This window comes from Nesterenkonia maliinae, from assembly GCF_051262655.1.
Classification (GTDB): Bacteria; Actinomycetota; Actinomycetes; order Actinomycetales; family Micrococcaceae; genus Nesterenkonia.
In genome coordinates this window covers 343,848-399,626 of sequence record NZ_JBIMEY010000001.1, presented here as the reverse complement: position 1 = coordinate 399,626, position 55,779 = coordinate 343,848, and the positions used below count along the sequence as shown (strand labels likewise).

Here is a 55,779-nt window from a genome sequence, read left to right as displayed (position 1 = left end):
GGACTCCTACGCGGTGCAGAACGAATGGCGACGCCGCGCCGTCGCCTCCGGGCGGCGGCTGGTCGGCCGGAAGATCGGCCTGACTTCGAAGGTGATGCAGGTGGCCACCGGGATCACCGAACCTGACTATGGGGCGATCTTCGACGACATGGTCTTCGAGAACGGCTCGGTGATCGAGCACAGCCGCTTCTCCAATGTGCGCATCGAGGTGGAGCTCGCCTTCAAGCTCGGCAAGCCGCTGAAGGGCCCCGGGATCACGATCTTCGACGTCCTCGACGCCACCGACTACGTGGTGCCCGCTCTGGAGATCCTTTCCAGTCGGATCGAGATGGCCGGCCGCACCATCGTGGACACCATCAGCGACAACGCCGCCATGGGCGGCATGGTCTACGGCGGCAACCCGGTGGCCCCGGACGCGGTGGACCTGCGCTGGGTCTCCGCGCTGCTCTACCGCAACGAGACTATCGAGGAGTCCGGCGTCGCCGCCGCCGTGCTGAACCATCCCGCCATGGGCGTGGTCTGGCTGGCGAACAAGCTGGCCTCCCATGGCGACAGCCTGCAGGCCGGCGAGCTGATCCTCGCCGGCTCCTTCACCCGCCCGATGTGGGTGGAGCGCGGCGACACCGTGACCTGCGACTACGGAGAACTAGGAACCCTGACATGCCGCTTCGACTGACCCCCACCCTGCGCGAGGACCTCGCCGCCGCCGACCGTGCGCTGATCGGCGGCTGGGTCTGCTCCGGCTCCCCGGTGATGGCCGAGATCATGGCCGGCTCCGGACTGGACCTGGTGCTCATCGACATGGAACACGCCCCCAACGGGCTGGAATCGGTGCTCGCCCAGCTGCACGCGCTCTCCGGCTACCCCGTGACCCCGCTGGTCCGGCTCTCCTCCGACGACCCGGTCACCATCAAGCAGGTGCTGGACCTCGGGGTGCAGAACCTGCTGATCCCGATGATCTCCACACCCGAACAAGCTCGATCCGTCGCCGCCTCCACGCAGTACCCACCGGCAGGTCGACGCGGCATCGGCAACGCGCTGGCCCGCTCGGGCCGCTGGAACCGCGTGCAGGACTATCTTCACGATGCGGCCTCCCACATCAGCATCTACCTGCAGATCGAGACCGCCGAAGGCGTGGAGAACGCCGAGGCGATCGCCGCGGTGGAGGGCATCGACGGAATCTTCGCCGGTCCCAGCGACCTCTCCGCCTCGATGGGACTGTTGGGTCAGCAGACCCACCCCCAGGTGGTCGACGCCGTGAAGTCCACGTTCACCGCCGCCAGGCGAGCCGGCAAGACCGCCGGGGTCAACGCCTTCGATCCGGACGCCGCTCGTGACTACCTCGACGCCGGAGCGTCCTGGGTGCTCGTGGGCGCCGACGTCTCCCTCGTGGCCCGCGGCTCGGAGCAGCTCGCCGCGGACTTCATCTCACGCACCGCTCACTGAGGAGTCACTCATGCAGTTCCACCACCACGGCTACGTCTCCAAGAACCCGAGGGTCCAGGCGCCCGCCGGTGTCGGACTCGACCGTCCGCAGGAGCTTCCCGAGCACATGGACGTGCTCATCGTGGGCACAGGCCCCGCGGGGATGATCGCCGCCGCGCAGCTGGCCCAGTTCCCGCAGGTCCACACCCGGATCATCGAGAAGCGTGAGGGTCGGCTCGAGGTCGGCCAGGCCGACGGCATCCAGGCGCGCAGCGTGGAGACCTTCCAGGCCTTCGGCTTCGCCGACGAGATCTCCAACGAGGCTTACCACATCACCGAGATGGCGTTCTGGAAGCCCGACCCGGAGGCGCCGGAGAACATCGTGCGCACCGCCCGTCCCGCCGATGACCCGCACGGGATCAGCGAGTTCCCTCACCTCATCGTCAACCAGGCGAGGGTGCTGGACTACTTCGCCGAGTCCATGGCGAACTCACCGTCCCGGATGACCCCGGACTACGGCTGGGAGTTCGTGGATCTGACCGTGCATGAGTCCGGAGAGCATCCGGTGGAGGTCACCCTGCGCCGCTCGGGCGGCCCGAAGGATGGCCCGGTGCGCACCGTCTGGGCAAAGTACGTGCTCGGCGCCGACGGGGCTCGCAGCGGGGTGCGCGAGGCCATCGGCTGCACCATGGAGGGAGACCGGGCCAATCACGCCTGGGGCGTGATGGACGTCCTCGCGGTGACCGACTTCCCCGACATCCGCCGCAAGTGCGCCATCCAGTCCCGCTCCGGCGGCAGCATCCTGCTGATCCCGCGCGAGGGCGGACACCTGTTCCGGATGTACGTGGACCTCGGCGAGGTCCAGCCCGGGGAGGGCGCCCAGGTCCGCCAGACCACCGTCGAGCAGATCTCCGAGCATGCCAACCGGATCATGCACCCCTACACGGTGGACGTGAAGCACGTCGCCTGGCACAGCGTCTACGAGGTCGGGCATCGGGTGACCGACACGTTCGACGACGTGCCCGCCGAGCTCGCCGGTCAGCGCGCGCCGCGGGTGTTCATCGCCGGGGACGCCTGTCACACGCACAGCGCGAAGGCCGGCCAGGGCATGAACGTGTCCATGCAGGACGGATTCAACATCGGCTGGAAGCTGGGGCAGGTGCTGCAAGGTCGCAGCCCAGCCTCGCTGCTGAGCACCTACTCCGGCGAGCGCCAGGTGATCGCGCAGAACCTCATCGACTTCGACAAGCAGTGGTCCACGCTGATGGCGCAGAAGCCTGAAGACATGGAGGACCCCTCCGCGCTGGAGGACTTCTACGTCAAGACCATCGAGTTCCCTGCCGGCTTCATGACCGAGTACACACCATCGATGATCACCGGGGAGGCCACCCACCAGGAGCTCGCCACCGGATTCCCGGTGGGCAAACGGTTCAAGTCGGCCTATGTCTCCCGAGTCTGCGACGGGAACCCGCTGCAGCTGGGCCACCTGGCCACCGCCGACGGGCGCTGGCGGCTCTACGCCTTCGCCGACGCTCCAGCCGCCGGGGAGTCGAGCTCCGGGGAGGATTCAGCCCTGTCCGACTGGGCGCACTGGCTGCACACCGACCCGAACTCCCCGGTGCTGCGCCACACCCCGACGGCGCAGGACGAGGACACGCTCTTCGACATCAAGGTCATCTACCAGCAGCCTCACGACCAGCTCGACGTCACCGACGCCCCGCGCGCCTTCCTGCCCACGGTGGGACCCTTCGGACTCACCGCCCGGGACCGGGTCTTCGGCACCCACCCCGAGCAGGACATCTTCGCCGAGCGCGGGATCAGCCGGGACGGCTGCGTCGTCGTCGTGCGCCCGGACCAGTATGTTGCCCACGTGCTGCCGCTGACCGACACCGCAGCCCTCGCCGACTTCTTCGCCGGAATCTTCCTGGAGGCCAACGATGCCCGCTGAACACACCGCCGCCAAGCCCGCCGCAGCGTATCCCGGGCACCCCACGTTCCCGGTGCGCAACCCCGCCACCGGCGCGGTGGTGGACCAGGTCCGCGATCACTCCGCCCAGGAGGCCGCCGCCATGGTCGACGCCGCCCAGGCCGGGTTCCGCACCTGGCGCGCCACCAGCCCGCGGCACCGCTCCGAGGTCCTCATGGCCGCCTACCGAGGCATGCAGGAACAGGCCGAGCGGCTGCGGGACCTCATCGTGGCCGAGAACGGCAAGTCCCAGGCCGACGCCGCGGCCGAGGTGAACTACGCCAGCGAGTTCTTCCGCTGGTACGCCGAGGAGGCCGTGCGGACCCCCGGTGACTACACCGAGGCGCCGGCCGGGGGAGTCCGCAACGTGGTCACCCGGCACCCGGTGGGGGTCGCGGTGCTCATCACTCCGTGGAACTTCCCGGCCGCGATGGCCACCCGCAAGATCGGCCCCGCCCTGGCCGCGGGCTGCTCGGTGCTGCTGAAACCCGCCAGCGAGACCCCGCTGACCGCCTTCGCGATCGCAGAGATCCTCACCCAGGCGGGGGTCCCGGAGGGAGTGGTGCAGGTCGCGGCGTCCAGCTCGGCGAGTCGGGTGGTCACCGCCTGGCTGGCGGACGACCGGGTCCGCAAACTCTCCTTCACCGGGTCCACCGGAGTCGGGCGGCGACTGCTGGCCCAGTGCGCCGAACGGGTGGTGAACACTTCCATGGAACTCGGCGGGAACGCGCCGTTCATCGTGACCTCCGGGGCCGACCTCGACGCCGCGGTGGACGGGGCGATGCTCGCGAAGTTCCGCAACGGCGGGCAGGCCTGCACCGCGGCGAACCGCTTCTACGTCCACCAGGACGTGCTCGGCGAGTTCACCGAGAAGTTCGGTGCCCGGATCGCCGCGCTGCGGGTGGGAGACCCGGCCGAGGGCGCCGACATCGGACCGGTGATCACCGAACATGCCGCCGAGCAGATCCGCGGGCTGGTCCAGGGCGCGGTGGAGCAGGGCGCGGTCATCGCCGCGCAGGCGCCCCTGCCCGAGGGAATGAACCCGGCGTTCCTCGCCCCGACCATGCTCACCGGGGTGCCGGTGGATGCGGAGATCCTCCGTGAAGAGATCTTCGGACCTGTCGCCCCTGTGGTGGCCTGGACCGATCTGGACGCGGTCATCGAGCTGGCCAATGCCGCGGAGGTCGGGCTCTCCGCCTATGTCTACGCCGGGAAGCTGCAGACCGCGATGCAGATCGCCGAACGGCTCGAGGCGGGGATGGTCGGGGTCAATCGGGGGATCGTCTCGGATCCCAGTGCCCCGTTCGGCGGGGTCAAGCAGGCAGGGATCGGTCGAGAGGGCGGGTCCTTCGGGATGGAGGAGTTCACCGAGGTACAGTACATGAGCGTGGATTGGTCCTGACCCACTCAGGTGCATGCGGGGGTTCAGCCGCGCAGCACCTTCTCCATCGCCTTGCCGCGCGCCATCTCATCGATGAGCTTGTCCAGGTATCGGATCTCGCGCATCAGCGGCTCCTCGATCTCCTCGACCCTGACGCCGCAGATCACTCCGGTGATCAGTGACCGGGAGGGATTCATCGCCGGTGCCTGGGCGAAGAACGTCTCGAAGTCGACCTCCTCGTCCAGGACCCTCTGCAGCTGGCCCGCGGAGTACCCGGTGAGCCACTCGATGATCTTGTCGACCTCGGCCCGACTGTGTCCCTTGCGCTCCGCCTTGGTCACATAGTGCGGATAGACGCTGGCGAAGCTCATCGTGTAGATCCGGTGCTTGGTCATCGGGGCTCCTCCTGCGCTTCGAGGTTCTGCTAGCCTGCTCAGCATGAAAATCTCGGGCATGCCTTCGGGTCGCCTGCGCGTGGTCTCCTGACGGCGCGCGGCTCCTCTCCACCTTCTCATCGATGCTGCACGTCGTCCTACGGTTCCTGACCCCGCCGGGCGGCGATCTCGTGCACCCCTTCAAGTGCAGATCCGTGTCCGCGTAGGCCTCTGCTCCCGTCATCACGCGCGGTGCAGCAGACGCCCCCGCTGACCTCCGCTGCCCGGCTCCGGCACGATCCTCTCGACGGAGCAGCAGTGACCCCTCTACCCTCACGACCCTTCCACCTCGCGGCCTCGGACCTCACCGTGATCCGCGGCGGGCGACGCATCCTCGACCGCATCTCCCTCACGCTCAGCGTCGGTTCGCGGCTCGCCGTCGTCGGTGAGAACGGCACCGGCAAGACCACGCTGCTGCATGCCTTGCTCGGATACCTCCCCCTGGAGCACGGCAGTCTCACCCGCACCGGGACAGCAGGCCTGTCCGAACAGACGCTGCAGCACCACGACGACGACACCGTCGGCACCCTGGTGGAACGTGCGATGGAGCGCTCCCGGGCCGCCCTGGCAGAGTTCGACGACGCCGCCCAGGCCCTCGCCGCAGACCCGACGGCACACGCAGAGCGGTACGTCCGGGCGCTGGCCGCCGCCGAGCAGCTCGACGCCTGGGACGCCGATCGACAGATGGACGTCGCGCTGGACGCCCTGGGCGCCTGCTCGGATCGCAGCCGCCGGCTGACGCAGCTCTCGGTGGGTCAGCGCTACCGGGTGCGGCTGGCATGCCTGCTGGGGGCCCCGGATGACCTGCTGCTGCTCGACGAACCGACCAATCACCTCGACGCCGCCGGGATGGACTTCCTCACCCAGCGGGTCCGGGCCCACCCTGGTGGGGTCGCGCTGGTCAGCCACGATCGGCATCTGCTCCAGCAGGTCGCGGAGCAGTTCCTCGACCTGGACCCCAGCCGGGACGGACGCGTCCGCGTCTACGGCGGCGGGTACCTCGGCTGGCAGCAGGGCCGCCGCCGCGAACGAGAGACCTGGGAGCGCGAGCACGCCGAGCAGCTCGCCGAGCATTCACGCCTGCAGGATGCGCTCTCCAGCGCGCAGAGCCGGCTCTCCACCGGGTGGCGACCGGAGAAGGGAACGAACAAGCACCAGCGTCAGTCTCGAGCACCCGGGGTGGTGCAGCAGGTGAAGCGGCAGGCCGAAGCACTGGAGGAGCACCGGATCACCGTGCCCCCGCCGCCGCTCCGTCTGAGCTTTCCGAACCTGGACTCCCAGACCGGGGTGACCTACCTCGCCGCGACCGGGCTGAGGTGCGGGGAGCGGCTGCGCGCGCCGGTGGATCTGCGCCTGTCCGGGGGCCAGAAGCTGCTGCTCACCGGACCCAACGGAGCCGGCAAGTCCACGCTGCTCGGTCTGCTGGCGGGGACGGTGACTCCCACTGGAGGGGAGCTGCATCGCCGGCCCGGGGCTCGCATCGCCCTGGTCGGTCAGGAGAACCCGGCATGTGACGTCTCGCTGACCGCCCGCGAGCTGTTCGAGTCCCATGCCGCGCGCCTGGTCAGCCGTGGCACGGTCCCGGGAGATCAGACGATCGGACTCGGATCACTGGGTCTGCTGCGCCGCGACGCGGCGAACACCGCCGTCACCGAGCTCTCGCAGGGCCAGCAGCGGAGGCTGGAGCTGGCGCTGCGGCTCGCCGAAGCCCCTGAGGTGCTGCTCCTGGACGAGCCGAGCAACCACCTGGCCATGTCCCTGATCGAGGAGCTCACCGCGGCGCTGAAGAAGACCCCGGCGGTCGTCGTCGTCGCGACGCACGACCGGCAGATGATCAGTGACCTGCACGGATTCCAGCGGCTCCAGCTCGGGTGAACCGGTCCCGCGCGACCCTGGGCGTCCTCGGTGAGGGACCTCGTCCCCTCCCTGCGGAGGGGACGAGGTCCGTCCCCGGGGAGGGGGTGCCGGCGGGCGTCCCGCGATGGACTGGAGTCACCGATGTTCGGGACGACCGAACCTCCAGGACAGGCGCCTCGGCGCCGGGACGGACACCCATGACCACCCCCACACCCGCTCTGCAGATCACCGGGCTCTCCAAGAGCTTCGGCACCACCCAGGCGGTGACCGATGTGAACCTCAGCGCGAACCCCGGCCGGGTCCTCGCGCTGCTCGGACCCAACGGCGCCGGCAAGACCACCACCATGCGGATCCTTCTCGGACTCGTGTCTGCCGACACTGGAGAGGCGCTCATCGAAGGACGCCGCTACGCCGAGATCCCCAACCCCGCCCGGCGCGTCGGCGCGGTGCTCGACGCCGGAGGACTGCACCCGGGCCGCACCGGCGCCCAGCACCTGGGCATCACCGCGGAAATGATCGGCGCGACGGGCGAGCGCGTCACCCACCTGCTGCAGGAGGTGGGGCTCACTGAGGCCGCCCACCGCAGGATCGGCGGCTACTCCCTGGGCATGCGACAGCGTCTCGCGCTGGCCAACGCGCTGCTCGGGGATCCTGCCGTGCTGGTCCTCGACGAACCCGCCAACGGACTCGACCCCGCCGGGATCCGCTGGCTGCGGCAGTACCTTCGCGCCTTCGCCGCCGCCGGAGGCACCGTGCTGATCTCCACTCACGTGCTGACCGAGGTGGCCCTGGTCGCCGATGACCTCGTGATCATCGACCGCGGCCGCAGTCTGCTCTCCGGCGCGCTCGACGAGCTGACCTCAGCGGAGGGCCGGGACCTGGAACAGCTCTACCTCTCCATCACCACCGCCCCCACTGAAGCCACCACCCACAGCACTGCCACCACCGAAGTTCACACCGAAACGGAGACCCTGCGATGATCCGCGCAGAACTGCTGAAACTGACCTCCACCCGCGCTCCGAAGATCGCCGCGGCGGTGGGTGTCATCGGCGTGGCGGCGACCCAGCTCGCCAGCGGCTGGCTCCTCCCGGCGATCGGCCACATCGACCCTGACCTGCAGGCAGACGTCTCAGAACTCTCGACCTCCACGGCCGAACGTCAGCTCGCGGCGATGAACGTGCTCGGCGGGGGAGGCGGCATGGCCTCGGGATCGGTGAGCATCGGGCTCGTCGCGATCCTGCTCCTGGGCGCCCTGGTGGCCACAGCGGACTTTCGGCACGGCGGGATCACCACCACCGCGCTGGCCTCCCCACGGCGGGGCCGGATCATCGGCGGCAAGGCTGTCGCCGCTGCTCTCGTCGCGGCGTCCACCGGCCTGTGCTACGCGCTGGTCCAGGGACTCCTCGTCACCCTCGCGCCGAGCACCATGGGCGCCGGCGGGCTGAGCGCGGACCCATGGGAGGTCGCCGAGGTGCTGGGCCGCGGCGTGCTCACCGTCGTGCCGCTGGCCCTGCTCGGACTGGCCGCTGGGGTGCTCATCCGCAGCCAGAGCGCCACGTTCCTGGTGCTCATCGGCGCCGCGGTCGCCGATGTGACCCTCGGCGCGATCCTCTCGCTGATCCCGGTCACCAGCTCCTGGGGCGCGTACCTGCCGCTGGCGCTGGTCTCCTCGGCCACCAGCCCCGACGGCGCAGCCGGGCTCGCCCCGGTTCCGGCGCTGATCCTGCTGGCTATGATGGCGCTGGTGGCCGTGGGCGCGGCCTGGCTGTCGCTGCGGCGACGTGACCTCTGAGCCCACCCGGGAGAGTGACGGGAGACAGATGATCGACAGGCCTGACGTCCCACTGGACGGTCGCCGCTTCGCCACGATTCCCCCGCTGATCGTGCTGGCGCTGATCCCGCTGCTCTTCGCCGTGCCGGAGTTCGTGGACTCCGGCACGGTGGTGTACCTGACCACTGGAGTGCTCTTGGTCCAGGCGCTGCTGCTGATCATCTGCGCGCGCTTCCCCGGTCTGGTGCTCGCGGGCATCACCGCGGCCGATTCCGCCCTCTTCATCCTGGATCCGGGCAACACCAGCGCAGGGCTCGCCGTCCCGCTGGCCGTCTATGTGCTCCGCCGGGCCCTGCCGCGGCGGGCCGCCGCCCAGCGGATCATCCCGCTGGGACTGGTCAGCATGACCATCGCCGCGGCGATCGGCTCCGGGGGAGAGCTGGTCGCGGCCGGGGAGATCCCGCTGGGCATCGCGCGGGGGCTGCTGCTCTACCTGCTGCCCTGGGTGATCGCCGAGGTCATCATCGGGCGCACCCAGCTGGTCCAGGCGCTGACCGAACGGGCGGAGATGGCCGAGCGGGAGCAGGAGCTCGCCGCCCGCCATGCGGTCCAGGAACAGCGCACCATGATCGCCCGGGAGCTGCACGACATCGCCGCCCACCATCTGACCGGGATCATCGTCAGCGCCCAGGCCGCCTCCGCGCTGACCCAGACCGACCCGCCAGGCCAGCGCCGGTACCTGCAGGCGGTCCAGTCCGACGCGCGCTCCGCCCTGGAGAACCTCCGCCGCACCGTGGGGCTGCTGCGCGCCGACGAGGAGTCCACGGCCTCGCGCGCGGCCTCGCTGAACGACCTGCCGCAGGTCATCGAGGCCGCCCTGGCGCGCGGGACCCGCGTGCAGCTGCACGAGTCCGGCGAGGCCTGGTCGTTGGGACCGGTGGCCGGCGTCGTCGTCATCCGCGGCATCGAAGAAGCGCTGGCCAACATCGCCAAGCACGCCTCCGGTGCCGAGGCCCGACTGACGGTGCGCTGGGAGCCGCACCGGCTGAGCCTGGAGATCACCGACGACGGCGCCGCCGGGACCGCGCCCACGCTGCCGGCCAGCGGCTACGGGCTCACCGGGCTCCGGGAACGGCTCGCGCTGGTCCACGGGACTCTGGAGGCAGGAGCCAGCGGCACAGGCTGGCGCACCGCGTTCAGCGTCCCCCGCGAACACGCCGCCCGAGAAGGAGAGTCCGCATGATCCGAGTGCTGATCGTCGATGACCAGCCGATCGTCCGCGCGGGGCTCGCCGTGGTCCTCGACGCCGAACCTGACCTGGACGTCGTGGGCCAGGCGGGTGACGGCGCGGAGGCCGTGCGGCTGGCCGCGAGGTTGAGCCCCGATGTGGTCTGCATGGACATCCGGATGCCGATCATGGACGGGATCACGGCCACTCGGCAGATCATCTCGGCCCAGGACGCGGTGAAGGTGCTGATCCTGACCACCTTCGACCTCGACGAGGACGTGTTCGCCGCTCTGGAGGCCGGCGCGGCCGGATTTCTGCTCAAGGGTGCGCAGGAAGCGGTGATCGCCGAGGCGATCCGCTCGACGGCGGCCGGCGCCGGAACCCTGGATCAGCGCATCACGCACAAGGTCATCACCGAGTTCGCCGCGCGACGACGCGCCACCGAAACGCGGGCCCAAGCCCCGGTGGCCGAGCTGACTCCGCGCGAGACCGAGGTGCTTCAGCTGATCACCCAGGGCCGCTCCAACGCTGAGATCGCGCAGGCGCTATTCGTGGAGGTCACCACGGTGAAGTATCACGTGCAGTCGGTGCTGATGAAGTCGCACAGCCGGGACCGGCTCCAGGCCGCCATCTGGGGTCTGCGCCACGGGATCACCTCTGCCTGACCCTGCATCAGACCTGGGCGCGCCCGGATCGGCCCGCTGCTTCCCGGCGCCGATCCATCAGATGTGCACCTCAGCCGCAGATCTCCGGCCACAGCGGGACCTATGGCCCTAGTCCCCGGACCGATCTACCCAGCAGAGTGAATCGTGGCGCGCGATACCGCGACCAGAACCGCGTGAAAGGACTGAAGGACGTTGTCGATCCAGACCGCATCACAGGCCGAGACCCAGGTCAGCACGCACTTCCAGGAGCTTGTGGAGTCCCATCTCAGCTGGGTCTCTGAGCTGGGCGAAGGCATGGTCACGGCCTGGATCGAGGACCAGCACGTGACCTTGACCGGGGAGGTCGACTGGACCTACCAGCGCGAGGCCGCCGAGCACGCGGTGCGGCGCCTCCCCTGCGTCGGCTCGGTGGAGAACCGGATCGCCGTCACAGCGCGCACACCGCTGCGCAACGCCGAAGAGCGCCTGCGAAACGCCATGTTCCGAGACCCCCAGATCGACGCGGACCTCGTGCACGTCACGGTCACCGGTCAGACCGCCGTGCTGAGCGGGCAGGTGAAATCACTGGCCGAGAAGCGGCAGGCCGGCCTCGCGGCGTGGATCTCCCCTGGAGTGCTCGAGGTGCACAACCGCCTGGTCGTCCGGCCAGCTCTCAGCTCACGAAGGAGTCGACCATGAAGCATAAGACCGTGCTGAAGCAGCACCCCGTGAAGGGTCCGTGGAAGAACGCCAAGAAGAGTCCCACGAAGCAGTGGGAGGACATGGGTCCGGGTCGGCGGGCCGGGACCATGGTGTTCAGCGTGGTGCAGATCTCGCTGGCGGTGGCGGCCTGGATCGATCTTGCACGGCGGCCCGCGAACCAGGTCAATGGCAGGAAGGGCATCTGGGCCGGGGTCATCGCGATCAACTACCTCGGGCCGATCGCCTACTTCCTCAAGGGTCGGCAGACGGACTGACCCCATGCTCCGGCGGCAGAGACCTGATCGGCCTGGTACAGCACCGCCTGATGGATCGCGAGCGCACCACCTTCACTGCGTGTGCGTGGGCACCACCAGAACGGGGCAGACGGCCCGGTTGAGCACGGCCTGACTGACCGAACCCAGCAGCAGCCCGGAGAACCCTCCGTGGCCCCGGGTTCCGAGCACCACCAGTGCCGCGGTCCGTGAAGCCTCCGAGAGCACCCCGGCCGGAGAGCCGTCGAAGAACTGCCACCGCACCGCCAGCTCGGGGAACTTCTCCGCGACCCGCTCCGCGGACTTCTGCAGATGCTCCGTATAGGGACGGCGCAGCTGGGGGATCTCGAGGTTGTGCTCGATGGTGTTGGGCCACCAGTGCCCCTGCGCGTTCAGCGGAGCGGCCGAGACCAGGGTCAGCGGGTTGTCCAGCAGCGCCGCGGCCTGCGCCGCCAGGTCCACGACCAGCTCAGGGTCAGTCGCGACGTCGATGCCCACCACGATCTCGGTGTCGAAGTTCAGCTCCTGCTCCACGTTGGCGAAATCCCGGCGCTCATGGGATCGGGAGCTCGACTCCTCCATCTGGGTCAGCGGCTCGGTGGCTTCAGCCTCCCCGGCGGGGAGGTCCTGGTCCGGGGCGAGCAGCTCGGTCGAGGACACGTTCTTCCACTTCTCCGGCACCACCAGCGTGGGACAGTGTGCATGTGCGGCGAGCTTGGCCGAGACGCTGCCGAGGAAGCGCCCAGCGAACCGATTGCGTCCGCGCTTCCCGACGACGACCACCTGCGCCGCTCTGCTCTCCGCGATCAGCTCGGAACCCGGGTCGCCTTCGACGGCGCGGGTGGTGACCTCGACCCCTGCCGCCTCGGCCTGCGCGACGTAGTCGCTGAGCATCGTCTGAACCTCTTTGAGCGCCGTGTCCAGATACTCGTTCATCATCGGCATGTTGTAGGCGTCGGTCACCACCGGCCGGGCGAACGTCACCACGAGGCGCAGCGGGAGCTGGCGCTGCTTGGCGACTCTCAGGCCTGCCTGGAAGGCGCGCTGACTGGCGGCTGAGCCGTCAAGGCCTACGAGAACACCGGGATCGCGGTCACTGTCGTGCTCCTGAGAAGAGTTCATAGGCTCACGATACGTCCGATATCGAATAGGTCCAGGGTCTTTCGACCCTGGTGAGAAACCTTTTCTCGGCGCCAGGAAATACGCATCGCGCGACCCTCAGAATGTTGATCCTCTGCTGCGCCATGCCGGTCGTGCCGGCGCGCAGCCCCATCGCCTAGCATGCCCTGAGGTGCTCCTCGCGGCAGATCCGCTGCGAGAGGCGCCCCGCAGACCCCGCGGCCCCGCACTGCAGATCCAGGAGGATCACATGAAAGCTCTCCAATACGTCGCCGTCGGTCAGCCGCCCGAGGTGCGCGAGGTCCCCACACCGGAACCCGGCCCCGGCGAGGTCCGGCTGCGCGTCACCGCCGCCGGCGCCTGCCATTCGGACAGCTTCGTGATGGGACTCAGCGAAGCGGAGTACACAGCCTTCGGCTACCCGCTGCCGATGACGCTGGGGCATGAGGGAGTCGGGGTGGTCGACGCCCTGGGCGAGGGCGCCTCCGGCATCGAGGTCGGCGAGGCCGTGGCCGTCTACGGTCCGCAGGGCTGCGGACGCTGTCACAGCTGCGCCCAGGGCATCGAGAACTACTGCCCCCACGCCGCTGCCTTGGGCATCACGCCTCCGGGTCTGGGCAAGGACGGCGCGATGGCCGAATACATGATCGTCACTGATCCTCGACTGCTGATCCCGCTGGGGGACCTTGACCCGGCGGCCACGGTGGCCCTGACCGACGCCGGCCTGACCCCCTATCACGCGATCAAAGGCTCACTGGACCTGCTGGTCCCCGGCAGCGTGGCCGTGGTGATCGGCGTGGGCGGGCTGGGACATATCGCGGTCCAGCTGCTGCGCACCCTGACCTCTGCCACGGTGGTCGCGCTGGACATCAGCCAGAGCAAGCTCGACTTCGCCCGGGAGGTCGGGGCCCATCATGCCTTCCTCTCCGACGATCGGGCAGCCGCGCACATCGCCGAGGCGGTGGGCCCCGGTCCGGTCGCCGCGGTGTTCGACTTCGTCACCAACGACCCGGTGATGAACATCGTCCGCTCGCTCAGCGGCCCCCGCACCGATCTGGTGCTGGTGGGAGCCGGCGTCGTGGAGACCACGGTGGGTCTGCTGGGCCAGCCCTACGGGTCTCGCATCCGGGCACCCTACTGGGGTTCGCGACCCGAGCTCATGGAGGTCTTCGAACTCGCCCGCACCGGGCAGCTGGCGGTGGAGACCGAGACCTTCAGCCTCGACGAGGGCCCGGAGGCCTACCGCAGACTGCACGACGGCGAGCTCCGCGGTCGCGCTGTGGTGGTTCCCTGATCTGGGGTCGCGGCCTAAGATCGAGAATGAGGCGGGCGAAATCCATAGATGGGGGCGTCGCTCGCGTCGGCTGACCCCAGACCCCCGGTGGAGGTTTGTCATGGACAACGACGCTCACACAGCACCCCGGTCTGTCGCCTTTGATCCCGCCACCCGCGATCTCGGTGTGCTGGTCGGCTTCGACGGCTCCAAGCAGTCCCTGCTCGCCCTGCACTATGGCGCCCTCGCCGCTCAGCGCAGCGGACGCGTGCTGACCGTGGTCAGCGCATTCACCGTCCCGGCCAGGGTCTACATGACCCTGGCCGCAGTGCCGGAGAAGTCAGAGGCCGAAGCGGCCGTCGAGGCGGCCAGGACGGTGCTCCTGGACGCGCGGAAATACCTGCAGGACTATTCGGGCAAGGTGATCTACCGGACCGAACGCGGCGACGCCGCCGGCGTGCTGGTCGATCTCTCCACCGTGGCAGAGCTCGCCGTGGTCGGGGCCCGCGGCAGGGGAGGGTTCCTGGGCCGGGTGCTCGGATCGGTGTCCTCGGCGCTTCCGGCGCACGCGCACTGCCCCACGGTGGTGGTGCCTCGGCAGTACAAGGTCAGCGAGGATCAGGGCGCGGCCCGGTTCACGGCAGGCAGGGATCAGCGGCCCGTGGTGGTCGGGATCGACCGCTCACCGCACAGCCGGATCGCGGTGCTTCAGGCGGCCCAGTCCGCGCTGAACCGTGGAGTGACTCTGCACATGTTGCTCGCCCTTCCCTCGCTGGAGGGCTGGCTGGACTGGTATCCGGAGCTCGACTCCACCGACGAGGGGGTCACCGACCGGCGCAAGACTCAGCTCGAGGAGTTCCTCGAGGCCGAGATCACATGGGTGAAGACGCACTTTCCGTCGCTCGACGTCACGGCTGCGGTCAAGCCGGGGGATCCGATCACTCTGCTGGCCAAACAGACCCGGGAGGCGCAGCTCACTGTGGTGGGCACTCGGGGTCGGAGCGGATTCACCGGGGCCCTGATGGGGTCGGTGTCCCGCGGGGTGCTGGTGCGGGCCTCCGGGCCTGTCATGGTGGTCCCGGACCTGCAGGACAAGCGGCTGGACGATCAGCCCGCCTCCACCCGGTGAGGCCCACCTGATGCGGCCTGCCCGGTGAGTCGCAGGATCATCCTGGTCCGCGCCGTGAACGTCGGCGGCACGGCGAAGCTGCCGATGGCCCAGTGGCGCGCCCTGGCTGAGTCGCTCGGCGCCACCGAGGTCGCCAGCTACATCGCCTCCGGGAACCTGATCTGTCTCCCGCCCGGCCCGGCGGAGGATTTTGACCGCGCACTGGAGTCCGCCGTGAAGTCACGCTTCGGCTTTTTCCGCGAGGTGATCAGCAGATCCCGGGAGGAGGTGCTCGCCGCCTTGGAGGCCCACCCGTTCGACGTGCTCGACCCTCGGTTCTCCTACATCACCTTCCTTCAGGCAGCGCCGACGCCCGAGGCCGTGCAGGCCGCGGCCCTGCTGGAGACCGGTGAGGATCGCTGGCAGGTGATCGGCCGCGAGATGCACCTGCGCTACGCGCACGGCGCAGGTGCGCCGCAGCTGAACGAGGCCGCCTTCTCTCGGACGCTGGGACTCACCGGGACCGCGCGGAACCTCAACACCGTGCGCAGGCTCATCGACCTGGCCGGTGCCTGACCCCCGGGCAGGGGGGGGTCAACGGCGTGGCACATTGGCCTGCACGGCCGCCGGAATGGGGGTCTGTCCGTCGTCAACCTCCAATATCTGCCGGGAGATCCGCGGTTCATGGAGAAGCTCCTTGAGGATCTCAGCGACGTCCTCGCGGGGGATCTCCCCGTGGGCCTCCGCCGGACCAAGCGAGACGGTCCCGGCTCCTGGCGCATCGGTGAGCATCGAGGGACGCAGGATGACCCAGTCCAGGTCGCCGTGGCTCAGTGCGATGTCGCCCTGCTTCTTCACGGCGAAGTAGTGCTCCTCCGAGTCCGAGAGCTCACGCTCCCGCCAGGCTTCCGGGAGCACCGAGACGCTGATCAGCCGGCGGACGCCCGCGATGAGGCTCGCCTCAATGGTCCTGCTCAGGCCCGCTCCGTCGATCGCCCTCGTGATCTGTGCGGGACCGCCGTTGGAGCCGGCGCTGAAGACCACGGCGTCTGCCGCCCCCAGGACCTGCGCCAGCTCTGCGGGGGAGAGTGCCGCCAGATCTCCCAGCACGGCCTGGATCCCACGGGCGGACAGGTCGTCGCGCTGCGCGGGTCGGCGCACCAGGCCGCGCACGGTGTCACCCGCCTCCAGCAGCTTTGCCGCCAGCTGGCCGCCGATGCCTCCGGTGATGCCGATGATGAAGATCTCCACGTGGTCCTTTCGGCCGGGTCGGACGTGCAGGCCTATAGCCACTCCCGCGAGCGGGCGTAGCGTGCGGCCTCGCGCCGGTTCGGCGTCTGGGTCTTCTGCATGGCGTTGGAGAGGTAATTGCGCACCGTGCCCTCGGCCAGGTAGAGCCGGCCCGCGATCTCAGCGACGGAATAGCCCTGGAGGGTCTCGCGCAGCACATCGAGCTCCCGGTCGGTCAGGGGGGAGTCGTCGACCACCGCGAGCGCAGAGATGTCCGGGTCGATCCATCGCTTGCCCGCATGCAGCGTCTCGATCACCTCAGCGATCAGCGTCGGGTGTGCGGATTTGCTCACGAATCCGCGGACCCCGAGCTTCAATGCTCGGCGCAGCACCCCGGGACGTGCGTGGCGGGTGAGCATCAGCACCACCTGCTCGGGGTTGTCCGCCCGGATCCGCTCCATTGCGGCGAGCCCGTCCATCCCTGGCATCTCCAGGTCGATCACCACCACGTCGGGCTGATGCTCCCGCACGACGGCGACCGCGGCCGCTCCGTCGGCGGCCTCAGCCACCACGCTGATCTGGGCCTTCAACGGCAGCAGCGCGGCCAGCGCCGAGCGCAGCAGTGCCTCGTCGTCGACGAGCACGACCCGGATCACGGGGCGCTCCGCTGCGGTTCGGAACCAACCTGGGGCGCAGAGGACTTAGCACTCGGGAAGCCCGCGGAGGTGCTGAACGTCCCGGCGCTCTGCTCGACGCGAAGCTGACCCCCGGCGTCGGCCACTCGCTGGCGCAGCACCGAGAGCCCGCTGAGTGTGGGCAGCGGACCCTCGGCGGCGCCGTCGTTGCTGATCATGATCTCGCCCTCGAAGATCCGGATCTGCACCTCGGTGGCCTCTGCGTGGCGCAGGATGTTCGTGGTGGTCTCCCGCAGCACCTGGCCCAGGAGTTCGTCCAGACCAGGCCGGATCTTTCCGTGCCGACTGATCCGTACCGCGACTCCGGCGGCTTCGAGAAGGTTCTTCGCGTTCTCCAGCTCGGCGTTGAGATTGAGCTTGCGCTCCGCGTAGGCGAGGTTCCTGGTCTCGCGGATGGTCTCTTCCACCTGGTCATAGACCTCGCGCAGCTCGGCGCGGGCCCTGTCGGGGTTCGTCGTGAGCAGCTCTTCGGCCAACGCCACCTTGAGGTTGACCACATGCAGGGTGTGCCCCTGGATGTCGTGGAGGTCGCCGGCGAAGCGCATCCGCTCGCGCATGATGCCCAACTCCGCCTCTGCCTCCTGGGCGACCTCGAGGTCCTTCAAGATGCCCCAGTACCCCTGCATCATCAAGTTCACTGCTGCGACGAAGACGCTCAATCCGCCGGGCACCACCACGTAGCGCACCACGTTGCCCCAGCTGAAGGGCTCAGTCACGAGGTGCAGGCAGCCGATCGCGGCGATCAGCACCCCCAGTGCTGCGATCCAGGCCAGGTGTCGACGGCGCAGATGCGGGATCAGCACCCCGCTGAGCATTGCGGCGCCGAAGAACGCCACTGGATTGAACGCCAGCACCGCGCAGATGATCCACACCACGAAGGAGAAGGCCAGCGCCAGGCTGGTGGAGAGCGGATGCTCGCTCGGGTCCCAGTCGAGCAGAACCAGGAAGGTGGCCAGCAGCCCGAGGCTCAGGCCCAGGCCCTCCCGCCATGACTCCGTGGTCATCGCGACGATCGCCAGGGCGACCGGGGCGATGGCCACCACCGTGGTGAGCACGGTGGCGCGATGCATCCGCCGCTTCGCCGCGACCGAGGTGGAGGACATCAGCTCGTTCCTCGCAGGCCGATCTCAGGTGGTCTCATGTCCCTCCATCCTTTCGGATTCGGCGCCTGGTCGGAAGTGACAAAACGTCATGGTCGCTGGTGACAACCTATGACTGCCGCGAACCGGCGCCAAGACGTGAAATAGGGGCATGAACTCAGAAACAGTCATCGACGTCGAACGTCTCAATGTCCGCTACGACGAATTCCACGCAGTCAAAGATCTCACATTCGAAGTCCGACGGGGAGAGCTCTACGCCCTGCTCGGCACCAACGGCGCCGGCAAGACGTCCACCTTGGAGGTCGTCGAAGGCCACCGCGCCTCCTCCTCCGGGAAGGTCAGCATCCTCGGCGAGGACCCGCGCAACCGCAAGGCCGTGCGCCCACGTATGGGCATCATGCTCCAGGAGAGCGGGTTCTCGGCAGATCTGAGCGCCCGCGAGACGGTGACGCTCATCGGAGGCCTCACCGGACGCACCGACCAGCCCAGCCGGGTGCTCGACGTCGTCGGGCTCACCAACAAGGCCGACACCCGCGTCTCCGCCCTCTCCGGTGGTGAGAAGCGCCGACTGGACTTCGCGACCGCCATCTACGGGTCGCCAGAGCTGATCTTCCTCGACGAGCCCACCACCGGACTCGACGTGGCGTCCCGCGACGATCTCTGGGATGTGGTGGACCGGCTTCGTGAAGACGGGGCGACCATCGTGCTGACCACGCACTATCTGGAGGAGGCCCAGCAGCGGGCCGACCGGATCGGGCTGATGCACGAAGGGACCTTCCGGATGCAGGGGACCGTGTCCGAGCTGACCCGGACCCTTCCCGGCACGATCACCTTTCACCTTCCCGAGAACGCGCCGCAGCTGCCGCTGGAGAGTTCGCTCTCCGGCAACGGCAAACGGCTCATCGAGACCCATGGTCTCCAGCAGGATCTCTACACGCTGCTGGCCTGGGCGCAGGAGAACCGCACCGAGCTGCACGACCTCGACGCGGGGCCCACCCGGCTCGACGACGTCTTCCGCTCGATCACCCGCAACTGACCCCACATCTCACGCCTCCTCAAGGACAGACACATGCTCACCATTGCACGCAGCGAGCTGCAGCAGATCGTTCGCAACCGAATGGTCTTCTTCAGCGCCACCATCATCCCAGTGGGCCTGAGCCTGCTGTTCATCGCCCAACGCGACACCTTCTCCCAGCTCCCGACCGGCATGGGATTCCTCGCCGGGGTCTTCATGGTCATCCTGATCAGCATGGGCCTCTACACCACGGCGGTGACCACTCTGGCAGCCCGCCGACAGACGCTGTTCCTCAAGCGGCTGCGCTCCACCGCGGTCAGCGACGCGTCCGCCCTGGTCGGGATCCTCGGACCCCCGGCTCTGATCGGGATCATCCAGGTCACCGCGGTGCTCACCGTGCTGGCCGTGCTCACCGAGCGCCCCGCGGAGATCCCGCTGCTGATCGTCTCCGGCCTGGCGCTGGTGCTGATGATGCTCGGCCTGGCCCTGGCCACTGCCGGGATCACCACCTCCCCTGAGCACGCGCAGGTCACCACGCTTCCGGTCACCCTCGGGACCTCTGCGATCGCCTTCTGGATCGGATTCACCGGTACCCAGGAGCTGGGCATGCTCAAACGAGCGCTGCCCGGAGGTGCGGCGACCGAGCTGACGATCAACGCCTGGAACGGCGGCACCGACCTGGCGGACAACCTGCTGCTGCTGCCACCGACCATGGCCTGGGTCGTCATCGGGGTCCTCCTGGCCAAGCGGTTCTTCCGCTGGGAGCCCCGGCACTGAGCCAGCGGTCAGCCGCACCGGTCCAGAGCCCGTGAGCGGCCCCGCCGTCCTCGTCGGGCGTAGGCACTGGAGTCACAGCGACCCCGGTGCCTACGCTCATGTCATGACAGTTCGCAGCGCATTTGCGATCCTGACCACTGCCGATCTCGATCGGCTGGTGGAGTTCTACCGGGCGGCCTTCGACGCCGAGCCGACGTATCGGTTCCCGGATGAGTTCGGACGCGATGTCTATGTCACGCTGCGGATCGGGCAGGCTGCGCTGGGCATCGGGCGGGAGACTGGTCCGCCCATCGTCACCGAAGCCATGACGCTCTGGTTCTATGTGGATGACCTTGATCTGGCCTATCAGCGCGCGCTGGCCGCGGGGGGCCTCAGCGCACGTGAGCCGACCGAGATGCCCTGGGGTGAGCGGGTGGCGCAGATCCTGGACCCCGACGGATTCACACTCAACCTCGGCGACACCGGCTGAATCCCACGGTGACGCTGGGCCGCGGCGCATCCGACTGCGGTGTCGGAGCGGTGCGGGAGCGGTGCAGGAGCCTCGATCGGAGTTTCAACGCCCACGCTCTTCGCTGATCGAATTCGCTCCATCGACCGTGATGAGCTGACCCGTGATGTATGACGCACCTTCCTCGGCGAGGAACGCGATCACATGCGCCACCTCATCCGAGGTGCCGGAGCGACCCACGGGTGTGGCCGCGCCCATCCGACTTTCACGAGCGGAGGCGGACGCGGTGTCGATCCAACCCGGGGCGACCGCGTTGACCGTGATGCCATCCGCGGCGGTGTCGATCGCCGTCGCCCGCGTCAGCCCGAGGATGCTGGCCTTCGCCGCGTGGTAGGCGACGTCACCGGGGTACGCGGCGACCGGCCCGGACACCGAGGACACGTTGACGATCCGGCCATAGCCGGCGGACTGCATGAGCCCCTCCACCGCACGGGTCATCAGGAACGTCGTGGTCAGGTTCCGATCCAGTGAGGCGTGCCAGTGATCGACGAAGGTTCTGCGGGTTCCGCCCGAGAAGTAAGAGTCAGAGACGGCCGTCATCCCGGCATTGTTGACCAGAATGTCCACTCCGCCGAACGCATCGAGCGCGGCTGCGACGACGGCGTCCACACCAGCCTGGTCGGTCAGGTCCGCGACCACCCCTTCCGCGCGGACACCAACCGCGCGCAGCTCTGTGACCCGGTCGAAGATACGATCCGTCGTCGAGGTGATGATGAGTCGCTTGCCGCCGGCGCCGAGAAGTCGGGCTGCGGCGAACCCGATTCCCTGGGCGCTTCCCGCGCCGGTGACGATGGCGACGCGCTGCTGTGACCTGGTCATGGGGAAACCTTCCCTTCAGACGTCTGACCGCGCACGATGCTCCCGGATGGAGACCGATCTGATCGGCGGGTGACGTCTCGCATTCTCTGGGCCCGGGTGGACCCCGATACGTCAAGGGAAGACCGTGTGGTGGGCACAACGTCAACGACTGCAGGCGGGTGAGGTGGGCATCTGGGGTCTCGCCGACCAGCGGCGGCGAAGCTGAGTCGGAGGCCCGAGAGGGGAGCTCAGCGGCGACGGAGCTGCTTATGGCTCCAACGGTCGGGGTGATCCTCCAACATTTCGCGGTCCCACTCGGCGCGCTCGGCGGCCGCCTCGTAGGTGGTCTGCAGAAACTGGCCCAGCATGCCCTCTGGATCGTCGGCGCCGCGGACGACCTCGTAGGGCAGCAGGAACTGGCCGTTCTCGACGCTGTAGAACGCCTCGGCCGGTGTCACGGGGTAGGTCGAGAAACCGTCCGGTTCCGGGTAGGCATAAGCGTAGAACGCGCCTTCGTCTCCGCCACCCGGCCAGAACCCGCAGCTGCTCAATTCACGGGAGTAACCCTCAACCATCACCCAATCACCACAGTTCGGGGCACCCCCCGGGTGGGACGGGGCCGCACGGCCGGAGAACCTGGTGCAGGCGAGGTCCATCGAACCCCAGAAAAAATGCACGGGACTGACCTTGCCGACGAAATGGGACCTGAACTCGCTCATGGCCCGGTCCGCGCGGAGCAGCTGCCGCCAGAACAGATTCGCCGCCTCCCCGTCGTAGGATGCGTGCTCGTGGTCCTCGGCAAACGGAATGGCCGGTTCAACCTCATTGGGATGCGATTGAATCTCCGCCTCGATCCCCAGCTCGGCAAGGGCCGCCATCGTCTGGGCATAGAAATCCGCCACCGGTTTCGGCTCCAGGGCCACGGTCTTGAGCGGGCCCGCACTGCTGCGGATGACCAACTGGTGATCGATGAAGTCGAACTCCATGTCGAAGGACCCACCGCGGTGGGGAATCGTGGAGGTGGTCAGTCCTCGTGGACTCACATACAGCGTGACCTGCCACCAATGGTTGAGCAGCGGCGCGTTCACCAGCCGGATCTTGCCCACGATCTGAGTCCACATGTGCAGGGTGTCACGGGTCTCGGTCCAGTCCTCGACGCGCAGACTCGGCCACTCCCGGCGCTCACCCACCACGTGTTCGGTCATGTTCGCTCCTTGGTCTTGTGCGGTCATCGGTGCTCAGGGTTGACCTGGTCCGGTGCGCAGCCAGCGTCCCACTCGCTGCGCATGTTCCCGTAAGCAGGCACGCCCGCGGAGGCCCGCAGCATCGCCGCCAGGTGCAGCAGGTTATAGGTCATGAAGGTGGTGTTGCGGTTCGTGAAGTCGTTCTCGGGGCCACCGGAGCCAGGGTCGAGGTAGGAGGGGCCCGGACCGACTGTGCCGAGCCACCCCGCGTCGGCCTGGGGCGGGATGGTGTACCCCAGGTGCTGCAGGCTGTAGAGAACATTCATCGCGCAGTGCTTGACCCCATCTTCGTTGCCGGTGATCAAGGTGCCGCCGACGCGCCCGTAATACGCGTACTGGCCATGCTCATTGAGCAGACTGGAGCAGGCATAGAGCCTTTCGATCACGCGCCTCATCACCGAGCTGTTGTCCCCGAGCCAGATCGGGCCGGCAAGCACCAGGATGTCCGCAGCCATCACCTTCTCGAAGACCTCAGGCCACGCGTCGGTCTCCCACCCGTGCTCGGTCATATCCGGCCATACCCCGGTGGCGATGTCGTGATCGATCGCTCGGATCTCCTCGACTTCCGCGCCGTGGCCGCGCATGATGTCGCTGCTGATCCGGACCAGCCCGTCGGTGTTGCTCGGCTCAGGCGAAGGCTTCAAGGTCGCGTTGATGAAGAGGGCACGCAGCCCGTCGAACCGTGGCGGCTCACCCTCGGAGGCGGCGGTCACAGGATTGTCCATTCGTCGGTCCTGGTCATCGGCTGAGGCTCCTCATCAGGAAAACCCACCGGAGCAGCTGGACGTGCAGCGTCAGGTGGCATTGCCTGGTCTGTGCCCCGCACCCGCTGCCCGGGTGCGGATCTGCCGCCAAGACTAGGTGCACCCGCACCATCCGTCTACCCTCCGCCGAGAGTCAAGATATGCGCCGACTGCCTGGCGTCCGGGGGACTTGACCCGGTTCTGGGAACACGGTCCAGACTGTTCGGAAGAGCCGGTCGGCACGACGAGAAGGGTCGCGTGAAATGGATGGTGAACACCGAGAGCCGTGCGCTTCGCACAGGAGACCTGCCCTTGGTGACGGGTTCCGCGAGGAATCCCTGGCGGAGGACCTGCTTCTTCTGCTCTTCCAACCGCGCTCCGGAACCATCGCGGGGGAGGGGACGCTCTTCTACGTGCTGGCCGGGGCGATCCTCGCCGACCTCGGACTCGGCGGCCACGTACGCACCGGCAGCGGAGGAGTGAAGGGTCTGACCGTCGAGGCCGTCGCCGACAGCCCCCCATCGGATCATCTCCTGCGCGACACCTGGGAATATCTCGCGGAGAAGCCCCGCGGAGTCCAGACGGTTCTGGCGGCGAGGGGGCCCGCGCTGCGTGAACCGCTGCTGGATCGACTCATCGAGCGCGGGGAGCTTCGTCGCCGGACACGCAAGACGCTGGGTTTCATCAAGACCTCGGTGCTCGAAGCAGGCGACTCCGGTCGCCGCAGCCTCTTGCTCGCAGACGTCCGTGCCGTGCTCGTGGACGAAGTCGGCCCCACGCCCCGAAGCGCAGCCCGGGCCGCACTGCTCTACGGCAGCGGCACGCTGCCCCAGTTCGATCCCGACATCCCCTGGACGTCTCCGGTCATCGCCCGAGCCGAGGAGCTCAAAGACGGGAACTGGGGTGCCAAAGGAACAGCGCAGGCGGTGACGCGCACCGTCACCTCGAGCATCGTCAGCAGCGTCGTCGCCGCCGGGGTGCTGCCGCGCAATTAGTGCACCGGCGCCTAGGAGGATGACCCGACGGGAGCTCCACAAGCGTCAGGAGATGGGGCCTTCGTAGTCCAACGAGAAGTCGACGGCGTCCGCGCGCGGGTGATCGACCATGTCAGCGCCGTCGCCAGTGAATACCATGACGCGATCGGGGTCGCTGCCCACCGAGGGCCACGCCGGAATGCCCGCAGCATTGGGGTCCCCCTCGCGAGCAAACGCCACCCAGTAGCCACTCATCTGGTCGCGAAGCAGGTAGTCGGCTTCTGTGTAGTCGGCGTCGTGGTCCGCACCCAGGTTGTCATAGGCATAGGCGACCTCCGCTCCGTGGTAGGCACCGTAGCGTTGCAGGCCATCTTCGGGCGGGGTGTGCGAGTAGAAGTACAGATAGGCGTCGGCGTCCCCGGACTGTGTCTGCGTGTCTGCCCACAGGGTCATGCCGCGGGTCATCACCCGGTCGGTCTCCGCCTCCAACGAGGATTCCAGCGCCTGTTCCGGGGTGTCGCCGGGGTACAGCTCGAGGAACCTCTCGGCGAGTTCGCCGTATCTCTCGTGCGCAGAGGCCCGATATTCCTCGGCATCGACTTCCGGCGGAAGCGCGAGCGCAAGGGACGCCTCGTCGGCGTTGCTGCCGACGAGGATCGGGAGGTCGTGCTGACGACCCGAGGCGTAGACGCCGATCGGGGACGTGGGTAGGACGCTCCCATCGACCGACGGGCGCCAGTGTGAGTCGAGGTCCTGCGCGGCGTCGAGGATCCGATCGATAGGCATGGCGCGCATCTCCTCGACGGTCGCGCCCCCGAGCAGCTCGCTCAGACGGCGGCCCGCGTCTTCGGCTGCCTCTTGGGTGTCGTACTGGTCGCCGTCCTCGGTGGACCCCGTGGTGCCCATGCAGGCCCCGCTCCCGCCGATGATGCCATGGATGAGACCCGTTGAGAGCGGGCTGGCCCCGAGGATGCACACGCTCTCGCCGCCGGCGGACTCACCGGCCACGGTCACCCGGTCAGGGTCACCCCCGAAGGCTGCGATGTTCTCATGCACCCACTCGAGAGCCGCGATCTGATCCCGGATTCCGTAGTTGCCGGAGGCGTGGTCCCCGGACTCCTCGGTCAGCTCCGGATGAGACATGAATCCGAGGACGCCCAGGCGGTAGTTGATGGTGAGCATGATGACATCACCGCGGGATGCGAGGGCCTCGCCGTCGTAGAGGGGGAGGGCGCCGGAACCGGTCATGAAGCCGCCGCCGGGGATGTACACGATCACGGGCAGTGGGCCGGATGCTGAGGCGGTGCTTCGCCAGATGTTGAGGGTGAGGCTGTCCTCGCTCACGCGGTAGGGATTCAGCAGCGTTCCCTCAAGAGGTGCCTCCACGATTCGGGAGAGCGCCCGGCTCGAGAACGTGGACCTCGGCTGGACCGGAACGGCCGAGAAGCGCTCGGCGAACAACACCTCCTCGCGCACCTTCGGCGGCTCCGGGGCCCGCCAGCGCAGCGGCCCGACCGGCGGTGCGGCGTAGGGGATGCCCGCAAAGATCTCCACGGTGCGATCGTCGTTCACGACTCCCTGCACGGGACCCTCGCTGGTGGCCACCTGCCGAGTGGGCGACGGATCGTCGCCTCCCGCCGCCCGAGTCCCTGCGGGGGGATAGGCGATCACGATCGTGACACACACGAGCGCGCTGCCGATCAGCCACATCCCCCATGTCCGCAGGCGCGATCGCCTCCGATGCCGGTGGAGCAGCAGGACGACCGATACGCCGACGACGACGAGCGCCCATCCCCACCAGGGGGTGCTGTTGAGCCAGCCGAGCGCCGTCGCGATACCTGCGGTCAGCAGGGAAGCAGTCAGCAGCAGAAGCGAGCCGCGCGGCAGTCGGTGCCGGACGCCCCCGGGTGGTCGCGGGGTGCTGTTCAGCGTCGGGGAGCCGTTCTGCATCAGATGCTGCTCCTGCATGCTCTCTCCGATGCCTCACCAGACCGTGCGTCCCCGCGTGGTGTTTCCACGTGTCGTGTGTCCGCGTTCTGGGCAAGTCAAACCCCTGTCCCCGGAACATGGTCAAGTGCTCGGGCGGTTCAGTGGCGCTTCGCGCGGTGGGCGGCCTTCTCGTAGAGGTTCTCCACCACCCGCTGGAAGTCGCGCATGACCTCGGCCCGGCGGATCTTCAGCGATGGGGTGAGGTGCCCGGAATCGATGGTGAAGTCATCTTCGAGCACGGTGAAGGTGCGGATCGACTCGGCCTTCGAGACGCTGGCGTTCGTGGAATCGATGACCTGCTGCAGATGCGCCAGGACCTGCGGGTGCTCGGTGAGGTCCTTCATCTCGGTGTCCGGGTCCAGGCCCTGACTGCGGAGCCAGGCGGGCATGACATCGCCGTCGAGGGTGATCATCGCGCTGATGAAGGGCCTGCCGTCCCCGACCACGACGGCCTGGGAGACCAGCAGGTCAGCCCGGATGGCGTCTTCAAGCTGGGCGGGGGCCACGTTCTTGCCCCCGGCGGTCACCAGAATCTCCTTCTTGCGCCCGGTGATGATCAGCCGCCCGGCCTCGTCGAGCCGGCCCAGGTCTCCGGTGTAGAACCAGCCGTCGGCGGTGAAAGATTCAGCATCGAGCTCGGGCCGGTTGCGGTAGCCGCGGAAGACGCTGCTGCCTTTGACCGACACCTCGCCGTCGGCCTCGACCCGCACGGCGTTGCCGGGCAGCGGGATGCCGACGGTGCCGATGCGGTACACCGAGGGGATGTTGCCGGTGACGGGGGCGGTGGTCTCGGTGAGTCCGTAGCCTTCGATGATCTGGATGCCGACCCCGTTGAAGAAGTGTCCGAGCCGCTCACCCAGCGGCGAGCCGCCGGAGAAGGCGTGGGTGACGTTGCCGCCCATGCGGTTGCGCAGCTTGGAGTAGACCAGCTTGCTGAACACGGCGTGCTTGGCCCGGAGGCTCAGCGGGACGCGGCCTTCGGCGGTGGCCCGGGACCAGTCGACTGCGGCGTCGGCGGCAGCGGTGAAGATGCGCTTCTTCCCATCGCCTTCGGCCTTGAGCGCCGCGGCGTTGTAGATCTTCTCGAAGACCCGCGGGACCCCGAGCAGGAAGGTCGGACGGATCACGCCGAGGTCTTCGATGAGCTGCTTGATGTCGGGGGTGTGCGCCACCCGTCCGCCGGCGGCGATGAAGAGCACCGAGATGAACCGGGCGAAGACATGTGCCATGGGCAGGAACAGCACCGTGGAGGAGTGCTTGCCGACGACACCGTCCATCGCGGCCACGGTCTGCAGGCTGTGGTCCACGAAGTTGCCGTGGGTCAGCTCGCAGCCTTTGGGACGGCCGGTGGCTCCTGAGGTGTAGATGATCGTGGCGAGATCCACGCCGACGGCGGTGGCCCGACGGATCTCCAGGTCCTCATTCGACACGCCGGCGCCGGCTTCGCGGAGCTGATCCAGGGTGCCGGACTCGATGAACAGCACCTCGGGGCGCTGCTGCAGTCTCGATTCTTTCAGCCCCTCCAGGATGGTGCCGCGATGCTCGGGCGTCTCGGCGAAGACCAGGCTCAGCCCGGAGTCTTCCGCGATCCAGGCGATCTGCGACGCGGAGGAGGTCTCATAGACCGGCACCGAGACGGCGCCGGCGTACCAGAGCGCAAAGTCCAGCAGGCTCCACTCATAGCGAGTGGCCGACATGATCCCGACCCGGTCGCCCAGGCCCACTCCGTGCTGGATCAGACCTTTGGCAAGGACAGCGACGTCGGCGTGGAAGGCCGCGGCCGAGACGTCCACCCATTCCCCGGCGGCGTCACGCCGGGTGAACAGGACGTTCTGGGGGTCCTCGCTCCGCTGCTGCTCCAGAAAATCGGTGATGTTCATATCCGACGGCACATCGATGAGCGCCGATATCGCGGTTTCCTTCACGGAGTTCCTCCCAGTGTGGTGACGCGTTCTTCGGCGAGCGCTGCTGGCGATCCGGTCTGGACCACGGCAGTGGACAGAATATCCTGCCTGCCCTGTGGAGCGCTCAGAGCCGAAACTCGGGGACTCACTGGGAAGCGCGCCCGGCGGCTGGTTCCGTTGCTGCCTCGACCAGGCTTCCCGAGAAGCCGAAGTCAGACCGCGGGAAGGTTCACGTGCTTGATCGCGCCGTCCTGGAGGCGGAGCAGGATGCTGCGCGGGGGTCTGCCAGAGGCATCCCGGTAGCGGATGCTGAAGGGTTCACCGGCCACCAGAGTGAGCGGAAAGTCCGGGGGGTCCTGCTCCAGGGACTCCGCGAGGCCATCGCGTTCATTGAGGATCGCGACGACCGTCGCATCGATGCTGCTGGTCAGCGTGATCACCCCGGACTCATGCGCGGCGGTGATGCGTGCGTCCTTGCCGGCATGTGTTCGAGCGATGGCCACCACGATGGCCGCCACCGCCAGGATGACGATTGCTCCGGTGGCGAGCGTGTTCGCGGAGAGAAGGTCCATGGGCCCAACCCTACTCACCGCGTGACGGTCCGATGACGACGGCGCCCGTCATTGCCCGCGCTGATCGCGGAGTCGCTGAGGGGCCCGGGCCTCCCAGGCCTCGAGCAGCAGCTCGGAGAGCTCGTCGGCCTCGATATGGTCGAGTCGCACCAGCACGCTGGTGTGGTTGCGGTAGTGCTCAGTGGTGAAGAACTTCTCGGGCTCGGCTTCGAGCAGAATCTCGCGCTCTTCCATGCTGCTGCGCCAGCAGACCAGAATTCCGGGTGCCTCGTGCATCCGGGCGAAGATCTGGTCTCGGACGTAGAACGCGGGGGACCCCCAGGCAGGCCTCTCGGTCACCTCCGGCAGACCCAGGGCCAACCGGCGGACGTCATCTTCGGTGGTCACGGGAGGCCTTGGTCGCATCCACTCATGAGCCCAGTCTAGAAATCGGTCGCGCTCCGGCACCAGGTCTGGGGAGGTGAGCGCGGTGAAGTTCGGGATCACCGGGTCGGACTGGCCAGAAATTTTGGGCTTCATAAAGAATTTCACACCTTGCGTGAATGAAACCCGCTCCCGCGTCGTAACCCCTATAAAACGTGCAACCACTTGAGCGAGGGGACGCGACATGAGCAACCGAATCGAACTGCAGGAACAGGCTCACTTCGCCCTGATGGACGTGAACCGGCACTGGTCGGAAGCACTCACCGCGGAGCAGGAGGGTGACCTGGTCAGATCTCACTGCGCATTCGAGGACATGATCACCGCAGCCCGTGCGGGCAAAGCCGCGCTGGAAGCCGTAGAGAGCATGCTCGAGGAGACCCGGAGCCGGGAACACGTCGCCTAGAACCTAGGCTCGCTTCGTTCAACCGGTCTGGACCACGAGCCTTCACCTCCAGGGTGCAGGGCAGCCAGGGTCGCGGCCCAGGCACGACGAAAAACGGCCCTGGTCGAATGACCAGGACCGTTCCATGGGGTGAGCGACGGGGCTTGAACCCGCGACCCTCGCGACCACAACGCGATGCTCTACCAGCTGAGCTACGCCCACCATGTGGAGCCGAAGCCGGCTCCCGTGCCTGTTGCGGAACCGTCATAAACGGCTCAAAGCAACGCAGATCAGTCTACACAGATCTCGGCCGGATGTTGAAATCAGCTCAATTCTGCTTGAAGACCGTCCGGCGGTAATGGCGCAGCTCTTCGATGGAGTCCTGGATGTCCCCGAGTGCACGGTGGTTGCCGGTCTTCGCCGGCGCGGACTTCTTCGCCTCCGGATACCAGCGGGAGGAGAGCTCCTTGATGGTGGAGACATCGATGAGCCGGTAGTGCAGGTGCTTCATCAGATCCGGCATGGCCACCCGCAGGAAGGCCTTGTCGGCGTGGATCGAGTTCCCGGCCAGCGGCGCGACGCCAGCCTCCGGGATCCAGGCCTTGACGTAGTCCAGGACCCGCTTTTCGGCGACCTCCACCGAGACCCCGTTCTTGAGATCCTCCAGCAGCCCCGAAGCGGTGTGCATCTTCTGCACGATCGGCGCCATGGTCTCCAGCCGCTCGGCGGGGTCGGGAGTGATGACCACCTGGACCCCTTCACCGAGGATGTTCAGCTCGGCGTCGGTGACCAGCGCGGCGATCTCCACCAGCACATCGTGATCAGGGTTCAGGCCGGTCATCTCGCAGTCGATCCAGACCATCCGGCCTGCCCAGGAGCCGCCGGGACTCACCTGGGCCGCCGCGGTGGATGAGGCGTTGGTCTCAGTCTCTTGGGAAGTCACGGCTCTCACTCTACCGACCGCCCGCCAGTCACCGGGGTGAGACCGACCAGTGGTGATAAATTCAAGGGCGATGAGCGCTGAGGCTGGAGCCGCCGAGAACAGCCCCGCACCGTCTGGTGCCGAGGGCGCCGTCGGGCTCGGCACCTCCGCCCAGCCCGCCGATTCCGGACCGGGACAGCGCCGGTCGCGCAAGCGAGACATCTGGCTGCATATCCTGCGCTCCTCCACCCGCCCCAAGAGCGTCTGGTCCCCGATGGTGGAGGGGCTGCTCGGCTCGATGCTGGTGCTCCTGGGCTCCTTCGGGGTGGGGTGGCTGGTCAGCGTCTCCCCGCTGTCGCGTCAGCCGTGGATCATCGCGTTCCGCACCGAGACGGTCGGCGTCGTCGTCGCCACCATCGCCCTGACACTGGGCTGCTGGGTCATGCTGCGCGCCTGGCTGCGGCTCGGCCGGGTACTGGAGAATCCTGACCCGGCCCAGCAGTGGCCCACCCGCTCGCTGCGCACCGTCAACGCCGCCGTCGTCCTCTGGTCGCTGCCGCAGCTCATCGCGATCCCGATCTTCTCCCGCGACGTCTTCGCCTACCTCAACCAGGGCCGGCTGGTCCTGGCCGGGCAGGACCCCTACACGACCGGGGTCTCGACCCTGGACAACTGGTTCCAGCTGGGCACCGACATCCTCTGGGCCGAATCGGAGACCCCCTACGGTCCGCTGTTCCTGTGGCTCGAGGCCGCGGTGATGGGAATCGCCGTCGACAGCCCTGACCTGGCGCTCTTCCTCTTCCGCCTCGCCTGCGTCGGCGGGGTGGTGATGATGATGATCTTCGTGCCCAAGCTCGCCCGGATCCACGGGATCGACCCGGCCCGCGCGCAGTGGATCACGCTGGCCAACCCGCTGCTGATCATCAGCTTCATCTCCAGCGCGCACAACGACGCGATCATGGTCGGCTTCGCCCTCGCCGGCGTCTACGCGGCGGCCCACGGCAGGGGAGTCCTCGCCACGCTGCTGGTGGTCGTCTCCATCGGGATCAAGCCGATCACCATCGTGCTGCTGCCCTTCATCGGGCTGCTCTGGGCAGGTCCGGGAGCCTCCTGGTCGCGGAAGTTCAGCTACTGGTTCCTCACCGCCGGGATCGCCGCCGCCTTGATGATCACCATCGGTCTGATCCAGGGCTACGGATTCGGTTGGCTGGCCGTGCTGGCCGGCACCGGCACCGGCAGCGTCTTCTGGTCCCCGATCGGCATCGCCGACGGCTGGCTCGGCACGCTACTGCGCTCCTTCGGCCTCGACAGCGGCTGGACGCTGGAGGTGTTCAAGGTGGCCGGCCGGATCCTCTCGGTGATCGTGGTGCTGTGGCTGATGTTCCGCGGCGACGAGAGGTTCATCGTCCAGCGGATGGTCTGGGCGTTCACCGCGCTGGTGGTGCTCTCGCCGATCATCCAGCCCTGGTATCTGCTCTGGCTGCTGCCGCTGTTCGCGATCACCGGGATCCGCAAGGACTGGCAGTTCAAGTGGGTGGTGTTCACGATCATCTTCTTCCTGGCCTTCGGAGCCTCGGATCAGCTCTCGATCTACCAGTTCCTGCGCCTGGACCAGCAGATGCTCGCGCTCTCCATCACCGTGTCCTGGATCTGCATCATCTGGCTGACGCTGCTGGACCGGCAGACCCGCTGGGTGGTCTGGGACGGCTGGGGCCTGCCCGCGGTCCGCTTCGAGTGGCCCAGGCTGCGCGGCCGCCGCTCCGCCGAGCCCCGGAAGGATGACGACGACGTCGCCCCGGTCCAGCTCACTCAACGCTCAACAGCAGGGCCGGTCGCAGGGTCGGCCGCCGAGCCCGAGGGAGAGGAGACCGCACCAGGTGCGCGCTAATCTCGTCTCCCGCAACGCGCTGCGCGCCCGGTCCTTCCTGGGCCAGTGGCGGCCGACCGCCTGGCTCATCGGCGGCGAGGAGGCCGCCGCCTCCCACACCGCCCGGCAGGGGCTGCTCGCCTCGATCATGATCATGCTCGGGTCCTGGGGGGTCGGCTGGCTGGCGATGACCCCGCAGTCGCTGCTGGCGCTGAATCCGGTGATGCTGCCGCTGCGCACGACGACGGCGGGCGTGGTCACCTGCACGGTGCTCCTGGTCTTCGGCGCGCTGCTGCTCCTGCGGTCCTGGCTGCGTCTGTCCCAGCGAGTGGGGTCCTGGTCCGCCCGGGCGACCCCGGTGATGCGCCGCACGCTGCTGATGTGGGCCACCCCGCTGATGTTCACCCTGCCGATCTTCTCGCGCGACGTCTTCTCCTACCTGGCCCAGGGCCGGGTGCTGCACGCCGGACTGAACCCGTATGAGGACGGCGTCTCGGAGCTTCCGGGCTGGTTCATGGAGGGCGCCGACGGGCTCTGGGCAGAATCCCCGTCGCCCTACGGCCCGCTGTTCCTGGTGCTCGCGCAGATGGTCTGGTTCCTCTCCGGCGGGGTCCCGGAGATCGCGATCGCCCTGTTCCGGATGCTCTCCCTGATCGGCATCGCGCTGATGCTCTACTGCATCCCGCGCCTGGCGAAGGCCTTCGGCTCAGAGCCTTCCTGGGCGCTGTGGCTGTGCCTGCTGAACCCGATGACCCTGCTGGTGTTCATCCCGGCGGCGCACAACGATGCGCTGATGATCGGCCTGATGCTCGCCGGCACGCTCGCCGGGCTGCGCGGCAAGCGGCTGCTGTGCATCGTGCTGGTGGTCGCGGCGATCGCGGTGAAGCCCATCGCCATGGTGGTGCTGCCGTTCCTCCTGCTGCTCCCGCTGCGCAGCACCGCTGCTCGGCGCGATCGGCTCCGCGAGTGGGCGCTGGGCGGCGCATCAGCTGCCGCGCTGCTGATCGCCGGAGGCGCGGCGCTGGGTATCGGTCTGGGCTGGATCGCCGCCGCGCTCGGCGCCGGCGCCGCGGTGCTGCAGGCCGCTCCGGTGGGCCTGCTCGGGATCGGACTCGGCGCCGCCGCGGAAGCGGTGACCGGGGTGGAGGCCGCCGTGGTCACCGACGCCGTCTACACCCTGGCGCGCGCAGCGGCAGGCGGCCTGCTCGCCTGGATGCTGCTGCGCCGCGCCGTCGGGAACCCGGTCCTCTGGGCCGGCTACGGGCTCACCGTGGTGGTGCTGAGCTCCTCGATCATCCAACCGTGGTATCTGCTCTGGCTGCTGCCCTTCTACGCGGTGGTCCACGTCTACCGCGGACGCGTCCTGGTGCTTGTGACCACGGTCTTCACGGTCATGGTGCTGCTCTCCATGGTCGGTCAGCTCTCGGTGGCCCAATGGATCGACGCGACCGCGATCAACACCATCGCTGTCACGGTGGTCACGATGTATCTGATCTATGTGATCTTCCTGGACCCCAACACCACAGAATTCTTTGACATGCGGCGGCGCTCCCAACGCTGGAATGCACAGCACGGGTGGCAGCGGCTGAGAGGATTGACCCCGCCGCGCACCTCCTGGGCGGCCGAGGACATCTACGCGAAGGACACCACGTGAAGCTCCCCGGCTCCCGACTGCTCGGGCTGCTGCTCGCCGCCACCGCCCTGGGCGCCGCGCTGTCCGTCGTGGCCGTGCAATGGTGCCGGATCAACGGCTGGACCGACCCCGACCAGCACATCCACATGTGCTATTCGGACTTCTCGCTGCTGTTCAGCCAGCGCGGCCTCGCCGAGGGACTCTTCCCGTTCGTCGACGACGTCCCGGCGGATCAGGTCATGGAATACCCGGTGCTGCTGGTCATGGTCGCAGGGGTGCTGGCCCTGCTGGTCCCCGGAGAAGGCATCACCGACGAGCGGATCCTGGCGTTCTACGACCTCAACCACCTCGCCGTGGTCCTCTGCTGGCTCGGCGTGGTGCTGGCCACCGCCTACTCCACCGCGGGACACCGCCGCCAGGACGCGCTGATGGTCGCCCTGGCCCCGGGAATCATCCTCTCGCTCTCGATCAACTGGGACATGTGGGCGGTCTTCCTGGGCGCGCTGGCGCTGCTGCTCTGGGGCCGGTCCCATCCGGTCTGGGCCGGAGTGCTCATCGGTCTGGGCGCCGCGATGAAGCTCTATCCGCTGTTCTTCCTCGGTGCGATCCTGGTGCTGTGCCTGCGCAGCGGCCGGCTTCGCTCCTTCGTCGCGACCACACTCGCTGCGGCGATCACCTGGCTGGCGGTGAACCTGCCCTTCATGCTCCTGCAGTTCGAGCAGTGGTCGACCTTCTATCGATTCTCCTCGGAACGCGACGTCAGCTTCTCCTCGGTGTGGCTGTTCTTCACCTGGCTGCCGCTGGACGGTGCCGGATTCTCGCTGCTCTCCAACGGGCTCTTCCTGCTGTGCTGCTTCGGCGTGGCCTACCTCGGCTGGGCCGCCCCGACCCGGCCGCGCATGGCGCAGCTGTGCTTCCTGATCGTGGCCAGCTTCCTGCTGCTCGGCAAGGTCTACTCCCCGCAGTTCGTGATGTGGCTGATCCCGCTGCTGGTGCTGGCCCGCCCGAAGGTCCGCGGCTACCTGGTCTGGCAGGCGGCGGAGGTCTACCACTGGGTCTCGGTGTGGATGATGAGCGCGAAGATCACCTCCGGCGGGGAGTTCGCCGGCGGCACCGTCCTGATCGACTGGGCCTACCACCTCGGGATTCTGGCCCACATGGCCACCCTGATCTACCTGATGGTCCAGGTGATCCGCGAGATCCTCGACCCCGAGAAGGACATCGTCCGGACCCGGGCCCGAGATCTCGATCGAGAGCGGGAACGCGACCTGGAGCACGACCCGGGGCGCGACGTGGGGCGCGCGGCGTCGACCCCCGCAGCACCCGACGACGACGGGCGGAGCTCGGCGTCGCTCAGCTCCGCCCCGCTGAGCCCCGCCCCGCGGAACCCGGATCTGGGCGAGAGGGACCCGCTGGCCGGTGTCACCCGCGGGCGGCCCGACACATTCGCGCTGCCCGGTCTCGGCCGGCAGGCCTCATGGAAGCTGCGCTGGTGACGCGGGCGTGGGCAGCGCCGTCCATGACGTCCACTGGAACCAGCTGCCACCGCCGAGGTCCTGATGCTTGAGATGCTCGCTGTCATCGGCCCGATGTTCCTGGTGATCGGCGTCGGGTTCGCCGCCGGGTTCGTGCCGCGCTTCCTGAGCTCCCGGGATCACCTGAACGGGTTCCTGTTCTACTTCGCGCTGCCCACCTTCATCTATACCGCGATGGTCACCGCCCCGCCCACCGCGGGATTCCCCTGGCTTGCGGTGGCGGTCGTCGCCGTGGTGACCCCGCTGGTCTCCATCGGGCTCTACTACGGCAGTCATCTGCTCGGCGCCCGGGGCCGAGAGGGCGCGGCGTCGACCTCCTTGGCCGGCAGCTTCGGCAATGTCGGGTACTTCGGGATCCCCGTGGCGATCAGCGTGTTCGGTCCCGAGGCGGGCCTCGCGGCAGGAATCGTGCACATGCTGCACAACCTGATCTACCTCAACGGCTACCCGCTGGTGCGCACCATCGTGGCAGCCCGGGCCGAGCAGTCCGACGCAGCCGAGCAGGCCGCCGCAGATTCACCGGACTCGCCATCCCCAGGGCCGGGATCGAGGCGGGCCGCGAAAACCGACGGCATCGGGCACCTGCTGCGCACCCAGATCGGGCCGATCCTGAAGCGTGCGCTGCTGCTGAACCCGGTGTTCATCGCGATGGCGCTGGCCCTGCTGGTCGTCTTCACACCGCTGGGACTGCCCGCCATGATCAACGAATCGGTGAGCCTGCTCGGTCAGACCGCAGTCCCGCTGGCGCTGTTCTGCGTGGGGCTGGCGCTGCACCCGGCGATCGAGGGGATCCGCAGCGGGGGAGTGCCCAAGCGCCTGATCGTGCTGGGCACGTTGGGCAAGATCCTTCTCCTGCCGGTGCTGACCTGGCTGGCGGTGCTGCCCTTCTATGACCAGCTGGGACCGGTCTGGGCGGGCACGCTGATCATCATCGCCGCGATGCCCTCGTCCACCACGGTCTACGTCTTCGCCCAGCAGTACGAGGGCGACGGCCGCCTCGCCGCGTCGATCCTGGTGACCAGCACGCTGGCCTGCCTGCTCACGCTCCCACTGCTGGCAGAGCTGCTGCTCTGATCCTCCCGGCGTCGATCTCGTAGACGCTGTCCACGTGGCGCAGCACTGCGCTGCGGTGGGCGATCATGATCACCGTGGCGCTGGTGGCCTCGGGCATCCGACGCAGGATCTCGGCCTGGGTGAGTGGATCCTGGGCCGAGGTGATCTCATCGAGGATCAGCACCGGGCTGCGCCGCAGGTACCCGCGGGCCAGCGCCAGCCGCTGGGACTGACCGCCGGAGAGCCGCGCGCCCTCGGCTCCGAGCTGGGTGTCCAGACCCTCGGGCATCGCCTCGATGTCGGCGGCCAGGCAGGCCGACCGGCAGGCGGCGAGGACCTGCTCCTGGGTCGCCCCGGGGCTGCCCAGCAGCAGGTTCTCCCGGATGCTGCCGCCGATCATCACCGGTCGCTGCTCCACCACGGTGATGTTCGCGCGCAGCGTGGCGACGGAGAGTTCGCGCACGTCGGTGCCGCCGAGCCGGACCTCGCCGGCCTGCGGGTCCCAGACGCGGGTCAGCAGCGAGGCCAGGGTGGACTTGCCCGATCCGCTGACTCCTACGACAGCGGCCACCTGCCCTGGTTCGATGTGCAGGTCCACGTAGTGCAACACCTCGCGCTCGGTGCCGGGGTAGCCGAAGCTCACCGCTCGGAAGGACACCGAGGCGGCGCCGTCCTGCTCCGTGCGCACCTCCACCGGGGCGGCGGGCTCGGTGACCTCCGGGGTGCTCTCCTCGAGCTCACGCAGGTTCGCCGCGGAGGCCAAGGCCGCCGGCAGCGAGATGCCCAGCGCCTCGATCGCCGCCAGCGCCGGGGCGGTGCCCGGCACCAGGGCCAGCACCAGCAGCAGCTCGGTGTAGCCGATCACGCCGTCCTGGGCCTGCGGCAGCCCGAGCAGCAGCAGGACGAACAGCGCGAGCACCTGCCATCCCTGGCCCGCTGCCGCACGGAGTCCCTGCAGCACCGAGGCGCCGCGGGAGCCTGCGCCGATCTGCGCGCCGAGCCGGTCGACCCGCTGGGCGCGCTGCTCCTGCGCGCCGAAGATCGTGATCTCCGCACGGCCGCGCAGGTCATCGCTGATCTCCTGGGCCAGCGCACCCCGTGCGCGGACCTGGGCGGTGCTGGTCGCGCGTCCGCCGCGGCGTCCGATGCCGATCAGCGTGGCGGCAGCGGCCAGGTAGATCAGCAGCAGCGCGCCTCCGAGCGCGGACCCGGTCAGGCTCCAGGTGAGTACGACGGCGGCGGCAGGGATCAGCACCGCTGTCACCACCGGGGCCAGGGTGTGCGCGAAGAAGACCTCCACCCGGTCCACGTCGCGGGTGGCTGCCGAGAGCAGCCGGCCGCTGCCCCGCGAGGCGGTGACCGCCGGGGCCAGCGGGATGAGCTTCTCGTAGAGCCGGACCCGCAGCTGCTCCAGCAGCGCGAAGGCCGCGGTGTGCCCGGAGAGCTGCTCGGCGTAGCGGGTGAGACCCTTGGCCGCGGCCAGGGCGATCATCACCGCGATGACCGTGCCCAGCGGCGGGATGTCCTGGTCGTCGGCGAGCCGTCCGACCAGCCAGGCCGGGTAGAGGAGCAGCGCGGCGCCGCAGAGCAGGGTCAGTGTGCGGGCGAACGCAGAGAGCGCCAGCAGCCCCGCCGAGCCCCGGGCCAGTTTCAGCAGGTGAGCGATCATCGGTCTTCTCCTTCTCCTGCAGTGGCCTGCGCGTAGTAGCCGGTCTGGGCGAGCAGCTCTTCGGGAGTGCCCAGTGCCGCGGTCTCTCCGGCCTCGAGCACCAGGACCTGGTCGGCCCAGCGGGTGGTCGCGAGCCGGTGGGCGATGAGGATCAGCGTGTGCTCTCCGGCGAGGCTGCGCAGGGACTCATCGACCAGGCGTTCGGCGCGGCGGTCCAGGTCCGCGGTGGGTTCGTCGAGGATCAGCAGCTTCGCGCCGGAGAGCAGCGCACGGGCGATCGCGAGGCGGCGGATCTGTCCCCCAGAGAGGGAGCCGCCGTCCTCGCCGACCTGGGTGTCCAGGCCGTGGGGTTTCGCTGCGATCTCCGCGTCCAGGCGCGCCCGCGCGAGCACCTCCCACAGCTGATCCTCGGTGGCCTCCGGGAGGGCCAGCCGGAGGTTCTCCGCCACGGTTCCGGAGAAGATGAACGGCTTCTGCGGCACGGTGACCGCCGCCTGCTGCAGGGCCGCGGAATCGGCCGGGCGTCCTTCGAGCAGCAGCTGACCCGATGCTGCCGGGAGCAGCCCCTGCAGCACTGCGGCCAGCGTGGACTTGCCCGCACCGGAGGGTCCGACGACGGCGATGGCGGCACCGCGCGGGACGCTGAGTGTGACCCCGCGCAGCACGCTGCTCCCGCCGCGCTCCACGCCGAGGTTCTCCAGCCGCAGCAGCTCGGCGGATCCGGAGGCAGGCTCGGTCGACGTCTCGCTTGGCGTCATATTCGGTGTCTCTGCCGCAGCAGGATCAGCCGGGGTCGTGAGGGTCTGGGTGAACAGTCCCTGCTGGGTCCGTCCGGCCATGGCCACGTAGAAGGAGCGGCCGAGCTTGTCGATCGGTTCGTAGAGCAGCGTGGCGAGGAGCACGACGGCGAGGAACCCGCCGGCGGTGATCATTCCGTCATCGAAGCGCCAGAGAGCCAGGCCGACGGCGGCGGTGATCATCACCAGGGAGAAGAGCGCATCGTTGACCAGGATCATCAGCTGGCTGCGCTTGAGCAGTGCCACCGCCTGGACGCGCAGGGCCGCTGCGGCTTCGGCCACGCTGCGCCGGCCGGCGTCCTCGGCGCCGAGCAGGACCAGGCCGCCGAGCGAGCGCAATACCTCCTGGAACTTCGCCGTGGCCTGCCCGGCGAGGCGCCGATAGGCGGCGGTGGGCCCGCGGAAGCGTGCGAGGAAGAACCGGACCAGCACCGGGACCAGCAGCACCAGTACCAGCAGGACGACAGCGATCACCGGGTCCACGAAGATGCCCAGCATCAGCAGCACCAGCGCGGGGGCGGTGAAGGCGGCCAGCGCCGGGCCGAGGAACTCCGCGCGATACTCCGCGATCCGCTCGACGCCGCCGGTGAGCAGGTCGGCCTCACCCGTGCCGGGTCGGCCGGCTCCGCGTCGCGCTGCACCGGGGCGACCACCGGTGCCGGCGTGCGCGGACGATGAGGATCGCGGGGCCCCAGACGCAGGGCCAGACGCGGCGGCCGACGGGTCACGGCCAAGCGCCGCCCGGATTCCGCTGCCGCGCCAACGCCGCTCCTCCACCGCGCGCAGCCGCGGGGGCACAGCCGCGGCGATGCCCGAACAGGTCACCGCCACCGCGCCGGCGACCGCGCCGAGGATCAGCGCGCCGGTGGTCTCGGCATCATTGAGCGCGGCATCAAGCACACGCCCGAGCGCGAGGAACAGCGTGGTCAGCGCGATCGTACGGACCCATTGCAGGGCGGTGGCGATCCAGGCGCGGGGAGGCATATCTTGCAGAAGCACGCCTTCGATCATTCCAGGTTCAGCGGCCCCCCGGGGGCGAGTGCAACATTTGCGAAGCGCTGTCCGATGCGCCGGTGCGCCGCGGTGTCGGGATGCAGCTGATCACTCATCGGCAGCTCGGCCTCGTCGGCTTCCCCGAAGAGTTCCAGGCCGTCGAGGAAGTGCAGCGCCGGATCTTCTTCACGGCGCAGCTGAACGATCTCGTGCAGCGTGCGGCGGATCACCTGCAGGGTGAGCTTGCCGGAGGCCACCTCCTCCAGGCTGCCCATCGAGGTGAAGCGAGGCCCGGATTCCCGCAGCTCCATCTGCAGCGGGCCGGGCCGGGTCTCCTGGATCGCGCAGTGCAGCGGGGAGATCAGCAGCAGCGGGGTCTGCTCGTGGCGGCCCTCGCGGATCGTGTCGAGGAAGCCGTGCACCGCCGGGATGAAGGTGCGCAGCCGCATGGTGTCTCCGTTGGTGATGTTGATCCCCAGTTTGAGACTGATCACGTCGGCCTCCGCCGAGCGGATCGTCCGTGCGGTGAAGGGGTCGAGCATCGCCTGGCCGGCGAGCCCGAGGTTGGTGAGCCGGACCCCGGCGGTGCGGGCGGCGACCACGGGCCAGGTTCCGGTCGGGTGGGAGACGGCGAAGCCGTGGCTGATCGAGCTGCCGTGATGCAGCCAGCGGGTCTTCCCCGCGGACACAGCGGGGCCCAGCTCAGCGTCGGACTCAAGCCCGATCAGCTCGGTCCGCTCCTCGTGCGGCAGCCAGATCTGCACCTCGTGGGCGCCCGGCGGCAGCGGGGGCAGCTCGATCCGGGCGTCCTCCCCGGTGGTGCTGGAGGTCTCGCCGGTGATCGGGTCGCCGCGACGGGTGGTGCCGACGCCCTGCACCGGCGAGCGCAGCTGGGCATAGAGCTCTCCGTCCACGACCACGTCATACACGGCGGCGTCGACGGGCTCGTCGCCGGTGAGCTCTCGGGTGGGGTGGGTGAGGAGCACAATGCTGGTGGCCTCGGTGCGGAAGTCGAGGTGGACCCCGCTGGGCTCTGCCGCCACGCGCGCGACCCCAGGGTCGGTGGTCTGTCGCCGAGCGGCGGCAGGCAGCCGCCAGGGCAGCAGACCCCGCGAGGTGACCTCATGCTCCAGTGCGCCGTGCAGTAGCGGAGCCAGAGCCTCGGCAGAGATTCTCATAGATGTCCTCATTCCCAAGAGTCGCGTGGGCTGAACAGTACCAACCGGCTGACCGGGTCTGTTCAACTGCTGTTAACCTTCCTGCCCGAGTGTGTGCGCTGATGACTGAGCATTCGACGGACGACGCCGGCCCCGCCGCCCCCCGACACCCCGGCACCGTGGCAGAGGTGTTCCTCGTCTTCCTGCGACTCGGGCTGACCTCCTTCGGGGGGCCCGTGGCCCACCTGGCCTACTTCCGCGAAGCCTTCGTCACCCGGCGCCGCTGGCTGACCGAAAAGGCCTACGCCGACCTCGTGGGTCTGTGTCAGTTTCTGCCCGGCCCGGCGTCGAGCCAGGTGGGCATGGCCCTGGGTCTGCAGCGCGCCGGCTACCCCGGCATGATCGCCGCCTGGTTCGCGTTCACCATGCCCTCGGTCGTGCTGCTGGTGGCCTTCGCGCTGGGGGTTCAGCATGCCGGGAACCTCGCCGAGGCGGGCTGGATCGATGGGCTCAAGGCGGCCGCGGTGGCCGTGGTGGCCCACGCGGTGCTCTCGATGGCCAAGACGCTGACCCCGGACGCTCCCCGCGCGTCCATCGCCGCTGCCGCGATGGTCCTGGTGCTGCTGGTCCCGAACCCCTTCATCACCGTCGGCGCGATCCTGCTCGCTGGGATCATCGGGTTCATCTGGCTGCCCGGCCCGGAGACAGGACCCGAGGCGAAGGATGCCTTCCCGGTGCGGGTCTCCCGGCGCGCCTCCTGGACCGCCCTGAGCCTGTTCTTCGCGCTGCTGGCCGGTCTGCCGGTGCTTGCCGCCCTCACCGGAGCGGGATGGGCGGCGATGGTCGACTCCTTCTACCGGGCCGGGTCGCTGGTCTTCGGCGGTGGACACGTGGTGCTGCCGCTGCTGCAGGCTGAGACCGTGCCCACCCTGGTGGACCCGGAGGTCTTCCTCGCCGGCTACGGCGCCGCCCAGGCGGTCCCGGGACCGCTGTTCACCTTCGCCGGGTTCCTGGGCGCCTCCAGCACCGGCGAGCCCTCCGGCCTGCTCGGCGCCGCCGTCGCGGTGCTGGCGATCTTCCTGCCCGCCGGGCTCCTGGTGATCGCGGCGCTGCCCTTCTGGGAACGGCTGCGCGGCAACGTATCGGCGCAGAAGGCGCTGATGGGGGTCAACGCCGGCGTCGTGGGCATCCTGGCCGCCGCGCTCTACACCCCGGTCTTCACCGCTGGGGTGCTCGAGGTGGGGATCGAGGCGCTGGTGCTCGCGGTGCTGGCCTTCGTGGCGCTGAACAGCTGGCGTGTCCCGGCCTGGGCCGTGGTGATCGCGGCCGGCCTGCTCGGCGCCGTGCTGCTCTGAGACCCGACTGGCCGGAGAGCGGACATGGAGCCAACGGACACGACCGAGAGGTACAGTTCTGAAGTACTTGACCGCTCTGGCGAGGAGGACCCTGCCGCATGCTGAGCTCCCAAGCTCGCGGACTGAGTCGTCTGTATGCCCTCGACGTGGCGCGCGCCGCCGCAGTGTTCGGCATGATCATCGTCAACGTCGGTCCTTATAACGACGACGGCTGGGCCTCCTGGATCGTGCGGGCGCTCAACGGCCGGGCCTCGATCCTCTTCGTGGTCCTCGCCGGAATCGGGGTGACCTTCCTGGCGCGCCGGTCACTGACCAAGGGCATCACCCGACGCAGCACGCTCCTCTGGCGCGGCCTGCTGCTGCTGGGACTGGGGCTGGGACTGCAGACCCTGGAGCACGGGGTCAACGTGATCCTCTCCACCTACGCGGCGCTGTTCTTCCTGGCAGCGTTCATGGTCAGGATGTCCACCCGGTGGCTGTTCTTCTCCGCCACCGCTTCAGCGCTGCTGGGCCCCGTGCTATGGATCCTGGCGCGGCAGCGCACCGACTTCCACATCGAACCGGCTCAGATCGGGGACTCGCCGCTCCAGATCCTCGGCGCCATCCTGATCTCGGGGCCCTACCCGCTGGTGGTCTGGATCGCTCCCTTCTTCCTCGGGGTCTGGCTGGGCCGCCAGCCCCTGGGCAACGTCAAGGTGCAGCGGCGCCTGATCTATGTGGGCGCCATCGCCGGGTTCGGCGCCTTCGGGGCCTCCGAGGTGCTGGTGCGGGTCCTCGGCGAGCCCGACACCACGGAGGTCGGATTCGACCGGATGATCTCCGCCGTCGGGCACTCCCAGATGCCGCTGTGGCTGATCAGCGCCAGCGGCACCGCCGTGATGCTGCTGGGGATCCTGCTCCTCGTCGTGCCGTACTTCAACCAGCGGATCCGGCTGCTGGTCGTCGCCGGACAGATGCCGCTGACGGCCTATACCGCGCACCTGCTGGTCATCGCGCTCTTCATCTATCCCGGCCCCCAGGATCCGCTGCAGGGCTTCCTGATCAGCTGCGCGATCATGCTGGGACTGATCCTCTTCGCCGTCGTGTGGATGGCGAACTTCCGTTACGGCCCGCTGGAAGCGCTGCTGCGCAAGACCCCGGCCTTTCTGCGGGTCAGCTACCGCGTTCCCGAACGTCACCGCCGCCGGCAGCTCACCCGGCCCTACCCACGCCGAGCCAAGCCCGGATCATCCATGGAACAGAAGTCGACGCCTTCCTGAGGGAGACGAAACATGAAGCCCAAGAACCGCCTGCCGCACGACCACGCGCCGAGACGCCACCCGAGCGGCACGCATTCCGCTCGTCTTGCGACGGGCGGGCGGAGAGCGGCGCAGACCACCGCGATGCTGGCCACCTTCGGGCTGCTCGCCGGATGCGCCGCTGAGGAGGAGCCGCCCCCGCCCCCGCCGCCGGCGCCCAGCGAGGAGCCGCAGGAGCCCACCAGCACCCCTGAACCCGTGGAGGACACGCTCACCCAGCAGGGTGTCAGCGCCGGGCATCCGCTCGCCGTCGAGGCCGGAGAACAGGTACTCGCCGACGGCGGCAATTCGATCGATGCTGCGATCGCCGCCGCCTTCGCGATGTCGGTGGTGGAGCCCTTCGCTTCGGGCCTCGGCGGGGGCGGCTCGGTGGTCATCGCCGGGCAGAACGGCGAACCGCTCTTCTACGACTATCGCGAGATGGTCGGCGTGGACGGGGAGATCCCCGAGACCGGGATCGGGGCGCCAGGCTTCGTCGCCGGCATGGGACGCCTGCACCAGGAGCACGGCAGTCTGGAGTGGGATCGGTTGATCCAGCCCGCCCAGCAGCTCGCCTCCGAGGGCTTCGAGGTCTATGACTTCCTGTCCAGCCGGATGACCGAGGACCTCGGCCCCGAGGCCATCGAGGGGGTCGAACCCTTCGAGGTCGACGGCGAGCCGGTGGAGTCCGGGGAACAGCTGGTCCAGACCGAACTCGCCGGGACTCTGGAGACGTTGGCGGCGGAGGGCTGGGAGTCCTTCTACACCGGCAGCCTCGCCGAACAGCTGACCCAGGTCGACGGCATCGACGCAGAGACCCTCGCGGGGTACGAGGTCACCGCGTCTGAGCCGGTCTCCGGAGAGTTCGGCGACTACGAGATCCTTGCCGCCGCACCCGCGCTGCCCGGCCCGGCTCTGGTGCAGCTGCTCCAGATCGCCGAGTCCCAGGGCATCGCCGAGCTGGAACCCGGCTCCGTGGAGTACATCCAGACCCTCTCCGAGGCCTGGCTGGTCGCGGAGGAGACGGTGCTCACCGAGATCGGCGACCCCGCCTTTGTGGAGGTCCCCGTGGAGGAGATCACCGACGAGGAGTCCAACGCCGCGATCGAGATCTCCACGCAGTCCGCGCCGCAGGATGCCGCCCAGGGCACCGAGGAGCAGCCTCGCGCCGAGGTCTCCGGGGAGCCGGCCCAGTCTGAGGCGGACGCCCCGGAGGATGCCAACACCACGCATATCTCGGTGATCGACGATGACGGCATCATGGTCTCGATGACCAATACCCTGACGAACTTCTGGGGAGCGGGTGAGGTCAGCGGAGGCTTCTTCCTGAACAACCAGCTCAGCCGGTTCGACGCCGTGGATTCCCCGGCGAACCAGCCGGAGGCCGGTCGGAAGTCCGTGACCTGGTCGATGCCCACGATCGTCCTCGACGATCAGCAGCGCCCGGTGCTGGGCATCGGCACCCCGGGTGGTCACCAGATCCTGAACATCATGGGCACTGTGCTCACCCAGTGGGGGCTGCAGGATGCGCCGCTTCAGGAGGCCGTGGACGGGCTTCGCTTCCGCCTCCTCGGGGAGGACGAGCTTCTGGTCCTCGACGATGAGCCCGAGGAGGAGACCCGTGAGGCGCTCGAGGACCTCGGCTGGGAGCTGCAGATCTGGCCCGATGAATGGGGCGGCTTCGGCTCGGTCCAGGCGCTCGAGGTCGACTACGAGACAGGAGAGGTCACCGGTGCCGACGATGACCGGCGCGTGGGAAGCCACACCGTGATCGACTGACCTGGGACCACCCCGAGCCTGACCCGAGCCTGGCCCAGTGCGGGCCCGTCGAGGCAAGCAGCCGATGGGAGCCGTGCGGGCCCATTAGCATGGAGCCATGAGCACCACGTCACCGCGCAGCATCCCCAATATCCTCTCGATCGCCGGCACCGACCCCACCGGCGGCGCCGGGATCCAGGCGGACCTGAAGAGCTTTGCCGCGCATCGGGGATACGGGATGTGCGTGGTCACCGCCCTGGTGGCCCAGAACACCCGGGGAGTGCGGGAGATCCACCTGCCCCCGGCGAGCTTCCTGCGCGCCCAGCTGGACGCCGTCTCCGACGACGTCGCGCTGGACGCCATCAAGATCGGGATGCTCGGCACCGAGGAGATCATCACCACCGTGGGCCAGTGGCTCGATTCTCTCGGCGGCGCCCGGGGTGGCGGCGCTGGCGACCACATCGGCGGGGGTCACGTCGACGGCTCCGGGCCCGTGCTGGTGCTGGACCCGGTCATGGTCGCCACCTCGGGGGACCGGCTGCTCGACGCCGCCGCCGAGTCTGCGCTGATCGCGTTCCTGCACCGGGCGGACCTGATCACCCCCAACGTGCCGGAACTCGCCCTGCTGGCCGGAGCCGAGCCCGCGAGTGATCCCACGGGGCTGATCTCCCAGGCCCGCACCGTCGCCGATGAGCATCACGTGGTGGTGCTGGCCAAGGGCGGACACCTCGACGATGCCTCGGCCCAGGAGCGCGTCGTCGACACGCTGGTCTACCCACAGCGCGCAGGCGTGCGTCCCGAGGAGGAGCAGTTCCTCTCACCGCGGATCCATACGCAGAACACCCACGGGACCGGATGCTCGGTCTCGGCGGCGCTGGCCACCCTCGCCGCGCGCGGCCACAGCTGGTCCACCGCGCTGCCAGTGGTCAAGGACTGGATGACCGCCGCGCTTCAGGACTCTGAACGCCTCGACGTCGGCCAGGGCCACGGCCCGATCCAGCACTTCGCCCAGCTCTGGGCCTGACGATTCCGATCCACCTTCACCGCCACGGGCCCTGGAGCGGCTCTGCCCGGTGGGCACCGACGCGTCAGCTCTGCGGGGCCTCGTGCGGCCCGCCGGCGTGCTTGGCGATGTCCTCCCAGTTCCAGGTGGTCCCCATCGCGTCATCGGAGGGGAACCAGGCTCCGGTGGTGGCTCGGTCCCGGGGGGTCGGTCCGGTGGCGCCCTGGCCGGAGACCGGCGCCTGATCCTTCAGCGCGGTGACCCGGTCCCGGATCGAGGCCATCTGCTGGTCCAGCGCGGCGGCCTTGACCGCGGCGTCACGGAGCTCGTCGAGGATGTCGCCGGGCACCTCGCCGTCGTAGGTGTAGTAGATCTTGTGCTCCAGCGAGGCCCAGAAGTCCATCGCGACGGTGCGGATCTGGACCTCCACGTAGACGAACTCGGTCCGGTTGGAGAGGAAGACCGGGACCTGCACGATCACGTGCAGGCTCTGGTACCCGTTGACCTTGGGCGTGCGGATGTAGTCCTTGACCTCGACGACCCGGAGGTCCGGCTGACTGCACAGCATCTCCGCGACCCAGTAGGCGTCGGAGACGAAGGAGCAGGTGATCCGGATCCCCGCGATGTCCCGGATGGAGTGTCGGATGCTCTCGAGCGTGGGCTCGGCGCCGTAGCGCTGCACCTTGTCCAGGATCCGGTCGAGGGACTTCAGCCGGTAGTTCACGTGCTCGATGGGGGAGTAGTCGCGGGTGTGCTCGAACTCCTCACGCAGCACGTTGATCTTGGTCAGCACCTCGTCCATGCCGAACTTGTAGTGCAGCTGGAACTCGGTGAGCTGCCGACGGATGTCGACCATGCGGACGGCCATGCCGCTGTTCTCGTCGCCGGCGCTGCTGTGCAGCTCTGAGAGCAGCTGGCGGTAGACGTCGGACTCGCTGCGCTGCGGTTTCCTCGCCGAGGGCGTCTGCTTGGTCAGGTCCTTCCCCGGCAGCACGCGGCCCCCGACGGTCAGCGAGACCTCTTCGGGGGAGTCGACGGGCAGGAACTGGTTGTCAGTGGCAGGAGCGTGTCCAGCGGACATGGGGGAAGTTCTCCTCGGGGGTTTCAGGGGCTCGCGGCCCGGGAGCGCGAGACGCCGGTCACGGGACCGGTCCTTCGATTCTCGACCCTAGGTGCCCAGTCTGTGAAGTCCCTCGACGGAATCGTCGCCAGCGCCGAGAACGCCAGTGCCGATAGGCTGGAGGCACCGCGAGGGCGGGCTCGAGAATCCGAGCTCGAGAATCTTGGGCCCGTGACGACCGGAGAGCCGGGCCCGCGCGCAGCGTCAACAGGGTCGACAGGGTCGACGATGAGATCCCAACCACAACATCTGGTGAAAAGCAGCAGGTGTCGACGCAACATCTTCCTGTTCGAGCAGTGGGGACACGCCGAGACACGCGAATGTGAAGAGAAACTTTTCTCGGGAGTACCGGCCTCCACAGCTGTGGAGGAAGACCCTGCGGGGGTGCCGCTTCCGCGTCACCGCAGGGGAGTCACGGTCCACAGGTCCTGTGGAGAGCCGGTGGAGAACTACAGCAGTGCAAGTACAGCATCTAGTGTCTGCTGATATCTCCGGACCCAAGATGTAGTATTGAGGCATCGCAAGAACGTCACGTTTGAATCGGAGAGCCTCATGTCTGTCACTGTCTACACCAAGCCCGCCTGCGTCCAGTGCAACGCCACTTACCGCGCCCTGGACAAGAACGGCGTGACCTACGAGACCGTCGACATCACCCAGGATGCTGAGGCCCTCGAGCGGCTGCGCGGCCTGGGCTACATGCAGGCTCCTGTGGTCATCACCGAGTCCGACCACTGGTCCGGATTCCGCCCCGACAAGATCTCCGAGCTGGCCGTTCAGCACGCTGCGATCAGCTCGGTCGCCTGATGCAGCCGTGAACACCACGGCAAGGCTGATCTACTTCTCCTCGGTGTCGAACAACACGCACCGGTTCGTGGAGAAGCTTCAGCGCGGGGCGGGGGAGATCGCGAGACTCCCGCTGCGCACCAAGGATGAGACCCTCGCGGCGGAGCAGCCCTTCGTCCTGGTCCTTCCCTCCTACGGCGCCGACGGCGGTGAAGGCTCGGTGCCGAAGCAGGTGATCAAGTTCCTCAACGTCGAGTCCAACAGAAACCTCCTGCGCGGAGTCATCGGCGCGGGCAACACTAATTTTCATGAGAGCTACTGCATCGCAGGTGACATCGTCGCCGCCAAGTGCCGAGTGCCTCACCTGTACAGATTTGAACTGATGGGCACACCCGAAGACGTGGCCACGGTCGAGATGGGATTGGAAGAGTTTTGGAAACAGCAACCAAGCCGCTGAACGCGGCGAGCAGCGCACAGACCCAGCACGGCAGGGACTCCATGGACGCACCGCTGGCCAAAGTCATGCCTGCCCAGTGGCAGGGTCTGAGCTACCACGAGCTCAACGCCATGCTCAACCTCTATGGCCCCGAGGGTGAGATCCAGTTCGAGGCCGACCAGCTCGCAGCCCGCCAGTACTTCCTGGACCACGTGAACACCAACACCGTGTTCTTCCACAACCTGGAAGAGAAGCTGGGCTACCTGGTCGAGAACGACTACTACGAGCCCGAGACCCTGGAGCAGTACTCCAAGGAGTTCATCCGCGCCATCTTCGACCGCGCCTACGCCGCGAAGTTCCGCTTCCCCACCTTCCTGGGCGCCTTCAAGTTCTACACCTCCTACGCGCTGAAGACGTTCGACGGCGACCGCTACCTGGAGCGCTACGAGGACCGGGTCACCATGGTCGCGCTGCACCTGGGCCGCGGCGACGAGCAGCTGGCGACGAAGATGGTCGACGAGATGATCTCCGGCCGGTTCCAGCCCGCGACCCCGACCTTCCTGAACTCCGGGAAGAAGCAGCGCGGCGAGCTGGTCTCCTGCTTCCTGCTGCGCATCGAAGACAACATGGAGTCCATCGCGCGCGCCATCAACTCATCCCTGCAGCTCTCCAAGCGCGGGGGAGGTGTGGCCCTCTCGCTGACCAACATCCGGGAGAACGGCGCCCCGATCAAGCACATCCAGAACCAGTCCTCCGGCGTGATCCCGGTGATGAAGCTTCTGGAAGACTCCTTCTCCTACGCCAACCAGCTCGGCGCACGCCAGGGCGCCGGCGCGGTCTACCTCAACGCCCACCACCCTGACATCTTCCGCTTCCTCGACACGAAGCGCGAGAACGCGGACGAGAAGATCCGGATCAAGACGCTCTCACTCGGGGTCGTCGTCCCCGACATCACCTTCGAGCTCGCCAAGAAGAACGAGCCGATGTACCTGTTCAGCCCCTACGACGTCCAGCGCGTCTATGGCAAGGCGTTCAGCGAGATCTCGGTGACCGAGAAGTACCACGAGATGGTCGACGACGCGCGGATCCGCAAGACCAAGATCAACGCCCGCGAATTCTTCCAGACCCTGGCCGAGATCCAGTTCGAGTCCGGCTACCCGTATGTGATGTTCGAAGACACGGTGAACCGTGCCAACCCGATCGCCGGACGGATCTCCATGTCGAACCTCTGCTCGGAGATCCTGCAGGTCTCGGAACCCAGCGAGTACGCCGACGACCTGAGCTACTCCGAGATCGGCAAGGACATCTCCTGCAACCTGGGTTCGATGAACATCGCCAAAGCGATGGACTCCCCGGACTTCGGGCAGACCATCGAGACCGCGATCCGCACGCTGACGGCCGTCTCGGACATGTCCTACATCAACTCGGTCCCCTCCATCGCTGAGGGCAACCGGCGCTCCCACGCCATCGGGCTGGGCCAGATGAACCTGCATGGCTACCTGGCGCGGGAACGGGTCTACTACGGATCCGACGAGGGTATCGACTTCACCAACATCTACTTCTACACGGTGCTCTACCACGCGTTGCGCGCCTCGAACCAGATCTCCATCGAGACCGGCCAGCGGTTCGACGGCTTCGAGAACTCGCAGTACGCGTCCGGTGAGTTCTTCACGAAGTACACCGAGCAGGAATGGGCCCCGGCCACCGAGAAGGTCCGCACGCTGTTCAGCCACGTGGCCGTCCCGACCCAGGCCGACTGGTCGGAGCTCAAGGCCTCGGTCATGGCCCACGGCATCTACAACCAGAACCTGCAGGCCGTCCCGCCCACCGGTTCGATCTCCTACATCAACAACTCGACCTCCTCGATCCATCCGGTGGCCTCGAAGATCGAGATCCGCAAAGAGGGCAAGCTCGGGCGCGTCTACTACCCGGCGCCATACCTGACCAACGACAACCTGGAGTACTACCAGGATGCCTATGAGATCGGGTACGAGAAGATCATCGACACCTACGCCGCTGCCACCCAGCACGTGGACCAGGGCCTGTCCCTGACGCTGTTCTTCAAGGACACCGCCAGCACCCGCGACATCAACAAGGCGCAGATCTACGCATGGCGCAAGGGCATCAAGACCCTCTACTACATCCGCCTGCGCCAGCTCGCGCTGGAAGGCACCGAGGTCGACGGCTGCGTCTCCTGCATGCTGTGACCCCTGGTCCCATCGGGGCTGTGATCATCACCGCCCATCCCGGAACCCCGCTTCCTCTAGAAAGAGACTCCTGACGTTGACACCATCCAAAGCGCTCCTCGAGCACGTCGAGGCGATCAACTGGAACCGCCTCCAGGACGAGAAGGACAGCGAGGTCTGGAACCGGCTGGTCAACAACTTCTGGCTGCCGGAGAAGATCCCGCTGTCAAACGACGTCCAATCCTGGGCCACGCTGACCGAGGAGGAGAAGACCCTCACCATGCGGGTCTTCACCGGACTCACCCTGCTGGACACCATCCAGGGCACCGTCGGTGCAGTGGCGCTGATCCCGCACGCGCTGACCCAGCACGAGGAGGCGGTGCTGACCAACATCTCCTTCATGGAATCGGTCCACGCCAAGTCCTACTCGCAGATCTTCTCCACGCTGTGCTCCACCAAGGAGATCGACGAGGCGTTCCGCTGGTCCAAGGAGAACGCGAACCTGCAGCGCAAGGCGCAGATCGTCATGGACTACTACCACGGCGACGACGGACTGAAGAAGCGGGTGGCCTCCACCATCCTGGAGTCCTTCCTGTTCTACTCCGGTTTCTACCTGCCCATGCACTGGTCCTCGCGTGCGAAGCTGACCAACACCGCAGACATCATCCGGCTGATCATCCGCGACGAAGCCGTGCACGGCTACTACATCGGCTATAAGTACCAGCGCGCCCTGGAGCGCGAGACCCCGGAACGTCAGCAGGAGCTCAAGGACTACACCTACGAGCTGATGTACGAGCTCTACGAGAACGAGCTGCAGTACACCCACGACCTCTACGACGGCGTGGGCCTCAGCGAGGACGTCAAGAAGTTCCTGCACTACAACGCCAACAAGGCCCTGATGAACCTGGGCTACGAGGCGATGTTCCCCAAGGAGCTCACCGACGTGAACCCCGCGATCCTCTCCGCGCTGAGCCCCAACGCCGATGAGAATCACGACTTCTTCTCCGGCTCCGGGTCCTCCTACGTGATCGGCAAGGCCGAGGAGACCGAGGACGACGACTGGGACTTCTGACGACTTCTCTCTAGGCCCGGCGAAGCAGCTGGTCAGGGGCCCGAACCCGCGAGATCTCGTGGGTTCGGGCCTTTTTCGCGCCCTCTTCGACATGACCGAGGAGGACAAGGACGACCAGGACTACCCGTTCGTGGGGCCTGCGAATATCCTCGGTCACCTCGAGCACGGATCGGCTGCCCTCGACTACTCCGCAAGCTCGTGCATCGGATGAGGAGAAGACAAGCATGGACATCACCGTGATCGGCCGAGGAAACATCGGCGGTGGACTCGCCGACCTGTGGGAGCGCGCCGGGCATCGGGTGACGCGACTGGGTCGCGGAGGGGGCGACGTCAGCGCAGCGGAAGCGGTGCTGCTCGCCGTACCCGGAACAGCTCTGACGTCCAGTCGATCCAGCGATGGATCTCCACACGATCCGTGCTCCGCCAGTTAGGTGAGTTTCACCGACGCGAGACGAATCTCGCTGATGCGATCCTGTGGTGAACACCGGCGACCGTGCAGAACGGTCCACTCAGAAGGAGACGGCTCATGAGCGAGTACCCGGACATTACGAGAATCCGCCCGGTCTCAACGATCTCCGCCAGGTCGGAACGCAGGCCGCCCGGCGCCTCGAACGCGAACCACGAATCCCCGGAGAACGGCGTCACGGCGGCCGCCGCGCTGGGCTGCCTGATCATCGGTCTTCAGGTCACGGGTGTCACCACGCGAGGCACCTGACGGGGAGGTGCACCATGGCGTGGAGTACGAGTGAGATCGCAGACATGGCGTCGACGACCGTGAACACGGTCCGGCACTATCACCGTCTCGGGCTTCTCGAGGAGCCTGAGCGGAGAACCAACGGATACAAGCAGTACGGAGTCAGACACCTCGTGCAGCTGCTGAAGATCCGTCGGCTCGTAGACCTGGGTCTTCCGCTCGGGCAGGTCGGTGCCGTCAAGGCCGGCAGCGAGGGCGGCCAGGAGGTTCTGCGCGAGTTGGATGCGGAGCTGGTGGCGGGCATCGAGCGGCTCCAGCAGGCGCAAGCCGACCTCACCGCGATTCTTCGAGAGGACGCCCCCGCCGATGCGCCGGCCGGTTTCGAATCAGTGGCATCCCGGCTGTCGGAGTCGGATCGTTCGATCCTGCACATCTCAGGCCAGCTCTATGACGCACAGGCCATGGCCGACCTGCGACGCATGGTGGAGGTCGACGAGACGATCGACCGGGTCGGCGCCCAGATCGACCGACTGCCGCCGGACGCCGACGAGGCGAGCCGTGAACGTCTCGTACAGCTTCTCGCACCGGTCCTTGCTCAGAATCTGGCCGATTATCCCTGGCTTCTGAACCAGTCCGAGCGTCTGTCGAGGAGTGAATCCGTGGTGCGGCGGACGATCTCGGAAGCCATCGCAGACCTCTACAACTCGGCGCAGCTTGACGTGTTCTTCCGTGCGAGTCTGATCGCGCGTGAACTGTTGCAGGCCCGAGTCGATGCAGCGGAGGACGACCGCATGAGCATTCGAGAGGGAACTCATGTCTGATCCGCACGACGGCTCCCAGCGATCCGCGAAATCGACCGATGCCCGTTGACGTCGCGGAATTCCTGCTCGCCGTCTCCGGAGTCTCGGCGACTCTCCTCGGCACCTTCATCGTCGGAGTCTTCTTCTACCTGGACCTGTCCCACTACCGGTCGGCGACGAGCAAGACGATCCCGATCGACCGGTATATGCGCGTGGCCGTGCGGTGGGTGTTCGTCGCCTACTCGCTTCCGCTGCTCCTGCCGCTCGTGCTGGTCTTCGCCGAGCCGATCTGGGGTGCCCTGACGTTCCTCGCGCTCATCACCATGCTGCTCGCCGCCACGGTGGGCACTGTGCGGCAGATCGTGACTCAGGGCGGCGCCGGCTCATCGATGCCGCTGATCCTGAATGAATGGATCACGACCGTCGCGGTCCTCATCGCCTTCGTCCTGCCGTGGCTCATCGGCGGATGGACCCCGGCGCCTTCTGAGTACATCCCCTCACTGGTCATCACGATCGCCGCCGGCTTCGCGAGCACCGCCGCGCTTGTCATCAGCGAGTTCGACTCGACGATCGCGCTGCCGAACCCAGAGGAGAAACGTCGTCCCCGATCACGGCGCGGCACCCGCCGCGGCCACGCGGAGGAATCGCAGCACGCGCGCGCCAGCACGGGCATCAGGACAGCGGGAAGTCCCTCAGCTCGCGACGCGACCTGATCCCGAGCTTGCGGTAGATGCTCCGGAGGTGGGCCTCGATCGTGCGGGGACTCAGGAACAGCTGCGCACCCACTTCCCGAGAGGTGGCGCCCGTGGCCACCTGCCTCGCCACCTGCAGCTCCTGGGCCGTGAGCTCGCCGGTCGATGGCGTCGTGCGACGACGCGGGTGCTCACCGGTCGCGCGGAGCTCCTTAGCCGCTCGGGCCGCGAAGGCGTCTGCACCGATGCGGGAAAGCAGGTCGTGCGCCCTCCCCAGCTCTTTCCGGGCCTCCTGACGGCGGCCCTGACGACGCAGCCATTCCCCGTAGAGGAGATGGGCTCGCGCCGCTTCGCCGGTCAGTCGTGAGGCCTCGAGATGCTCGATGGCGGCGCGATACTGCACTTCGGCGGGCGGGCCGGAGAGTGTCAGTGCACGCGACCGCGCCTCCAGGCCACGAGCCCACGAGGTCTGGCAGGCGTGTGCACGGGTGCTCAGCTCCTCGAGGGCCCCGGCGGCGCTGTGCGGATCGCCCGCGCGGGTGGCTGCCTCGATCAGCTCTGCCAGGCCGACGCTGCTCAGCGACAGTGCGACGCATGCACATGTGATCGTCGCGGCGCGCTGCGCCTTCTCGTATTCGCCGAGGGCGTTGGCCAGCACAGCGGTCGCGTACGCTGCCAGCGCGACCTCGGCTCCATCGGCGGGATTGCCGCGGTCCCGCAAGGTGAGCTCCCGCAGCCTGGTCACGGTGTCAGCGTCACCCCGCCATGCCGACACGATGGTCTCGGCGTGGCGCATCGGCATTCCGCCGGTAGATGCCGAGATCGCGATCGACCGCCCGGCCATCTCACCGGCGCGGGTGAGCTCACCGCCGAGCGCCAGGATGTTGGCGTGGAAGTTGAGCGCACTGGCGAGACCCGACAGAGCTCCGTCCGCCCGGGCCGAGCGGACGTTCGCCTCTGCGAGACGATAGGCGAGGTCGTCGTCCAGGATGCCGACGGCGGCGCGCGCCGCCAGCCAGAGCCAGGACCGGTATCCCGGTGCCCGGGCATCTGAAGGATCGGCATCGCACACCGATCGCAGGGCGTCGCGGAGCAGAGGAACACCCTCGGCGAATCCTCGGATCAGCGTTGCCGACAGCGCGCCGAGCAGCCGGTCCACCGGTCGCCCGACGTGCGCGAGTGAGGGGTCCGCAAGGGCCGTCTCGGCGACGACTTGAGCCGTCGGACCACCGATCACGAGCGCCGCATCGAGGGCGTGGAGATGCGTCTCGTGAGCGAGGTCCGGATCGAACTCCGCCATGTCGCGTGAGGCATGCAGGAGCATCTCCGGAACGGTCTGATCTCGACTCAGATGGAAGCTGATCTGCGCCCGCAGCAGGGTCAGACGTGCGCGCTGAAACCCATCGAGAGGGCCCGCCTCGGCCGTCGCGAGCAGATCGAGCG

General features: G+C 68.1%; 52 protein-coding genes and 1 tRNA gene (2 of these 53 running past the window's edge). 34 read left to right on the top strand and 19 right to left on the bottom strand.

Annotation, left to right across the window (positions count from 1 at the left end; genetic code table 11):
• The 4 genes in view from hpaH to ACHAA4_RS01740 are tightly spaced (at most 10 nt apart) and all read left to right on the top strand, a layout consistent with a single transcriptional unit that may run on beyond the window.
• Positions 1–676, top strand: partial view of a 2-oxo-hept-4-ene-1,7-dioate hydratase gene (gene hpaH, locus ACHAA4_RS01755; RefSeq protein ID WP_435772473.1) — the 3' portion only. It extends 110 nt beyond the left edge of the window; only the last 676 of its 786 coding nucleotides appear in the window; the start codon falls outside the window, past its left edge; the stop codon is at positions 674–676.
• On the top strand, positions 661–1,446 hold the full coding sequence (locus ACHAA4_RS01750) for an HpcH/HpaI aldolase family protein (protein ID WP_435772472.1): 786 nt from the start codon (positions 661–663) through the stop codon (positions 1,444–1,446). The genes hpaH and ACHAA4_RS01750 overlap by 16 nt, the downstream gene beginning before the upstream one ends.
• A gap of 10 nt (positions 1,447–1,456) precedes the next feature.
• Entirely contained in the window at positions 1,457–3,373 is a 1,917-nt protein-coding gene (locus ACHAA4_RS01745) for an FAD-binding monooxygenase (protein ID WP_435772471.1), read from the top strand.
• Complete coding sequence (locus tag ACHAA4_RS01740; protein WP_435772470.1) at positions 3,363–4,793, top strand: NAD-dependent succinate-semialdehyde dehydrogenase; 1,431 nt, start codon at positions 3,363–3,365, stop codon at positions 4,791–4,793. The genes ACHAA4_RS01745 and ACHAA4_RS01740 overlap by 11 nt, the downstream gene beginning before the upstream one ends.
• 23 nt (positions 4,794–4,816) lie before the next feature.
• Here the strand turns inward: ACHAA4_RS01740 and ACHAA4_RS01735 are convergent, their stop codons facing one another.
• Positions 4,817–5,167, bottom strand: a complete 351-nt coding sequence (locus ACHAA4_RS01735) for a DUF2200 domain-containing protein (RefSeq protein ID WP_435772469.1) — start codon at positions 5,165–5,167, stop codon at positions 4,817–4,819.
• Between the two features lie 297 nt (positions 5,168–5,464).
• Here ACHAA4_RS01735 and ACHAA4_RS01730 point away from each other — a divergent pair, with 297 nt between their 5' ends.
• From ACHAA4_RS01730 to ACHAA4_RS01700, 7 genes are all read left to right on the top strand, one after another.
• A complete protein-coding gene (locus tag ACHAA4_RS01730; RefSeq protein ID WP_435772468.1) occupies positions 5,465–7,081 on the top strand; it encodes an ATP-binding cassette domain-containing protein in 1,617 nt (538 codons plus the stop codon).
• A 179-nt stretch (positions 7,082–7,260) separates the two neighbouring features.
• Complete coding sequence (locus ACHAA4_RS01725) at positions 7,261–8,043, top strand: ABC transporter ATP-binding protein (protein WP_435772467.1); 783 nt, start codon at positions 7,261–7,263, stop codon at positions 8,041–8,043.
• Positions 8,040–8,855: a hypothetical protein gene (locus ACHAA4_RS01720; RefSeq protein WP_435772466.1), complete on the top strand. Its 816-nt coding sequence runs from the start codon at positions 8,040–8,042 to the stop codon at positions 8,853–8,855. The genes ACHAA4_RS01725 and ACHAA4_RS01720 overlap by 4 nt, the downstream gene beginning before the upstream one ends.
• 28 nt (positions 8,856–8,883) lie before the next feature.
• Complete coding sequence (locus tag ACHAA4_RS01715) at positions 8,884–10,077, top strand: sensor histidine kinase (protein ID WP_435772465.1); 1,194 nt, start codon at positions 8,884–8,886, stop codon at positions 10,075–10,077.
• On the top strand, positions 10,074–10,727 hold the full coding sequence (locus ACHAA4_RS01710) for a response regulator (protein WP_435772464.1): 654 nt from the start codon (positions 10,074–10,076) through the stop codon (positions 10,725–10,727). The genes ACHAA4_RS01715 and ACHAA4_RS01710 overlap by 4 nt, the downstream gene beginning before the upstream one ends.
• A 192-nt stretch (positions 10,728–10,919) precedes the next feature.
• The gene (locus tag ACHAA4_RS01705; RefSeq protein ID WP_435772463.1) at positions 10,920–11,405 is read left to right on the top strand and encodes a BON domain-containing protein; all 486 of its coding nucleotides are present in this window, start codon (positions 10,920–10,922) and stop codon (positions 11,403–11,405) included.
• A complete protein-coding gene (locus ACHAA4_RS01700) occupies positions 11,402–11,683 on the top strand; it encodes a PLD nuclease N-terminal domain-containing protein (RefSeq protein ID WP_435772462.1) in 282 nt (93 codons plus the stop codon). The genes ACHAA4_RS01705 and ACHAA4_RS01700 overlap by 4 nt, the downstream gene beginning before the upstream one ends.
• A gap of 72 nt (positions 11,684–11,755) precedes the next feature.
• Here ACHAA4_RS01700 and ACHAA4_RS01695 read toward each other — a convergent pair whose 3' ends face one another.
• Complete coding sequence (locus tag ACHAA4_RS01695) at positions 11,756–12,802, bottom strand: universal stress protein (protein ID WP_435772461.1); 1,047 nt, start codon at positions 12,800–12,802, stop codon at positions 11,756–11,758.
• A 247-nt stretch (positions 12,803–13,049) separates the two neighbouring features.
• Between ACHAA4_RS01695 and ACHAA4_RS01690 the strand changes: the two genes are divergently transcribed.
• The 3 genes from ACHAA4_RS01690 to ACHAA4_RS01680 all read left to right on the top strand — a co-directional run bounded on the left by ACHAA4_RS01690 (position 13,050) and on the right by ACHAA4_RS01680 (position 15,756).
• A complete protein-coding gene (locus tag ACHAA4_RS01690) occupies positions 13,050–14,093 on the top strand; it encodes an NAD(P)-dependent alcohol dehydrogenase (protein ID WP_435772460.1) in 1,044 nt (347 codons plus the stop codon).
• A 100-nt stretch (positions 14,094–14,193) separates the two neighbouring features.
• Positions 14,194–15,201: a universal stress protein gene (locus ACHAA4_RS01685; protein WP_435772459.1), complete on the top strand. Its 1,008-nt coding sequence runs from the start codon at positions 14,194–14,196 to the stop codon at positions 15,199–15,201.
• 24 nt (positions 15,202–15,225) lie between these two features.
• Complete coding sequence (locus tag ACHAA4_RS01680) at positions 15,226–15,756, top strand: DUF1697 domain-containing protein (protein WP_435772458.1); 531 nt, start codon at positions 15,226–15,228, stop codon at positions 15,754–15,756.
• Positions 15,757–15,774: 18 nt separating this feature from the next.
• Here the strand turns inward: ACHAA4_RS01680 and ACHAA4_RS01675 are convergent, their stop codons facing one another.
• Genes ACHAA4_RS01675 through ACHAA4_RS01665 form a run of 3 tightly spaced genes read right to left on the bottom strand, consistent with a single transcriptional unit; the run spans position 15,775 to position 18,208 of the window.
• On the bottom strand, positions 15,775–16,431 hold the full coding sequence (locus ACHAA4_RS01675) for an SDR family oxidoreductase (RefSeq protein ID WP_435772457.1): 657 nt from the start codon (positions 16,429–16,431) through the stop codon (positions 15,775–15,777).
• Positions 16,432–16,463: 32 nt separating this feature from the next.
• Complete coding sequence (locus ACHAA4_RS01670; protein ID WP_435772456.1) at positions 16,464–17,066, bottom strand: response regulator transcription factor; 603 nt, start codon at positions 17,064–17,066, stop codon at positions 16,464–16,466.
• The gene (locus ACHAA4_RS01665; protein ID WP_435772455.1) at positions 17,063–18,208 is read right to left on the bottom strand and encodes a sensor histidine kinase; all 1,146 of its coding nucleotides are present in this window, start codon (positions 18,206–18,208) and stop codon (positions 17,063–17,065) included. Before ACHAA4_RS01665 ends, ACHAA4_RS01670 begins: the two co-directional genes overlap by 4 nt.
• A 148-nt stretch (positions 18,209–18,356) precedes the next feature.
• On the opposite strand from ACHAA4_RS01665, the gene ACHAA4_RS01660 reads away from it, so the two are divergent.
• The 3 genes from ACHAA4_RS01660 to ACHAA4_RS01650 all read left to right on the top strand — a co-directional run bounded on the left by ACHAA4_RS01660 (position 18,357) and on the right by ACHAA4_RS01650 (position 20,466).
• A complete protein-coding gene (locus tag ACHAA4_RS01660) occupies positions 18,357–19,241 on the top strand; it encodes an ABC transporter ATP-binding protein (protein WP_435772454.1) in 885 nt (294 codons plus the stop codon).
• Between the two features lie 33 nt (positions 19,242–19,274).
• Positions 19,275–19,997: an ABC transporter permease gene (locus tag ACHAA4_RS01655; protein WP_435772453.1), complete on the top strand. Its 723-nt coding sequence runs from the start codon at positions 19,275–19,277 to the stop codon at positions 19,995–19,997.
• Between the two features lie 103 nt (positions 19,998–20,100).
• Positions 20,101–20,466, top strand: a complete 366-nt coding sequence (locus tag ACHAA4_RS01650; protein WP_435772452.1) for a VOC family protein — start codon at positions 20,101–20,103, stop codon at positions 20,464–20,466.
• A gap of 84 nt (positions 20,467–20,550) precedes the next feature.
• Here ACHAA4_RS01650 and ACHAA4_RS01645 read toward each other — a convergent pair whose 3' ends face one another.
• From ACHAA4_RS01645 to ACHAA4_RS01635, 3 genes are all read right to left on the bottom strand, one after another.
• Positions 20,551–21,324 (bottom strand): SDR family NAD(P)-dependent oxidoreductase, encoded by a 774-nt coding sequence (locus ACHAA4_RS01645; protein WP_435772451.1) that lies wholly within the window; start codon positions 21,322–21,324, stop codon positions 20,551–20,553.
• 227 nt (positions 21,325–21,551) lie between these two features.
• Positions 21,552–22,508: a DUF5996 family protein gene (locus ACHAA4_RS01640; protein WP_435772450.1), complete on the bottom strand. Its 957-nt coding sequence runs from the start codon at positions 22,506–22,508 to the stop codon at positions 21,552–21,554.
• A 23-nt stretch (positions 22,509–22,531) separates the two neighbouring features.
• A complete protein-coding gene (locus ACHAA4_RS01635; RefSeq protein WP_435772449.1) occupies positions 22,532–23,272 on the bottom strand; it encodes a flavodoxin family protein in 741 nt (246 codons plus the stop codon).
• Positions 23,273–23,553: 281 nt separating this feature from the next.
• Here ACHAA4_RS01635 and ACHAA4_RS01630 point away from each other — a divergent pair, with 281 nt between their 5' ends.
• Entirely contained in the window at positions 23,554–24,285 is a 732-nt protein-coding gene (locus ACHAA4_RS01630; RefSeq protein WP_435772448.1) for a GOLPH3/VPS74 family protein, read from the top strand.
• A gap of 45 nt (positions 24,286–24,330) precedes the next feature.
• On the opposite strand, the gene ACHAA4_RS01625 is transcribed toward ACHAA4_RS01630, so the two are convergent.
• The 4 genes from ACHAA4_RS01625 to ACHAA4_RS01610 all read right to left on the bottom strand — a co-directional run bounded on the left by ACHAA4_RS01625 (position 24,331) and on the right by ACHAA4_RS01610 (position 29,116).
• The gene (locus tag ACHAA4_RS01625) at positions 24,331–26,232 is read right to left on the bottom strand and encodes a carboxylesterase/lipase family protein (protein ID WP_435772447.1); all 1,902 of its coding nucleotides are present in this window, start codon (positions 26,230–26,232) and stop codon (positions 24,331–24,333) included.
• Between the two features lie 119 nt (positions 26,233–26,351).
• Entirely contained in the window at positions 26,352–28,178 is a 1,827-nt protein-coding gene (locus ACHAA4_RS01620; RefSeq protein WP_435772446.1) for an AMP-dependent synthetase/ligase, read from the bottom strand.
• Between the two features lie 191 nt (positions 28,179–28,369).
• Positions 28,370–28,729 carry a hypothetical protein gene (locus ACHAA4_RS01615; protein WP_435772445.1) on the bottom strand — a complete coding sequence of 120 codons (360 nt, stop codon included), beginning with the start codon at positions 28,727–28,729 and terminating at the stop codon, positions 28,370–28,372.
• A gap of 48 nt (positions 28,730–28,777) precedes the next feature.
• Positions 28,778–29,116 (bottom strand): MmcQ/YjbR family DNA-binding protein, encoded by a 339-nt coding sequence (locus ACHAA4_RS01610; RefSeq protein WP_435772444.1) that lies wholly within the window; start codon positions 29,114–29,116, stop codon positions 28,778–28,780.
• A gap of 220 nt (positions 29,117–29,336) precedes the next feature.
• Here ACHAA4_RS01610 and ACHAA4_RS01605 point away from each other — a divergent pair, with 220 nt between their 5' ends.
• The gene (locus tag ACHAA4_RS01605) at positions 29,337–29,555 is read left to right on the top strand and encodes a hypothetical protein (protein WP_435772443.1); all 219 of its coding nucleotides are present in this window, start codon (positions 29,337–29,339) and stop codon (positions 29,553–29,555) included.
• 125 nt (positions 29,556–29,680) lie between these two features.
• Here the strand turns inward: ACHAA4_RS01605 and ACHAA4_RS01600 are convergent.
• A tRNA-His gene (locus ACHAA4_RS01600) sits at positions 29,681–29,756 on the bottom strand.
• 106 nt (positions 29,757–29,862) lie between these two features.
• On the bottom strand, positions 29,863–30,477 hold the full coding sequence (gene orn / locus ACHAA4_RS01595) for an oligoribonuclease (RefSeq protein ID WP_435772442.1): 615 nt from the start codon (positions 30,475–30,477) through the stop codon (positions 29,863–29,865).
• Positions 30,478–30,547: 70 nt separating this feature from the next.
• Between orn and mptB (ACHAA4_RS01590) the strand changes: the two genes are divergently transcribed.
• From mptB (ACHAA4_RS01590) to ACHAA4_RS01575, 4 genes are all read left to right on the top strand, one after another.
• Complete coding sequence (gene mptB / locus ACHAA4_RS01590) at positions 30,548–32,344, top strand: polyprenol phosphomannose-dependent alpha 1,6 mannosyltransferase MptB (RefSeq protein WP_435772441.1); 1,797 nt, start codon at positions 30,548–30,550, stop codon at positions 32,342–32,344.
• Complete coding sequence (gene mptB / locus ACHAA4_RS01585; protein ID WP_435772440.1) at positions 32,334–33,977, top strand: polyprenol phosphomannose-dependent alpha 1,6 mannosyltransferase MptB; 1,644 nt, start codon at positions 32,334–32,336, stop codon at positions 33,975–33,977. The genes mptB (ACHAA4_RS01590) and mptB (ACHAA4_RS01585) overlap by 11 nt, the downstream gene beginning before the upstream one ends.
• The gene (locus tag ACHAA4_RS01580; protein WP_435772439.1) at positions 33,974–35,452 is read left to right on the top strand and encodes a glycosyltransferase family 87 protein; all 1,479 of its coding nucleotides are present in this window, start codon (positions 33,974–33,976) and stop codon (positions 35,450–35,452) included. The genes mptB (ACHAA4_RS01585) and ACHAA4_RS01580 overlap by 4 nt, the downstream gene beginning before the upstream one ends.
• A gap of 63 nt (positions 35,453–35,515) precedes the next feature.
• The gene (locus tag ACHAA4_RS01575; protein ID WP_435772438.1) at positions 35,516–36,565 is read left to right on the top strand and encodes an AEC family transporter; all 1,050 of its coding nucleotides are present in this window, start codon (positions 35,516–35,518) and stop codon (positions 36,563–36,565) included.
• Here the strand turns inward: ACHAA4_RS01575 and ACHAA4_RS01570 are convergent.
• The 3 genes from ACHAA4_RS01570 to ACHAA4_RS01560 are packed head-to-tail and all read right to left on the bottom strand — an operon-like array spanning position 36,531 to position 41,181.
• Positions 36,531–38,213, bottom strand: a complete 1,683-nt coding sequence (locus ACHAA4_RS01570) for an amino acid ABC transporter ATP-binding/permease protein (protein ID WP_435772437.1) — start codon at positions 38,211–38,213, stop codon at positions 36,531–36,533. The genes ACHAA4_RS01575 and ACHAA4_RS01570 overlap by 35 nt on opposite strands.
• Positions 38,210–40,009, bottom strand: a complete 1,800-nt coding sequence (locus ACHAA4_RS01565) for an ABC transporter ATP-binding protein (RefSeq protein WP_435772436.1) — start codon at positions 40,007–40,009, stop codon at positions 38,210–38,212. The genes ACHAA4_RS01570 and ACHAA4_RS01565 overlap by 4 nt, the downstream gene beginning before the upstream one ends.
• An 8-nt stretch (positions 40,010–40,017) precedes the next feature.
• Positions 40,018–41,181 carry an SGNH/GDSL hydrolase family protein gene (locus ACHAA4_RS01560; protein ID WP_435772435.1) on the bottom strand — a complete coding sequence of 388 codons (1,164 nt, stop codon included), beginning with the start codon at positions 41,179–41,181 and terminating at the stop codon, positions 40,018–40,020.
• Positions 41,182–41,282: 101 nt separating this feature from the next.
• Here ACHAA4_RS01560 and chrA point away from each other — a divergent pair, with 101 nt between their 5' ends.
• The 4 genes from chrA (at position 41,283) to ACHAA4_RS01540 (ending at position 46,574) form a co-directional block, all read left to right on the top strand.
• Positions 41,283–42,515, top strand: a complete 1,233-nt coding sequence (gene chrA, locus ACHAA4_RS01555) for a chromate efflux transporter (protein WP_435772434.1) — start codon at positions 41,283–41,285, stop codon at positions 42,513–42,515.
• Positions 42,516–42,613: 98 nt separating this feature from the next.
• Entirely contained in the window at positions 42,614–43,774 is a 1,161-nt protein-coding gene (locus ACHAA4_RS01550; protein ID WP_435772433.1) for a DUF418 domain-containing protein, read from the top strand.
• Positions 43,775–43,786: 12 nt separating this feature from the next.
• On the top strand, positions 43,787–45,571 hold the full coding sequence (locus tag ACHAA4_RS01545) for a gamma-glutamyltransferase (protein WP_435772432.1): 1,785 nt from the start codon (positions 43,787–43,789) through the stop codon (positions 45,569–45,571).
• A 97-nt stretch (positions 45,572–45,668) separates the two neighbouring features.
• Positions 45,669–46,574: a bifunctional hydroxymethylpyrimidine kinase/phosphomethylpyrimidine kinase gene (locus ACHAA4_RS01540; RefSeq protein ID WP_435772431.1), complete on the top strand. Its 906-nt coding sequence runs from the start codon at positions 45,669–45,671 to the stop codon at positions 46,572–46,574.
• Between the two features lie 64 nt (positions 46,575–46,638).
• Here ACHAA4_RS01540 and ACHAA4_RS01535 read toward each other — a convergent pair whose 3' ends face one another.
• Positions 46,639–47,634 carry a GTP pyrophosphokinase gene (locus ACHAA4_RS01535; RefSeq protein WP_435772430.1) on the bottom strand — a complete coding sequence of 332 codons (996 nt, stop codon included), beginning with the start codon at positions 47,632–47,634 and terminating at the stop codon, positions 46,639–46,641.
• Between the two features lie 591 nt (positions 47,635–48,225).
• Between ACHAA4_RS01535 and nrdH the strand changes: the two genes are divergently transcribed.
• From nrdH to ACHAA4_RS01500, 7 genes are all read left to right on the top strand, one after another.
• Positions 48,226–48,477 carry a glutaredoxin-like protein NrdH gene (gene nrdH, locus ACHAA4_RS01530; protein ID WP_146131116.1) on the top strand — a complete coding sequence of 84 codons (252 nt, stop codon included), beginning with the start codon at positions 48,226–48,228 and terminating at the stop codon, positions 48,475–48,477.
• A 7-nt stretch (positions 48,478–48,484) separates the two neighbouring features.
• Positions 48,485–48,913, top strand: coding sequence for a class Ib ribonucleoside-diphosphate reductase assembly flavoprotein NrdI (gene nrdI / locus ACHAA4_RS01525; RefSeq protein WP_435772429.1), 429 nt, complete (start codon positions 48,485–48,487; stop codon positions 48,911–48,913).
• A 41-nt stretch (positions 48,914–48,954) separates the two neighbouring features.
• The gene (nrdE, locus tag ACHAA4_RS01520) at positions 48,955–51,099 is read left to right on the top strand and encodes a class 1b ribonucleoside-diphosphate reductase subunit alpha (protein WP_435772970.1); all 2,145 of its coding nucleotides are present in this window, start codon (positions 48,955–48,957) and stop codon (positions 51,097–51,099) included.
• A 76-nt stretch (positions 51,100–51,175) separates the two neighbouring features.
• Positions 51,176–52,150, top strand: a complete 975-nt coding sequence (nrdF, locus tag ACHAA4_RS01515; protein WP_435772428.1) for a class 1b ribonucleoside-diphosphate reductase subunit beta — start codon at positions 51,176–51,178, stop codon at positions 52,148–52,150.
• 526 nt (positions 52,151–52,676) lie between these two features.
• Positions 52,677–52,865 carry a hypothetical protein gene (locus ACHAA4_RS01510; RefSeq protein WP_435772427.1) on the top strand — a complete coding sequence of 63 codons (189 nt, stop codon included), beginning with the start codon at positions 52,677–52,679 and terminating at the stop codon, positions 52,863–52,865.
• Between the two features lie 14 nt (positions 52,866–52,879).
• Positions 52,880–53,665, top strand: coding sequence for a MerR family transcriptional regulator (locus tag ACHAA4_RS01505; RefSeq protein WP_435772426.1), 786 nt, complete (start codon positions 52,880–52,882; stop codon positions 53,663–53,665).
• A gap of 38 nt (positions 53,666–53,703) precedes the next feature.
• Complete coding sequence (locus ACHAA4_RS01500; RefSeq protein ID WP_435772425.1) at positions 53,704–54,357, top strand: hypothetical protein; 654 nt, start codon at positions 53,704–53,706, stop codon at positions 54,355–54,357.
• On the opposite strand, the gene ACHAA4_RS01495 is transcribed toward ACHAA4_RS01500, so the two are convergent.
• Positions 54,317–55,779, bottom strand: partial view of an AAA family ATPase gene (locus ACHAA4_RS01495; RefSeq protein WP_435772424.1) — the 3' portion only. It continues 1,267 nt past the right edge of the window; 1,463 of the gene's 2,730 nt are visible here — the last part of the coding sequence; its start codon lies off the right edge, out of view; the stop codon is at positions 54,317–54,319. The genes ACHAA4_RS01500 and ACHAA4_RS01495 overlap by 41 nt on opposite strands.

What these genes read in the sequence shown, in the direction of transcription:
- ACHAA4_RS01720 (WP_435772466.1), top strand. Translation starts at nt 8,040, where the DNA reads ATGATCCGCGCAGAACTGCTGAAACTGACCTCCACCCGCGCTCCGAAG.
- ACHAA4_RS01695 (WP_435772461.1), bottom strand. Translation starts at nt 12,802, where the DNA reads ATGAACTCTTCTCAGGAGCACGACAGTGACCGCGATCCCGGTGTTCTC.
- ACHAA4_RS01690 (WP_435772460.1), top strand. Translation starts at nt 13,050, where the DNA reads ATGAAAGCTCTCCAATACGTCGCCGTCGGTCAGCCGCCCGAGGTGCGC.
- ACHAA4_RS01700 (WP_435772462.1), top strand. Translation starts at nt 11,402, where the DNA reads ATGAAGCATAAGACCGTGCTGAAGCAGCACCCCGTGAAGGGTCCGTGG.
- ACHAA4_RS01605 (WP_435772443.1), top strand. Translation starts at nt 29,337, where the DNA reads ATGAGCAACCGAATCGAACTGCAGGAACAGGCTCACTTCGCCCTGATG.
- ACHAA4_RS01500 (WP_435772425.1), top strand. Translation starts at nt 53,704, where the DNA reads ATGCCCGTTGACGTCGCGGAATTCCTGCTCGCCGTCTCCGGAGTCTCG.
- ACHAA4_RS01665 (WP_435772455.1), bottom strand. Translation starts at nt 18,208, where the DNA reads ATGTCCTCCACCTCGGTCGCGGCGAAGCGGCGGATGCATCGCGCCACC.
- ACHAA4_RS01735 (WP_435772469.1), bottom strand. Translation starts at nt 5,167, where the DNA reads ATGACCAAGCACCGGATCTACACGATGAGCTTCGCCAGCGTCTATCCG.
- ACHAA4_RS01575 (WP_435772438.1), top strand. Translation starts at nt 35,516, where the DNA reads ATGCTTGAGATGCTCGCTGTCATCGGCCCGATGTTCCTGGTGATCGGC.
- ACHAA4_RS01505 (WP_435772426.1), top strand. Translation starts at nt 52,880, where the DNA reads ATGGCGTGGAGTACGAGTGAGATCGCAGACATGGCGTCGACGACCGTG.
- nrdE (WP_435772970.1), top strand. Translation starts at nt 48,955, where the DNA reads ATGGACGCACCGCTGGCCAAAGTCATGCCTGCCCAGTGGCAGGGTCTG.
- ACHAA4_RS01540 (WP_435772431.1), top strand. Translation starts at nt 45,669, where the DNA reads ATGAGCACCACGTCACCGCGCAGCATCCCCAATATCCTCTCGATCGCC.
- ACHAA4_RS01715 (WP_435772465.1), top strand. Translation starts at nt 8,884, where the DNA reads ATGATCGACAGGCCTGACGTCCCACTGGACGGTCGCCGCTTCGCCACG.
- chrA (WP_435772434.1), top strand. Translation starts at nt 41,283, where the DNA reads ATGACTGAGCATTCGACGGACGACGCCGGCCCCGCCGCCCCCCGACAC.
- ACHAA4_RS01535 (WP_435772430.1), bottom strand. Translation starts at nt 47,634, where the DNA reads ATGTCCGCTGGACACGCTCCTGCCACTGACAACCAGTTCCTGCCCGTC.
- ACHAA4_RS01685 (WP_435772459.1), top strand. Translation starts at nt 14,194, where the DNA reads ATGGACAACGACGCTCACACAGCACCCCGGTCTGTCGCCTTTGATCCC.
- ACHAA4_RS01660 (WP_435772454.1), top strand. Translation starts at nt 18,357, where the DNA reads ATGAACTCAGAAACAGTCATCGACGTCGAACGTCTCAATGTCCGCTAC.
- ACHAA4_RS01570 (WP_435772437.1), bottom strand. Translation starts at nt 38,213, where the DNA reads ATGATCGCTCACCTGCTGAAACTGGCCCGGGGCTCGGCGGGGCTGCTG.
- nrdH (WP_146131116.1), top strand. Translation starts at nt 48,226, where the DNA reads ATGTCTGTCACTGTCTACACCAAGCCCGCCTGCGTCCAGTGCAACGCC.
- ACHAA4_RS01635 (WP_435772449.1), bottom strand. Translation starts at nt 23,272, where the DNA reads ATGGACAATCCTGTGACCGCCGCCTCCGAGGGTGAGCCGCCACGGTTC.
- ACHAA4_RS01655 (WP_435772453.1), top strand. Translation starts at nt 19,275, where the DNA reads ATGCTCACCATTGCACGCAGCGAGCTGCAGCAGATCGTTCGCAACCGA.
- mptB (WP_435772441.1), top strand. Translation starts at nt 30,548, where the DNA reads ATGAGCGCTGAGGCTGGAGCCGCCGAGAACAGCCCCGCACCGTCTGGT.
- ACHAA4_RS01710 (WP_435772464.1), top strand. Translation starts at nt 10,074, where the DNA reads ATGATCCGAGTGCTGATCGTCGATGACCAGCCGATCGTCCGCGCGGGG.
- ACHAA4_RS01630 (WP_435772448.1), top strand. Translation starts at nt 23,554, where the DNA reads ATGGATGGTGAACACCGAGAGCCGTGCGCTTCGCACAGGAGACCTGCC.
- ACHAA4_RS01740 (WP_435772470.1), top strand. Translation starts at nt 3,363, where the DNA reads ATGCCCGCTGAACACACCGCCGCCAAGCCCGCCGCAGCGTATCCCGGG.
- ACHAA4_RS01640 (WP_435772450.1), bottom strand. Translation starts at nt 22,508, where the DNA reads ATGACCGAACACGTGGTGGGTGAGCGCCGGGAGTGGCCGAGTCTGCGC.
- ACHAA4_RS01615 (WP_435772445.1), bottom strand. Translation starts at nt 28,729, where the DNA reads ATGGACCTTCTCTCCGCGAACACGCTCGCCACCGGAGCAATCGTCATC.
- ACHAA4_RS01750 (WP_435772472.1), top strand. Translation starts at nt 661, where the DNA reads ATGCCGCTTCGACTGACCCCCACCCTGCGCGAGGACCTCGCCGCCGCC.
- ACHAA4_RS01645 (WP_435772451.1), bottom strand. Translation starts at nt 21,324, where the DNA reads ATGACCAGGTCACAGCAGCGCGTCGCCATCGTCACCGGCGCGGGAAGC.
- ACHAA4_RS01625 (WP_435772447.1), bottom strand. Translation starts at nt 26,232, where the DNA reads ATGCAGGAGCAGCATCTGATGCAGAACGGCTCCCCGACGCTGAACAGC.
- ACHAA4_RS01510 (WP_435772427.1), top strand. Translation starts at nt 52,677, where the DNA reads ATGAGCGAGTACCCGGACATTACGAGAATCCGCCCGGTCTCAACGATC.
- ACHAA4_RS01545 (WP_435772432.1), top strand. Translation starts at nt 43,787, where the DNA reads ATGAAGCCCAAGAACCGCCTGCCGCACGACCACGCGCCGAGACGCCAC.
- ACHAA4_RS01560 (WP_435772435.1), bottom strand. Translation starts at nt 41,181, where the DNA reads ATGAGAATCTCTGCCGAGGCTCTGGCTCCGCTACTGCACGGCGCACTG.
- ACHAA4_RS01725 (WP_435772467.1), top strand. Translation starts at nt 7,261, where the DNA reads ATGACCACCCCCACACCCGCTCTGCAGATCACCGGGCTCTCCAAGAGC.
- ACHAA4_RS01650 (WP_435772452.1), top strand. Translation starts at nt 20,101, where the DNA reads ATGACAGTTCGCAGCGCATTTGCGATCCTGACCACTGCCGATCTCGAT.
- ACHAA4_RS01745 (WP_435772471.1), top strand. Translation starts at nt 1,457, where the DNA reads ATGCAGTTCCACCACCACGGCTACGTCTCCAAGAACCCGAGGGTCCAG.
- ACHAA4_RS01550 (WP_435772433.1), top strand. Translation starts at nt 42,614, where the DNA reads ATGCTGAGCTCCCAAGCTCGCGGACTGAGTCGTCTGTATGCCCTCGAC.